Raw genomic sequence first — 57,671 nt, forward strand, 5'->3', positions numbered from 1 at the left:
ATGTACCATTCCCTGGTATAGGTGCGGTTCATGAGTTGCAGGATACGGGTACTTCCGCTTTGCACCGGCAGGTGGATGTAATTGCAGATATTCTCGTACTTGGCTATAACGAACAATACTTCGTCTGTAATATCTTTAGGGTGAGAAGTGCTGAACCGTACACGCAGGAGAGGGCTGATCTGCGCTACTTTTTCCAGCAGGTTGGCGAAGGTAACGGTGATATCTTCACTTACCCAGTAATAAGAGTCTACGTTCTGGCCCAGCAGGGTTACTTCACGATAGCCCCTGTTAAACATATCCGTAGCTTCTTTGATAATGGAGTCCATATCCCTGCTACGTTCGCGGCCACGGGTAAAAGGAACTACGCAGAAAGAACACATGTTGTTACAACCCCTCATGATGGAAACGAAAGCGGTTACGCCGTTGGTATCCAGTCTTACGGGATTGATATCTCCATATGTTTCCTCACGGCTCAGTAACACGTTTACGGTTTTCTGACCGGTTTCGGCTTCTTCTATAAGGGCAGGCAGGGTGCGGTAAGCATCCGGTCCTACTACCATATCTACCAGTTTCTCTTCTTCTATCAGCTTGGATTTCAGGCGTTCTGCCATACATCCCAGTACACCTACCAGTAATTCCGGGTTACGTTGTTTTAGTTTACGGAATTCGGTAAGGCGTTTACGTACGGTTACTTCTGCTTTTTCCCTGATAGAGCAGGTATTAAGCAGGATGAGGCTTGCATCTTCAACATTGCGGGTAGGCCCGAATCCATCCTCTTTAAGTATGGACGCAACAATCTCGCTATCGTTGAAGTTCATCTGGCAACCATAGCTTTCAATATAGAATTTTTTGGTATAAGTCTGTGTTTCAGTAGCCTCTGGCCCGTAAGCTTCCCCCTGACGGGTTTCATCATGCACTTTTGTAACCTGATCAAGCATTATTTGCAAGTAATTTTAGGAAAGCAAAACTAAGCAATAAAATCCGAAAATGACAGAATGGCATGGGTTAGTGAGTATAAACCTGATCAAAGCTGCGGGGGTTTTCAGTTGCAGCTTTTGCATGATGTTTTTACGGTGAGTTTCTATGGTATAAATACTCAGATGCAGCTCGTCTGCTATCTGCTGATTGGTGTATTGTTTACTGATCAGTTGTATGATTTCTATTTCCCGCCTGGTTAGGTTAAAAGGCTTGAGAAAAGAGGTATCAGAATTGATGACCTTACCCGGATAACTGGCTCCGCCTGCATGTACAATACGGATGGTGTTGATCAGCTCTTCTTTATTGCAGTTTTTAACCAGGTACCCGTTAGCACCGTTATTACGTGCCTGGGTAATGAGGTGTGGTTCATTATAAGAGGAAAGGATGATAATACGTGTACAGGGGTAGAGCTGCCGGATGTGCCTGGTGGCTTCCAGTCCGTTGATGAAAGGCATATTAATGTCCAGTAACACGATGTCTGGCTGTTCTACGGAGAGCAGGTCCAGGAGTTCCTTGCCATTAGCAGCTGTATGAGTGATGAGCAAGTTGTCTTCCTCTTGCAGAAGGGAGCAGATACCATCAAGGAAAAGGGTATGATCGTCTGCGATAATGATTTTAACGTGGGATGACATTTGAGGGGATATTTATAATGAATGTGGTGCCTGACTGGCCTGTATCTACGGTAATCTTTCCGCTCAGCAGCTTTACCCGGGAATAGACGCTCTGCAATCCTATACCTCTGGTATGATCGCTGTTTTCCGGAAGACCAATCCCATCGTCTTCCACCAGGATCTCCAGGTAGCCGGGGAAATATAAGAGCTGGACCGTAGCGGCGGTAGCATAAGAATGCCGGATGATATTACAGGTGAGTTCCATGACAATACGGTACATGATGAGTTCCTGCCGGGGATCAAAGCAGGGAACGTATGTATTGCAGCAGCAATGAAAGATGATGCCATTTTCATTTTCGATGTTAGCGAAGTGTTCCTGGAGTATTTGGGTGAGCGGGGTAGTGCCGAACAGTGGGGGCATCAGGTTGTGTGTGGCGCGGCGGACATTGTTACTGGTTTCATCCACCAGTTGCAACAGACGACGGGCCTTACGCTTATCCAGGTCTGAGGTATAGTGCAGGCTTTGAAGATTGATCTTGATTGCCGCCAGACTGCTGCCTATTTCATCATGGATATCATCCGCAATCCTTTTTCTTTCAGCTTCCTGGATATCCAGTTCCTGGTTTTGCAACCGCAGGTAAGCTTTTTTGTAAAAGTTAGAGCGATTGATTAAAACGATAAGCCATGCTACTAAGGGTATTACGGCAGCTACCGAATACGCTGAGGGAATGTGGTGCGATAACAGACAGATGCTCATAGTACAGAGAATGAAGGGGTAAAATCACGCCGAATATGAGAGAAGTAAGATGTTGTCCCGACAATATTATATGCAAGTCTACTAAAAAAAAGGATTGCGGCCTTCTTTTGCCGGGATAGATTTAAAAGATTTATTTACAGGAGATTAGGTAGGAGTAATATATGTATAGTTGTCTTGTCAGACATTAGATTATATGTAAATGAATAAGCTAAATTGATATTTACTATCAATTACAGTTTATATTATATTAGTATTATAAGTGCTAAAATTCGTACAATTCCCAGAAAGCATTCAGTGCCTGCTGCTGATGAGGGGCAATCTTTTCATTAGGAGTAGTGCTTTTTCTTATTTCTCCCGGTACAGTTCGCCAGGTCAGTGTATCCTTTTCCCCGTTTTCCCGCTTAATAGTAAATAGATATTCATTTTCGTTTAATTTGTCAACAATCACTTTAGAATCGTCCCTTGTAAAAAATGAGATTGGATAGGATTTGATCATGGTATTTTTCAATATCTGCAAGATTAAGTATTTAAATAGAAAAAAGCAAGACGGGGCAACGGAATTTACTCACTCTTGTAATAGCCGATGGGAACGGCTTTTTCAGGAATACAGAAAAAAAATGAGTAATCGTATCAATGTATGGGTCATGTGGATTGTCATAGTTATATACACACATGGAAAACACAGCAATTCAGGATTTTGTGATCGCCAGTCTTTCGGGGGACGCTAACGCTACGCAACAGGCACAGTTGCAGGAGTGGTTATCAGCCTCCGCCCATAACCGTTCGCTTTATGAGGATATCAAACGGATATGGGAGATGCCGGTGGCCGTATTTAATCAGGAAGAAGGCTGGGACGCATTGATGGAGCAGGTTAGGCCTGTATCCCGCAGCTGGTGGTGGCTGAAAGTAGCCGCCGTATTAATTCCACTGCTAATGATTTATTGGTTTTACCATTCCACCGTACCGCAATGGCATACTTATATCGCCAGCGGGGAACTGAAAGACAGCTTATTATTACCGGATGGGTCCCGGGTATACCTGAAACCGGGAACAGTATTAAATTATAATGATCTGAGGGAAGTCAAACTGCAAAACGGGGAAGCCTTCTTTAAAGTGGTTAAAAATGAAAAACACACTTTTCTTGTCCGGGCAGGGAATGCTACCATAAAAGTGCTGGGTACTTCTTTTAATGTAAGAAGAACTCCTGTCTGTGCAGACGTTACCGTATGGGATGGAAAGGTAAGTGTAGAAGGAAAACGATTTTCGGTAATACTTACCATGGGTAATATGGGCATTGTAGATCAATATACAGGCGAAGTATATAAAAAAGAGGGCAATTATGAATATCGCTGCGGATGGGCCAACAATGAACTTGCATTTAACAATCAATCGCTAAAACTGGTGCTGGACGAATTATCCGCTCATTATCATGTACAGTTAAAAACAGCAGATACCACTATACTCAATAGAAAAGTAACCATCCGTTTCAACGAAATGCCACTGGCAGATGCACTCGCAATTCTCTCTGAAACAATGGATATACATATACTAACACCTGTAGCAACAGAGGCGGCAACCAGGTAGTACCTCAGTTGGAATGTTATGACAACATAGATTGCCAGATGGTATTGCTCATAAATACACTGCATCTGACTGTTTAGTTCTCTGATTTAGCTTTGGAATATGGGTTCAGGATTTGTTTTTCCATTTAACTTCACCTGATATTCACGTCAGATAAGGTGTATTTATGAGCAATACCATCTGGCACGAAGATTATGTAATCAAACTGAGGCGCTACCTAAGTGATAACCCCTTTTATATTATCTTTAATCAAAGATCAATATACCTATCTATGGAACAATTTAGACTTCGCCCTGAAGGATTTAAAGAAATCAGGAATAAAACTCTGTTCAGATACATTATAGCAATGGGGCTTGCTGCGATCATAGGCGCTTCTATCTACCTGATTGGTTTTAAAGATATGGGAGCTGCTGATATAGATACAGATTTCCTGTCAATATTTATTCCTGTATTTGTCGTACTCATGGGCTTTCGCATTTACAGAATTCTGAGCAGGCAGAAAGCATTGTTCGATACTTATGTACTTACATTTTCAGATAATCTGATCACCAGGGAACAGGCAAACACGCCTGTATTATCTCTTCATTCTTTTGAAATCAAAGAGATCATAAAAGACAAGGTCGGTCATTTCTGGATCAAAGCAAATGATGTCATTATAGTGCCGGTACAGATAGAGCGGTATGAAGAAGTAGAAGTTTTATTAAATAAGATAGTACCTGTTACGACAAAAATGTCTTTTAAATATAAGTACCGGAATGTAATTTCTATTGTTTCTCTCGCGCTGATGTTTTGTGTATATCTTACGACTAATAAACTAATTATAGGAATCAGTGGACCATTACTCGCTGGTATACTTATATGGAATCTTATTGATCGTTGGAAACTGAGAAACAGTCTGGATAAAAGTACTCAACGGAGTTTCTTTATTCAGGTAATCGTCCTGATTGTTGCAATAGCAATAACGGTGATGAAACTAATGGGATATGATTACTTATCATAAAAAAGGGAAAGATGCTTCATCTTTCCCTTTTTTATTAAGCCAGTGAGAGTTTCTTTGCCAGCCAGCTGTTTTTAATGGGTACCAGCCAGTTCTGATCCAGATCCTGTTTTGTTAATACCGTATTATTCAGGTAGATAGTGTTTTCATCTATAAAGCCTTTTTCAAGGGCATAATTCAGTTGTGCCATTGGTAACAGCTGCAACTTGTCTTTTACCAGGAAGGCCAGTAACAGACGATCGAAGAAGTTCACTTTATACTGGTTTTCCATGCTTTTGATAATTCTTACGGAACTATCTGTGCTGCAACCACTTACCATAGTAGCAGATTCATCCGCCATCAACACAATTACCTGGTTGAAAAGCAGTTGTCCCCAACCCTTTACCGGTGCCCCATGGGCTTGCCACTGAATCGTGAACTGGTGAAGCTGCTCATTAATCTCCAATACTTCCTGTTCATTGAAAGGACGGTTACTCTGATATATCCACACCCTGGAGGCAGGGTGAAAGTCTGCTGGCAGTAATTGATGTAAATCCTGTGTCATGATACAAAATTACCAATTTTTTAGTTAGCGACTCTCAGACTATCTGTATCCAGGTATCCTTCTGCAGGCGCTATCTTATATAAGGTTAGATCGATGATCATTTTTACCCAGATAACAGAACAGAAGATAGCCTTTACTGAATAAGGCTCTACATAAGCGACTGCCAGTTTATAAGGGAAGATAATATCTGTAGAAGAAAAAGAGGTAAATACCAGTGCCAGTAAAACCAGTATTGTATTTAGCCTGCTTTGTTGTTCCTGACTGAAATACCAGATGGCAATGCCTGCCATTGCGAGGATATAAGTAGGGGATTCTCCTTTGTGATTAAAGATCACTACCCATATCAGGATAGAAGACAGTATAAATAAACGGAAGGCCGGTTTTACCCAGTTACTGTAACGTACTAAGGGTACACAGAGCAGCAGGGCGCCTATCAGCACAAAAATCTGTTTATTCATCTCGAAGCCAAACCAGGTATGCCACCAGCCATATAAAGATACCCCGACAGAAACGCCATGGTCCTGGCCCAGTAATGTTCCCCAGCTTTTATAGAGGAATAATAACTGTGTAGGTGATACTACTATTAATGGCATCAGTCCTAATATTACTAACCAAAAAATAGTGGCTATGGCAGCTTTCCAGCGGGAAGGGTACATCAGGCATATTAAAAGTCCTACGATACCAAATATCTTGATGTAGAAAGTAAGCACTATCATTAATGTTGCCAGCCAGGGATTATCTTTTTCCATGAAGTGCCAGCCCAGGATCAGCAAACCGGCGATGAGCACATTGGTTTGAGAACTGGTAAGGGAGATCATGGTTTCTATGGCGATAAACAGCAGCAACAGATTCAGACGTTTCCTGTCTAAAGGCAGGGTGCGTATTGCCAGTATTAATACGATGACGTTTAACAGGTTGAAGAAGATTAACCCCGGGAGATCGGGCATCCAGGCAAATGCAGACATCCAGAGCGCAAAGGAAGGACTGTATTTGTACAGATCGTAATTTTCAGCAGGGAATAACTGGTAGAGGTCCTGATAATGGATCAGGTGGAAAAAAGAATGTTTGAAGATGACATAGTTATTGTAGTGGGTGTATTGGCCTGACCCCTGTGAAGTACTCCATGAAACAACTCCTATTACTGCTGCCAGTAATACGAAGAAGATGAAAATGTAGCGTGTAGGGAATGACAGTTTTTTTGCAAAATTCTCTCGCATAGATAAGCTCGCCATAGGTCTGTAACATCAATTTTGCTACAATGATAGAAAAATCAGCATGTATTTTCACATAATTTTTAAGATTTTAGTGTTAAGTAGTGTTAAAGCAAGCCGGTGTGTTTTATCACCGGCCTGCTTTTCTTTAATTGCTCATTCTTCTTAATACGATCCCTGTGAGGTAGGACAGGCTACCGGCACAATAGATATCAATCAGCATTGTACCTGAAGGGGTTGGTACGATGCCCTCCAGGGTACGGATGACAAACTGATTTGGGACATTAGGAGCCGTAGTGCAGGAGAGGGAATCTCTTTTGTCTACCATGGTCCCATCGCTGACACTCAGGCAAATTATCTTGTCTATGACCGTGGTATCCTTACTGCTGGTGAATTCCAGATTATATACATTGCCGGGAAGTAGCCCACTGAGTTGTAACTGTGCCCGGCTCAGGAAGGTACTGGACAGGTACCAGTTGTCGGACATGACCCGCTGAGGGTATACGCCGCTGTTGGCTCCGCCGGCACTGGCACCGGTGAAGATCCTGGTGACGGTGGCGGTGATGCCGCTGGCGGCCCCCAGGTTGTCTGTGAGCACCATCGACTGGTTAAGTGCTGGCCCGGCTGCCGGTGCTGAGAAGTTGTTCCAGCTGACAGGAGGGGCTATCACGGTGTCCAGAGAGGGATCGATCTGCACGGTTTGTTCTACCGTACCGCTGGCAATGGGTTGGTAGATCCATACCGGGTCGCTGGGAGTGGTATCAGGATTGGTGGCCGTGACGCGGTAGGCATTCTGGTTGCCATTGATGCGGGGATAGGTTTGGGTGACAGCGGTAAGGGAATCGAAGATAGTCCAGTAGACCCCGTCGGTGCTTGTCTCTATAGTATAGGACGTATAAACGGGATTAATGAAATAAGTGCTGATCAGGTTCCAGAGGATGTTGAACATCACAGCATGACCTGCATCATTGGGATGGATGTTATCCGCATTGTAAATGGGGTTGATATCCGCAGGTTTGATGCTGTTAGGGTCTCTGAGCGCTTCCATTACATCTACATAAAATTCAACCGGGATGATGTCTTTGATCAGTGCCGCAGCTGCTAACAGATTATTTTGTTGGGCAACGGTATAACCGGTGCGGGGCTGGGGAGAGATCACAAAAGCAGGGATGCCTCTCTGCCTGGCAAGGGTGTACATGGTGAGGATGTTATCCCTGAACTGGGCGGGAGTGAGGCCGTTGCCGATGTCGTTGGTAGGGAAGGCAATAATGATGGCGGTAGGATTGGCCGCTAATGCCATGGAAATGTTCCTGTTTTCGCGGACGGCGGGATCTGCACCGTTAGGCAGGCCGTTCCTGGTGTCCTGCAGAGAAAGGGCATTGTTACAAAGTACACCGGTGCTGAGTTGAGTGGATAATTTACCAGCCACAGAGTTTGCGTAAACAGATGCGCCGCTGCCTGCGAAAGTAGAGGAGCCTATGGCAACGAATTTAGGCGCTGTGCTGAGGTCTGTTGCTACGTTTGCCCATTTCAGTTTAAAGCCGTTGTTGGTGATCCATGCAGACATGGCCAGTTTGGAAGCTGCAGGGGGTACTCTTTCTGCGCTTACTTTCGTTTTTGCTGCTGTTGGTGTTGGCGGAGTAACGTTTACCTGTACATTAAAGAACCTGAAGAGATGTGTACCAATTGTACCGTTTAATGGCGTCAGCAAAGAGATCACTCCGTTTTCAACAGTATCAATCTTTGCAGGGAATGCATCCTCCAGAGAAATCCCTTTTACACCATCAAAAAGATTCATCTGTTCTGTTGTAATCGTCAATCTATCCTCAGATACACTAAAATCCAACGAAATCAATTCTCCATAATAGAGCTGAATAATGTTAGCCTCATGCTGAGAAATGGGTAGGTCCAGTTCCAGGGAATCTGTGAGATTGCCGGATCTTGTAGTGCTTTGAACAGGATCACCACCATAGACCTGTACTTCTCCCCATACGGATGTAATAGCGGTAACGTTTGTGGGTGCATCAGGTGCGCCATAACCGATGGGTGAAAGAGGGTAATCCGGGGTAATGTCTTTGAAAATAAAACTACCTGTAGTGCTTACAGGCAAGGCGAGGGGATAAAAACTCATAATACGTGGGTTTAACTGTTTATGTGGGGTTTTAACTCTTTTAAAGGTAAACGTTAAGTCTTAAAAGCATAAAAGGGAGTAGGAGAATTGAGTATTAATGCTTTTATTGCATTAATTTTACATATATGGAATTAGGAGATAAAGGCGTAAAGCTCATTAAGCATTTCGAGAAATGCCATTTAACGGCATATCAGGACAGTAAGGGTGTATGGACAATTGGTTGGGGGAATACTTTCTATGAAGATGATAAACCTGTCAAAAAAGGAGATACTATCACGCAGGTAAATGCAGATAAATTATTTACTGCTATTACAAAAGGCTTTGTAGCCGATGTAAACAAACTGACGAAAGGTGTTGTCCTTAAACAGCAGCAGTTTGACAGCCTGGTATCATTTGCATATAATGTTGGCAGTGACCTGAATAATAACGGTGTTGCTGAGGGGTTGGGAGATAGTACGCTGCTGAAAGTAGTGAAGCTGAATCCCAAAGACCCTACAGTGGTTTGCGAGTTCCTGAAATGGAATGTATCCGGAGGTAAAGTGCTGGATGGATTGACGAGAAGAAGAAAAGCGGAAGCTTATTTATACATGGCAGGAGAGCTGGAGTTTTTTGAATAAGCTAATCTTCTTTCCCAGAAGGGGGCATCTGCCCATCTTTTATATCTCTCGCGAAGCTGAATGTCAGTTTATAATCTTCTTTAAAAGAGAATACCCTCTGAAATGTGTATCATTTCAGAGGGCGTTTAAATGTTATTATGCTGTTGTGATGTTTTTGATCTCTCCATTTATCTGCACCTTCACCTGCCTTGGTTTATCAGCATAAATTTTATAGTTAGTTACTTTTTTATTCTTCCATTCAATATCAACTGTAAAACCACCTTCTGCTTTTAATCCCTGTATTTTCCCTGAAGGCCATTCATCCGGTAATGCAGGTAATAGTGTAAGCAGGCCATCTTCATTACAGGATAATAACATTTCTGCTATCAGTCCGGATATAGCCATCGATGTATCTATCTGCCACACAGGTATCCATGCTCCTTCCGGTCTTTGAATAAACTCCAGATCTTTTGCAGATGTATCTTTTACCGGTACCTGCTGGAAAGTTAACAGGTTCTCAAACCCTGCATCTGAGATGATCTGTGTAAAGATTTTATTAGCTCTTTCAGCATCATGTAATCTGAGCCAGCAGAGAGAACGAAGTCCTAATGACCAGTTACCAGCTGTATGAATATCTGTATGCGGAATGTTTTTATAATTTCGTTCTTCACCCCGCATATTCAATGTTTGTTTTGCTGCTGCGGCCAGTTCTTTTGTATCGGGGGTAATTTGTTTAGCAGGCCAGAGTCCGTACAGATGACCGATGTGCCGGTGATTACATCCGGGTGTATCTATATCCTCTTCCCATTCCTGTAACTGTCCGTACCGGCCTATCTTTAAAGGCATCAGTTTATCTCTGGCTTCTTTTAAACGATTGGCGAATGTAGGATCAGTATTTAATATTTCTCCTGCTTTTATGGTATTGGTAAACAGTTCGTGCACCATTTCAATGTCCTGGAAGTTGCAGGGCACATTGAGTATATCCTGATCAAAAGAACTACCTGTAGCAAAGAGTTTTCCATTCTCTATAAAAGCACCATGTTCTGCAGAACCACTGGGAGCAGTTACAAGATGACCTTTATATTCTACCAGGTTTTGCAGCCAGAAAAGGGCCGCGCCTTTCATGGTAGGATATCCTGATTCTTTCAGGTAGTTTTTATCCTGGGAGTATACAAAGTGTTTCCATATGAAATGGCAGTGCCAGGCTGCCGCTGCGGGATACATACCCCATTCTATTTCAAAGCCCGGTGCAGCGTATCCCCATATGTTGCCGATGCTATGGCTTACCCATCCTTCACTGTTATAATATTCTTTTGCTACTTCTGTACCTGGCTTTACGAGTCCGTTGATCCAGTCGATATATGGCAGCATACATTCCGCTAAATTAGTGGCAGAGGCTCCGCTGTAATTCAGTTGTACATTAATGTTTGACTGGTAGTTTCCTGCCCATTGAGCGGCTTCAAACATGTTCCAGCCACCTTGCAGGTTAGCGGGTAAAGCGCCTGGTCTTGAACCGCTGATAAGCAGATAACGGCTTAAATTAAAGTAGAGAACTTTCAATCCCGGGTCTGCGTTTTTCGCCGCATAGTTTTTCCATCTTTCATTGGTGGGCAGGGACTCTGCGGCAGGTTGCCCGCTAACGTTTAGTTTCACCCTGTTGTATAAGTGCTGGTAATCTTCTATATGCCGGTTTTTTAACGGTTTATTGCGGGCTGATATAATCCGTTCTTCTGTTATCTTAAATGGATCTGCGCCGTTATATAAAGGTGCTATTGGCAGGTATTCTGTTGCTGCTGCGAGGATGATACTTGCGGTATCCGCGCCTTCTACTATTACATCCTGCCCGTTTAAATATACCTTACCACCAGGGCAATCCAGGTGCATCTTTAAACAGAAATTCCTGTTATTACCGTTTATTTTTCCTGATAGCTGAAGGATATTATCTTTCAGACTGATCTGATGATTTTCCTGGAATACATTCCATTTCAGGGTGAAGGAGATCTTCTTTTTCGCAGTGCTGGAAAAATTGAAAACGGCTACTTTATCGGGGTATGAACAGTAATATTCTCTTTTATAACCTATGCCATCTATTTCATATTGTACATTAGCTATAGCTGATGTAAGATCGAGGCTACGGGTATATTTTTGTTCATTGGTATGGTTGAACAGGATGGATAAGCGGCCGAATGCAGAGAAATGACCGTATCCTTTATCATTTCCCAGGAAGCTGCTTTTTATCAGGTTATCTGCTTCTTTCAGGTTTTCTATCTTATTGCTGAGTGTCAGTTCCCTTATTTTAGACAGGTGTTCTTTACCTCCGGGTACGATGCCATAGTGATAATCCTTGTATTCTCCCGGTCCGCCTGTCCAGAGTGTTTTCTCTGTTATGCTGAATATTTCTTCGGATACTCCTCCGAGGAAAGATAAGCCCAGTAAACCGTTACCGATATGTATAGATTGACTGTTCCAGTATTTACCGGGATAGTTAAACCATATTTTTTCATTGAAGGATTGCTGTGTTTTGTTAAATGCCAACAGGGGAGATTTTATGAATAGTCCCGGTGACATGACTGCTATCGTTTTTATAAGTTCTCTTCTGTCCACTGTATGAATTTTAGCTGTTCACTGACAAATGTGTGCAATAAGGTATAAAAATGTTTTGAGATTTTCTACATGATTTAGCGTGGGTAGTGACTCAGTTCTCATATTATGAGAGAGTAGATTGGCAGATGTTGTTGATCGATAAATACACTGCATCTGACTGTTTAGTTCTCTGATTTAGCTTTGGAATATGGGTTCAGGATTTGTTTTTGAATTTAACTTCACCTAATATTCACGTCAGATAAGGTGTATTTATCGATCAACAACATCTGGCGCGAAGATTATGTAATCAAACTAAGGCACTACCTTAACGTGCGTATGCAGCAAGTGCTGTTAACTCTGCTGCGACGTTATGTTCCCAAAGAGCTTGAGGCTCCGGATTCAGCCCATGATTGGTTTGTTCATCATATAAGTCTTGCCTTTCCTTGTATAAGGTATGCATCTTCAGGAAGGCTGCTTCGGTGTTTTGTGCATTAAGATGAGCTTCCGCCAGTTCTTTCCGTAATTTCCTGGCGTATATTTCACATAAGTCGAAATGCAGTTGTTCATGTACCAGTAGAGCTGGTTTTTTTTGTGTTGGTCTGGCACTGCTTTGATAACAGATAAATTCATTTGTTACTATTACATTGGCGCCTGGATCTACCCGTAAACCAAGTCTGCAGGAAGTTGTAGCTGCTATGTTTGTATCCCGGTTTGGCTTAGGTGTTCCTTTAAAATCATCCCATGTAAGTTTACGGGTACTGCTCCATTCAAACTTTGTTTCGTATGATTTTACATTATCGACTTTATATATTTTCGCAGTAATCCTGTCACAGTTATTTTTATAATCCGGTTTTTTATACTCAATTATTTTTACAAGGTTAGCTCCTTTTGATCTTGCTATTTGTTTGAGTTTGTCAATTGCTTCATCGTATGTGCAGGCTCCGTTGTCAAAGGAATTTATTGTCCCTATCTCATCTCTGAAATGAAAACGATCTCCCTGATCAAGTACTAATATGAAAGCGCTGTCCGCAAGTGGCGGCCTGTTGGTTGTAATCCCTGATTGTAATTTAGGAGAACAGGAATAAAGACAGATAACTACGAACGCATAAAGGAATTGTTTCATCTTTGGTAACGACTGATTGCGTAACGAAGATAGGGGCATTCGGGGTGGAAGGAGTGTGGGAAGGCTTTTTTAACAGATTTTTACGTACTTTAAGTTATTCTTTTATTCAATATCTTAAGTAAAGTAATAAGTGAAGCGCTTACGAAGGAAAATAGTTAGAGTTCTTAAATACCTGAACAGGCCGCGATTTATAATGCCTGTTCTTATAATCGCTTATGGTGTAGCATTTGTTAGAGGTGATAAAGCACGAGTGAGGCTTATGACACACCATTCAATAACGGACGGTATTTTCAATGACTTTACTACTGGCGGTAGGTCCGGTAGCCTTGTTCATTATTCGTTTGAGATAAATGGGAAGACATATACTGCTACCGATATATGTAATGGTGTTAAGAGCAATAAGGGTTACTTCCTTACGGAACATCATTTCCCGGTTGTTTACCAGATTGGCGATACTGATAATAATGAAATGCTGATAACTCCTGACGATTTTAAAGCATTTCATATAGAATTTCCGGATAGTTTATCCTGGGTGAAGACGTATCTTAATTATTATTAAAACAGGCCAAAAATGGAAAATCCTTTAAAATGTATACTAATAAACATTTTAAAGGATTCATTTCTGAGCGGGAAACGGGACTCGGACCCGCGACCTTTAGTTTGGGAAACTAATGCTCTACCAACTGAGCTATTCCCGCTTATATACCAGTAAATGTAAGAAAGTTATTCGATTTGTTGCGCAATCAGCTCTGCGATATCCAGCACTTTCACACTGTCTTCTTTGCCTTGTTCTTTTACACCATCCGTAAGCATTGTCATGCAGAAAGGGCAGTTGGATGCTATTACGGAAGCACCTGTTTCTACCGCTTCGCGGCCACGTTCGAAGTTAATACGCGTACTACCTTTTTCCTCTTCTTTGAACATTTGCGCACCACCTGCACCACAGCATAAACCATTGCTTTTGCAACGCTTCATCTCTACTAATTCAGCGTCGAGGGCTTCGAGGACTTTACGGGGCGCTTCATAAATATTGTTAGCACGGCCCAGGTAACAGGAATCATGATAAGTGATCTTCTTACCTTTAAAAGATCCTTCTTCTTTCATTTTTATTTTACCTGCATCTATGAGTTGTTGCAGATAAGTAGCATGATGGATCACTTCATAATTACCGCCTAACTCAGGGTATTCATTACGAAGTGTATTGAAGCAATGAGGGCAGGCGGTCACTATTTTCTTTACGTTGTAGTTATTCAACACCATGATGTTGTTCTGCGCCATCATCTGAAAGATGAACTCATTACCCGCTCTGCGGGCAGGATCGCCGGTACAGCTTTCTTCCTTGCCGAGAATAGCAAAGCGTACACCTACCTTATCCAGTATTGTAACAAATGCTTTTGTGATCTTTTGTGCACGTTGATCAAAACTACCGGCACATCCCACCCAAAAAAGAATTTCAGGAGATTCACCACCGGCGGCATATTCGGCCATCGTTTTTATTTGCATGTTCGTATCAGTTTAGGAATTCATTTCAATAGCCCATTTATCCCTGTCATCCGGACTGAATTTCCAGGGGGCCATGTTATTTTCAATATTGCTGAACATCATATTCCACTCCTGCGGAGCACTCGATTCTTCCATCACCAGATGACGACGCAGTTGCAAAATAATATGCAGCGGATTGATGCTCACCGGACATTCCTGTACACAAGCGTTACAGGACGTGCAGGCACGGAGTTCTTCTTCGCTGATATAATCGCGCAGCAATGATTTACCATCTTCTTTGTTAGCTAATAACCCCAGTTCCTCAGCACGGTCACGGGTGTCCATCATGATCTTACGGGGAGAGAGTTTCTTACCGGTAATATTAGCCGGACAGGCAGCCGTACAACGGCCACACTCTGTACAACTGTACGCGTCCAGTAAGTTCTTCCAGGTAAGGTCATTCACGTCTTTAGCGCCGAATTTAGGCATTACATCAGAAGCCGGTTCGCTGCCAGCGAGTTCCGGCTGCAGCATCAGTTGTACTTCTTTTTGTACAGCAGGCATGTTCTCCATTTTGCCTTTAGGAAGCAGGTCACTGTAATAAGCATTCGGGAATGCCAGTATAATATGCAGATGCTTGGAATAAGGCAGATAATTTAGGAAAGCAAGGATACCCAGGATATGCAGCCACCAGCAGCTACGCTCTATAGCTATCAAAGTAGTATCTGAAAGACCGCTTAAAATACCCGTGAATTGCCCGGAGATCCAAAAAGGACTATGCGCCTGATCTGCCGTATTCATCGTAAGGAACAGCAGCATCAGCACTATCTCTGTAATGAGGATGTAGTTGGCATCGGAACGTGGCCATCCGTCCAGCTCATGCTGGTTCAGACGTTTCACTTTAATGATATTCCTGCGGATAAGGAATACCGCACAGCCTAAAATCACCAGGACTGCCAGGATTTCAAAACAGCCTATTAATACAGGGTATAAGCCTCCTAATATGGGGGCAAAGAGGCGGTGTTTACCAAGGATACCATCCAGGATGATCTCCAGGATTTCGAGGTTGATAATGATAAAGCCCGCATATACGAAGAAGTGCAGCACGGCTACCAGTGGCTTGCGGAACATCTTTTTCTGCCCGAAAGCCAGCAGTAATACGTTCTTCCAGCGTAGGGCCGGTTCATCATTTAGCTGTACATCACGCCCCAGCAGTATGTTCCGCCTGATCTGTCCCGCTTTCCGGGAGAAAAGGTATACTGCCAGTCCGAAGGCTATTACAAACAGAAGCTCCTGAATAATATGCATACACCAGATTTGACTTTGTAATTTACAGCAATCTAAGTAAAAAACATTTTCCATACTTTTACCCTTTCAAATAATCAATATGGAAACAAAGAATGTGATCCTCACGCAGGATGTGATAGAGAAGAAGATAGAGCGTATTGCTTACGAAATATATGAACACAACAGCGATGAACAGGAGATCATCCTGGCCGGTATATGGGACAGAGGCTCTATCCTTGCCCAGAAAATAGCCCGTATCCTGCAACGGATCTCTCCTTTGAAAATCAAACTGATAGAGCTGAAACTGGATAAATCACATCCGGATACAGTGGAAGTATCTGAAAAACTGGATTTCAATGGTAAAGTGATCGTGTTAATAGATGATGTGGCCCATTCCGGCCGTACTATGCTGTATGCACTCAAACCTTTACTGGAATTCCTTCCCAAGAAGATCCAGAGCGCGGTACTGGTAGACCGTAAACATAAATCTTTCCCTTTATCTGTTGATTTCGTGGGTTATTCACTGTCCACTATGCAACAGGATATGGTAATGGTAGATGTGGAAGGAGAGGAGATCAAATCAGCTTACCTGATTTAAAAATAGATAAAATGACCTTTTAGCCTGCCCTGGGAGGTTAACTCAAGGGCAGGAGCAGGGAATTTAAGCATGTTCAGTACCTGGAACAACGCTTTCACCCCTTTTCTACGTGTAGGTATCTTCGTGAAATCTATATCCGGAGACAAGTAAAACTGGCGGTTACGCTGGATAAAGCTGTAATTATGCCGGATGCCATTATCATCTTCCCAGCTATTATTATCTCCCTTTAACATCCCTTCCGCTCCATACCCCACTGCCATATTCAGCCAGGCAGGAACATCCGCACCAAAAGAATGCAGGTTAACGGACAGCCAGTACGTTTGCGCATTATAATCTTTCAGAGTTCTTTCCGGCAGGCTCTTCCCGAATAATTCGGTAGCGCGTGCCTTCACCGCCGGGTCCCGGTAATGAATAGGAAATGAGGAGAACTTTACCTGGATTCGTTGTTCATCCCAGGCCAGTTCCTGGCTGATCATCAGGCCGGCACCAAAGGCATTAGCCGTCATATCTCCCCATGAAAATCCCCATTCAGATGAATAAGCGTCCAGTACTTCTATGACCGACTGATAAGTAAATCCACTTAATCCCCCTATCCAGATCTGTTGTTTTCTGGGAAGTCCGGTATAACGCCATAACTCGCGACTTAATTTCCCTTCCATATAAGCGCTGTATACATGCCCCATTTTATCCATCTGCAGCCATTCCCCGTCGTCATTGAAGAAATGGAAGCCAGCCCGGGGATATTGCCTGTACCAGGCATCATTCAATGCTGCTAAAGAACTGCCATATAAGCCAACAGTAACGCTGCTCATGAGAAGAATTCTGGGTTTTATAAGGGTATCCTGCGCCTGGCAGGGCAACAGGTACAATATGAATAAGCAGGTTTTGGCCAGGTATCTCATGTAATGGGTGTATCGGAATAAAGTTAGCTTAATCCTTTAAAGTGTACGACATTCCTATGCCCATAGCATCCGTATTATTGAATTTCACTTTGTGAATACCGGAATTCTTAGGTATCCTCACCAGGAAAGCTACTCTTGGAGGAGCATAAACGAGTTCTTCCTTTCTTTTTACTTTAAAGGGGATATCAAGGACACAATTTATTATCCTGGAGCTGTCCATTTGCAGGTATAATGCTACATCCTGAAATACAGGGTTTCCTCCGTGATCCAATATAGCAACCTTATTATCCAGTAATATTGCGCCTATTACACAGTTCGTAAAGTTGATGGTAGCGCTATCTGTCGCGGGTTCAAAAACTTTATCAAATTCCTCTTTATTGTTGAACATATAAAAGTCAATGACGGTAGACAGGCTCACTTCCTGGCGGATTTTATATCCCTTTACTGTATCGAGCGTATAATAATGACTGGAGGAGTCTTTACATACAAAAGAATCTTTAGTTTGCCGATGTGGATTGCAGGCAAGTAAAACAAATACTAAGCACAGGTAAGAAAAAGGATGCATAGGAGATAAGAAAAATCCCGGTACTTATATGTACCGGGATGATGTATTATTTCAACTTCATATCTTTTATAATCTGCTGGATCTTCTGATCAAGCGCCAGGGTAGCTGCATCAAAGCCGGCAGCGTTTTCCAACTGCTGATTTACACTGAAATAGAACTTGATCTTAGGCTCCGTACCGGAAGGACGGGCAGAGATCTTGGTACCATCTTCCAGTATAAACTGCAATACGTTAGACTTAGGCAGATCAATAGGTTGTTCATCACCTGTTTTCAGTGATTTCACCTTTTGCAGCTGATAATCGTAAATCGTTACTACCGGAGAGCCATTGATAGTGGTAGGGGGATTTTCCCTGTAACCACGCATCATATCTGCAATCTCGTCTGCGCCTTTCATACCTTTTTTGGTAATGGAGATCAGGCTTTCTTTATAGTAACCGTATTTTACGTAGATATCAATTAACTGTTCGTATAATGATCTTCCCTGGCTCAATGCATAAGCAGCCATCTCGCAAATGAGCGCTACAGATGCAATCGCATCTTTATCACGCACATTATCACCTATCATATAACCGTAAGACTCTTCACCACCGCAGATAAACTGTTCTTTTCCTTCTTTTTTATGGATCAGGTCTGCGATCCATTTAAAGCCGGTCAGTACGTTATAACATTTTACATTATTACGGGCAGCGAATACATCGATCAGGTCTGAAGTAACGACGGTTTTACATACGTAGTCGGTATCTCCTGCCAGTCCTTTGTTACGACGGCCTTCGATAATATAATTGAATAACAGTACGGCTGTCTGGTTACCGTTCAGTAATGTCCATTCACCTTTAATATCTTTCACTGCGATGCCTACACGGTCGGAATCCGGATCGGTTCCCAGTAAGATAGCAGCATCGAGTTCTTTGGCCTTTTTAAGACCAATGCTCATTGCTTCTGATTCTTCCGGGTTAGGATATACGACGGTGGGGAAATTGCCATCCGGGGTAGCCTGTTCTTCTACCACGTGTACGTTGGTGAAGCCATAGCGTTTCAGGATTTCGGGTACCAGGGTGATACCTGTACCATGAATAGGCGTGTATACTATTTTAAGATCGTGCTGAGCTTTGATCACATCCGGTTGGATGCTCAGGTTCTGGAGAACCTTCAGGTAAGCCTCATCCACTTCTTTTTCGATAGGGATGATATTAGCTTCTCCGCCACTCCATTTCACTTCATCCACTGCGGAAATCTTCTCCACTTCGAGGATTACGTTCTTATCATGAGGGGGGATGAGCTGAGCGCCATCATTCCAGTAGGCTTTATAACCGTTGTATTCTTTAGGATTATGGGAGGCTGTCAGTACGATACCGCCCTGGCAGTGCAGGTGACGGATGGCGAAAGACAGTTCCGGGGTAGGGCGGAGGTGTTCGAAAAGGTATACTTTGATACCATTTGCGCCCATTACATTAGCCGCTACTTCGGCAAAGAAGCGACTGTTATTACGGCTGTCGTGTGCGATAGCGATACTCACCTGGCCTGTAAATGCCTGTTTCAGGTAGTTGGCGAATCCCTGGGTAGCCATACCCACCGTGTATTTGTTCATACGGTTGGTACCTACGCCCATTACGCCTCTTAAGCCACCGGTGCCAAATTCGAGGTTACGGTAAAAGGCGTCTGCCAGTTCATCGGGGTTATCCTTTTGCAGTTTCTCTATTGCTGCTTTAGTATCTGTATCAAACTGGCCGTTCAGCCATTGTGATACCTTGTTTTCTATATTCTTGTCCATAGAACGATTTTCTAATCAGGTGTCTAAAATATGCTAAAATATGGATTTAATGAAAAGCCCGGCAGAGAAGCCAGCAATTATTAAACCAAGATGTTGATAAATAGAAGTATTCCACACATTATTGAAAATGGGGTGTAATGGTTAATTTTGTGCTTATGAGGCTTTACGAAGATTCCTATAAGCAAAAAGGATTGCGCAGACAACTAGTAGAAACTATCCGGCAAAAAGGAATTACTGATGAAAATGTATTAACGGCTATCGGCAACATTCCCAGGCATTATTTTCTGGACACGGCATTTGAAGGCATTGCCTATGAAGACAGGGCCTTCCCGATAGGAGAAGGGCAGACGATATCCCAGCCCTATACTGTTGCTTATCAATCACAACTGCTTGAACTTAAACCTTATGAAAAGGTACTGGAGATAGGTACGGGTAGTGCTTACCAGGCATGTGTATTGGGTGAACTGAAGGTCAATTTATTTACTATTGAAAGGCAGAAAAAGCTGTTCGACAAGGTGAAACAGTTTCCATTTAAGGCTAAATATTCTACCATCAAATTCTTTTACGGAGATGGTTATGAGGGGCTTCCTACCTATGCGCCCTTCGACAAAGTACTGGTAACGGCTGCTGCTCCGCAGATCCCTGAAAAGCTCCTTCAGCAGATGAAGGTAGGTGGTAAGATGGTGATCCCTGTAGGCGGACAGGACGTACAGCGTATGCTTCGGATCACTAAAATGAGTGATACGGAGTTTGACCAGGAGATGTTCGACAATTTTTCTTTTGTGCCTATGTTAGCGGGGAAAAGCTCATAAAGAGTTATCAACCGGCCTTCTTTCTTCGGCTGGTTCCTCCACTTCTTCAGGTTTCTTCTTCTTTTTGAACAAGTTAGGGTCCATTTTCCCAAAGCGGTAACGGATATTGATCCTGATAAAACGGGTAGTCCTTTTACGGGAGTAGTCTTGAATAAAAGACGCTGTTTCGTAATGGGTGCTGAACTTTTGTGTGTTCAGGACGTCTGAGATATTGAGGGAGATGGCCATGGCATTGTTCTTGAGCAACTCCTTACGGAAGCCGAGGTCTATGCCGTTCATGGCTTTGAAACTTCCCTGGGGTGTTACCCTGGGGGCACGGTAATGCCCGTTCATCTGCACATTGAATTTATGTGGCAGGCGTACAGTGCTGTTCATGGTGATACCATAGGAGAAATTCTCATTATTGATATTGCCGCCTGTAAGTTTGCTGTATTCCAGGTTGAGGTTGGTGGAGACATTCCAGCCTTCCACAATATGGAGATTGTATGTGAAATTAGCACCCCAGTCTTTGTCTGTTGCCAGGTTCATAGGTTTGGTGGTAGTAACGCCTGTAGTAGTGTCCAGTGTGCTGATACGGGATATATCATCGTTTGCCTGGGAATAATAAACACCGGTATTCAGATAATCTTTGGAACGCGGGAAATACCGGGAGTAGTTCATCTCATATTTCTGGGTAAGAGATGGCTTCAGGTCCGGATTACCTGTGCGGATATTCTGTGGATCAGAGTTGTTGGTATAAGGCAGTAACTGGTCAAAGCCGGGCCTGTCTACACGGGTAGAGAAGTTGAATATCAGGCTTTGATCTTCGTTATGGGGAAGGTTATATTTAAAGAATACGCTGGGGAAGACGTTAAAGAAATTATTCTTCACGGCAGAATTCTTTGTGTAGGAAAAGCCGTTCAGTACAGCCTGTTCCGCTCTTACACCCACCTGGTATCCCAGATTGCCAATGGCATTGGAAAAGTTAGCATATCCTCCATAAACATCTTCTTTGTAGTAATAGGTATTGGAGAGGTCGTTACTCTTTTCAAATGTTTGTGTGGTATCGTTGAATACCTGTGCGTTATAGTCGTTATTATTATTTCTTAAAGTAGCTTTAGCTCCTGCTTCAAACTTCCCTTTTTTCCCTACCGGTGTGGTATAATCCGACTGAATATTCCAGAATTTATTTTGAGAGATGGTTTTGTTTACCTGTAGTTCCGGAAAGGGTTCGGTGCTGTATTTTGTATTATAATTGCTGTTATTATTGCTTTTGTTATCGCTATAACTCACGTAAGCAGTCAATTCTTCATTGGGTCTGTCAGTGGTATGGCGGAAGTTGAAACTGGTGTTATTATTAGGATTATTATAATCACTTCCATTATTCCGCTGACCGGATTTTAATGAAACCTTCTGTTGATCCTGGTAATCCAGAAAAATCTGATCTGCGCTGTTTCCGAGGCTGCTGGTGAGTCCTTCTGTGAGGGTGAAGGTATTATAATCATCCAGGTAAAAATCGAGTCCTAAACGGCCTCCATTGGAATGATTGCTATTTTTATTATGACTATCCTGGGAAAAGAAAGAAGTATTGGAAGTATCTGCAATAAGGTTTTGGCGATAGCTGTACCCGCTACCGGCCTGACTTTCATACCTGCCATTATAATTCCCGAAGAAATTAAATCTTTTTATACGCAGGCTGGCATTGGCGGAGCCATTTAATTGCCCTCTGGTGGCCACGCCGGCGTTGAACATTACATTATAACCGATTGCTTTATCTTTTTTTAGAACGATATTGATGATACCACCGCCGCCTTGTGCTTCATATTTGGCAGAAGGGTTGTTGATGACTTCTACCCGGTCTATTGTTTCTGCGGGAATCATCTGGAGGGCGGTTTTAGCGTCTCCGAAAGGGGAGGGTTTACCATCTACGTAGATGGTCACGCTTTTGCCTCGCAGGGTGATGTTATCGTCGATATCTACGTCTACGCTGGGAATGTTTTTAAGCACGTCTGTGCCGGTACCACCGTCTGCGGTGAGGATGGCGCCGGCATCATATACTTCCCGGTCTATTTGCATGGAAAAGGCTGGTTTCTCGGATTTCACCTCTACGGTGGCGAGGACTTTGCCGGCCGGTTGTAATTTCAGTATTAAAGGTTTACCGGAACTAATTGGTCTTTCCAGTTTATTATAGCCCATGTAGGTAATGCGGAGTATGTATTTGCCTTGATTCGTGGTGAATGAGAAGCTGCCGTCTGGTTGAGTGTACATGCCTGTGACTACTGTGGAGTCTTCTTTCAGTAATACCACGGAAGCGTATTCTACCGGTTTGCCGGTAGTAGCGTCCATAGCTTTCCCCGAGAGTTTAACTGTTTGAGCCACAGAGACATAGTACAGACTAAGGAGTGCTGATACCAGTAACAGACATTTCCGCATAAAGGGTTTAATTATTGAGACCTGTCATAAAAGTATCACTCCATATTGTAAAGAAATGCTATTTCATGATGAATGGTGTGACAGGAGTATGAACAGCAGTCCTAACAGAAAACCTAATGCAGCACCTGCTATGGGGAAGAGTTTTTTCAATTTCACCGGTATCAGGCTTTCTGCGTCTATATTCTGTAAATACTGATTAATGATCACCGGGAACATGCTATCCAGTTCTTTCATCAGTACATTTTTCACTTGTTGGGTGGTGCTTTCTCCGATGAACATTTTGAATACGGGCATAGCTTCCGGGAGCTTTTCTTTGAGGAAGATGTCCATATGGGTTTCCACTACTGGTAATATGCTTTGGATATTTTCCGGAGAGGTGAGCTTGCTGCGGATCTGTTCATTTATCAGTTGTTTCCTGTTACGAAACAGGAATTTGATGGTTAACCAGTTTGCGAACCAACCAATGAAAGCGGCGATAAATGGTATTAAATATGGATTCATTATAGCATTGTTAAAAAACTAAGCAAAGAAATGTGAAAAAATTTGGAAATTGAAAATGAATTTATTTATCTTTGCACTCCCAAACAAACGGTGGTCGTAGCTCAGTTGGTTAGAGCATCAGATTGTGGTTCTGAGGGTCGAGGGTTCGAAACCCTTCGATCACCCTGGTTTAAGAAAGGTAACTGTAAAAGGTTACCTTTTTTTATGCCTACTAGTGAAGGTTTCAGGGGAATGGTCTATGTTTTTAGTTTTTATCAATGAATCCTTTAAAATTTATGAAATAGCCTGAATGTGACCCTATAACTTCAATTTGGGCTACAAAATGGGCTACACCAAAAAAGGAAAGAAAGGAGAGATTAGCATATCTAACCATAGAGGGAGGATTATGTTGAGATGGAGGTATAATGGTGAAAGATATCCATTAAGCCTACCTTATGATTACTGTCCAGAAAATATGCACCATGCTACATTAAAGGTTGCTGAGATCAATTTGGACATAATGAAGGGATGTTTTGATACTTCCCTTGAAAAATATAAGCCTGAGAAACCCAAACCTGCTATTTTACTTCCTTTAGAGGAAGAAATATCACCCCCTACAGTAATCTACCTTAATAGCTTGACCAGTAAATTTAATGACTGGACTAAGCAGATTAGAAACATGAACATTGATCTTTCTGTAGATTATCTTGGTATTCGCAAGATGTTGGAAAGATGGGTAAATGTTCCATTGGAGGATGTAGCTGCTAAAATGGCTACTGAAAAATTGGGTGCTACAACATATAATAGAAGGCTTAGTTTTCTCTGTAGCTTTTTTTCATGGTTGCTGAGTTCAGGAGTAATTACTATAAATCCACTGTTACATGTCAGCAAAAGGAGGCATAGTAAAAAAAAGAAGTCTGACAGAAGAAAGCCACTAACTGAGGATGAAATATTTATTTTTCTGGAAGCAATAAGAAAGAATACATTTTGCCATAAGTCATCCCCCTTTAAACATTCTCATTATTATCCTTTCCTCAAATTTATTTTTCATACAGGAGTTAGAAATGCAGAGTCCATTGGGTTAAAGGTCAAACATATTGACTTTACTCTTGGCCAAATTGAAATTTCAGAAGCATTTGCCAGAACACCAAAAGGTACTAATCATGCAGCCAGGATAAGTAAAGGAACAAAGATTGGAAATATCAGGTATTTGCCTTTGACAGATGATCTATCTACTATGTTGTTACCACTTGTGCAGAATAGAGAGCCTGATAGCTTTGTTTTCCTTTCTCCTAAAGGAATGTCCATTGATGATAGGATGCTGCAAAAAAGAATCCTAAAACCAATACTGATAAAATTAAGTATTGGGAACAGAGATTTATATGCAGGAAGACACAGCTTTGGTACTCGTGCAGTACAACAAGGAATGACAATTACTGATGTAGCCTATCTTATGGGACACAGTACAGTGGAAACTACCATCAGAAATTATGTAAGTACTGCCAAACCTGCTGTTAGCCTGCCTACAATTAATAAAAAAAGCAATTAATTCTTATTGCTCATTTTCAATTATTTAATCAATGAAATGAATAGTATAAGCCTGATTTTCAGTGCTATAGTACTATTGGCTATAAGTTGGGTATTAGGTAGTGTTACTGTTGATAAGGTTGTTCCTTACAATAGACCTGATCTGAAAGAGAATCCAATGGTTATATTGCTGATAGGTACTATGGTACTGGCTGTGTTATGTTTATTCTGCAAAATTTAGTTGCAAATCAAACTTTTAGTATTTTAGGTGCAGGTACATAATAATCCTGCACCTAATTTTATGGAACAGCACCCTTTGCAATACTTCAAGGATTTAATATTTAGAAACAGAATTCCAAATGAAAGGCTGAAATTTCTAATGACTGCTGATTTTTCACCAGTAGTAAAAAGGGATTTTCAGAATGATCTTATAGAATATGCAGTGACTAATGCTCTTGAAGAAGATGGTGCTTTAAAAGTTGAAATAGTAACTTTTGCTGGTCAATTAGAAATTAAGATTAATGATGAGATGTTTAATGTAATTGATCAAATAGATAATGTGATATTATTATTTGATGATGAAAAGAAGCAGGTATTATACCTCAAAACTCTATTTAAAACCCTCAATTCCCTGATACTGTATGCTGAAAAACTAGAGCATATCAATAAGTACATTTTCATCGCCAATGCATTAAAAGATTTGAAAGCAGAGTTGGCAGACAAATACAGTGTTCAGGATGATACAATTGCACAAAAGAATATAAATCTCCCTTCATCCCCTCAATCCTCTCATAAACTTCAATGGATGGGTAAATCCAAAGTATTAATCAGTCTGTTCTATGATCTATATTCCAATGTTGAAAATGGTGGTGAGCCTTTAATAAAAGCTACCAAAGAACAGGTAAAAAATTTCCTTTTAAATAATTTCCTTGAGAAAGATGGACAACCTCTGAGTGCATCATCAATAGATACAATTTTAACCCCTAGCAAAGAAGATAAAAGAGCCTTGAAAGATGATAGAATAGACACTTCTAAACTGAAAGATAAAAAATAAAACCCTTTACTATATTGAGTTTCATTAATTAATTAGTCCTGACAGTACCTGTTCAGGACTAAAGGACTTATGCCTATTTAGCACCTTTGTATCGAACAAAACAACGAACTATGATGCAAAGGATAATTAGACCACCTCCTGTAAAAAGGAATTAGACCAAGGGAAACAAATAATTGAGTATAACAGCAAAAAAAACAAAATGAAAATAACTGAAACTTTTACAGGTGTATATGCGGTGGAAGCTAACTTTAAATTTAACAATACCCCCAAGGGTAATAGTGTAACAACTATTTTGACTAAAAGAATCTTGTTTCTAAAGGTTGAGTCAGCAGCTGATATGGTAGCCAAACTGAATTTAATCTTTGATAGTATTTCAACTTCCTATTTTTCTGTTTCAATCAATGTAAGCAAAGGTGAATTTATGCTTGGAAATTCGAAAGCCCAGGAAAAACAGGTTTATGGAGAAGAGGCTGATAATTATATCGAATTATTGAAAGATGAAAGGGAAGAGGAGATTTTATCATTATTGGAAGAAGATTTCATACTTGATGAATATCTGAATAAAATTTATTGGAACGACAAATATTTCAATGATATCAGGTCATTTAGTGATATTTTGAATAGAATAATAGTTAATCTAAACAATAATTATAGCAACATACCTGCATATAATAAAAGTTTCTTATCAACATTCATAAACAAGGATAATCAAACAATAAAAAGATTAATGATAGAAGTATTTGATTACTATTATTGGGAAATTCTTAGTCGTAATTCCTTTACCCTTGTGAAAATGAAAGAAATAGAAAGGAATATACAGTTTCCAATATATCCATGGATAGAATCAACAAGTAGAAGAACTACTTAAAATTAAAGCATTAGAAGCCTATGGAAACAGGCTTCTAATATCTATCCAATTAAAATACATTAATCTAAAAATATCGAAAAATGTCTAATACAGAAAAGTTACAAAAAGATCCAGCTACAAATAGTGTGGACAATTATAAAGGAGCATATACTGCTAAAGAATTATTTCAATTGAACATACAAGAAGTTCCTTTCTTAGTAGAAAATTTAATTCCCCAGTCTGGGCTATGTTGTTTGACAGGAAGTAGTGATTGTAACAAAAGTACGCTGTTGAGGCAGTTGTCTTTTGAAATTGCGATGGGATTGGAAACATTTCTGGGATTTAAAATGAATCCCAAATACAAACGAGTAGTTTATATTTCTACAGAAGATGATTTTAAGTCAATTGCAGCACTTATAAGAAAACAATATCCTGATGGAATGCCAGATGAAATATTTGATAGAATATATTTCATATTTAATACAGAAAAACATATTCAAGAATTGAAAGAATATTTTTCTAAAAACAGAGTAGATGCTGTCATTATTGATACATGGACTGATTTATATGGTGGGGATCTCAATCAGTCCAATAAAGTAAGGGCTAGTTTTGATATATACAGTCAATTGGCGAATATTTATGGATGTGCATTCATATTTATTCATCATAAAGGTAAGAGAACAGAGGATAAATCTCCATCAAAAAATAACTTATTAGGTTCACAGGGCATAGAAGCAAAAATGAGGACCTTAATAGAATTAAGAAGAGAGGCAGGAAACAGACGATTGTTAACTGTTGTAAAAGGTAATTATACATCAGATGATATTAAGGGGAAATCTTTCCTATTGGAGTTGAATAATTCAATGAGATTACAACGAGTACAAGTTGCAACTAATGAAATATTGAGCTTTGAAAATGTTAAGACTGAAAAGGACGAGATGAAAAAAATATCTGCTAAACTGAGGGGTGATGGTCTATCATTTGAAAAGGTTCATAAACATTTACAGGAGAAGTATGGGACAAATGCACCAGGTCTTACAACATTGAAAAATTGGACTAAAGATCAGTCAGACAGTCAATCTCCTAGTAAATAGTTGACTGACTGAATATTTCTTAGTTATGAGGTAATACAAAATATTACCTCTATAACTATTTGTATAAGTTTTCATGACTTTTTTTAATTTTTAGTATTTATAATACAGTCAGTCAGAGATTATATAAGGAATTGACTGACTGACCAATTGCTATTAATATTTAAAATGCTATAAGTCCCTGTAGGCATGCCTTTGACTTATACAATCCTAATACATAGGGTTGTAGTGAAAGGATGTAAAAGTCCCAAGAAAAATTGGACATTAAATCTTAGGGACTTATACAACCTTTAATACATAGAATTGTATAGAAAAGTGCTAGAAGTCATAGAGGGTAACCATAAATCAGTTTTTAAAGATTTTTACAACCTTTACCTGAAATAATTGTATTAGTAGTGATAAAAGTTTGAAACAGATTATTTGAATAAAATATTTCGAGATGGCATTAGAAAAAAACCAAACAGGTATTGCGTGTGAATATTATGTAGCAGCAGAATTATCCAGATTAGGATACGATGTAACTGTTACATTTGGTAACACCAAATCTATTGACTTGCTTGTACATAAAGATGACAATGTATATGCTGTTCAAGTAAAAGGTATTCAACAAACAAAGTCTATCTGTTGGAATTTGAATAAAACGAAATTCAGAGGTAAGAATTTAATACTTGTTTTGGTGAATCTACATGTTGATGATGTCAATGCTAAACCAGAGTTTTTTGTATTGAGGCAATCAGATGCATTAGAACAGTTTATTAATACACCAAAAGAAGGTGAAAATAGAACCTACTTAGATTATAAAAGATTGAAGGCAAAGAATATCTACCAGAACAGATGGGATATATTTAATAAAGTGGAAAATTCTGCCTTGCAGGATTCATAGGGAAAACAGTTATGCAGAAAATATATGAGGGTGAACTGACTATTTGCGAAATGGTATTGAAAAGAGCTAAAAGTCCAAAGGGAAAACAGGCATTCAATCTTAAGGACTTTTATATTCTTAATAAAGTGCATTGGAAAATATCAAATAAATTACTCATTAACTTTTTATTAACCAATTTATAATAACAAAGGTTCTAACTAGCAGACTTATAATATTATTGCATTGCCATATGAATGCTTTTACAATTAATCGTATGACTTGGATATTTATAGTTTCGATTGCAACTGCTATTTTGGCTATTGCATCTGGATATTTGCAGTACAAGGATAAACTTGACAGCACAGCAAAATCCCTAAAGAAAGAAGAAGAATTGAATAATGTTTATAAACAACTGCAAAACAAGTCTGATGAAATAATTGGATCTACTAAACAAATTTTACAATTAAATGAAAAGCTCATTAATGCTAATGAAGAAATTATAAAACTACAATCAAAATTAGAAGGAACATATAGTGGAGGAAATAGCTTTCCTGAGTTAAAAATTATACCCTTAGATAATGAAAAAGGGCAAATGCTATTAATTCATCATGGGGGATTTCCATTGTTTGACATTTCGATGCATGCTGTTGACCTTGACATTCATAACCAAATAGTAACCCAAAGAGGTAGTAACCAATTCAAGATGGATGAATTGTCCCTGTTTTCTGTCGATTTACAATTTAATAATTTACAAATTGCTAATCAATTAGCTATTGGTACATTTTTATCAGATTATTCATCTGATAAAAAGTCATTTAATATTTTCTACAGTGCTAGAAATGGGTTATTTATTCAAGCTCTCAGATTATTTAAGAAAAATAATAATTGGCATTCTGCCACAATGATTTATAACAGAGAGTATAAGGAGATATATAGAAATATTAGTAAAGACTTTCCTATGGATTTATTTGACTGGAATGTAAAAGAAAAGAATTAGACATATTGCTATCTTAGGGAATGTATAATAGAGATAGCACAGTGATTGTCTATTAGTATTGTAAAAGTTCCTGAGAAAAATTGGTTACCTCTGGAACTTATATATAGGGATAGCTAGAAGTTGCTATTTTGTCTATAAGGTGGATATAAAGCATTCGCAATTACTAACAGCGAACTTACATTCGAAATTATTAATTTGATAGATAACCTAGAATAAATGAAATTATATATTGATGAAAGTGGTAATACTGGACAAGTTATTATTGAAGAGGACATTAAAAGATTTAAAGAGCAGCCTGTATTTGCATTGGGGGGATTATTGTTGGAGAATGAAGAAAAGGAGAATTTATTGATTAAATTTATTGGCAGAATAAAAGCTAAATACCAAATACAAGCCCCAGAATTAAAATCAAAAAGTATATATGAAAGTAAGCCTGGTGTTATAAAAGAGTTTTTTAAAGAATTTAAGAAACTAGATATCCCATTCTTTCTGGAAATTATGGATAAGCAGTATTATTTATCAATACAATTGGTTAATACCTTTTTCTTACACTCAATTTACTTTTCATTAACGAATGATGCATTTAATCAATTAAGAAACTTGATAGCAGATTATGTAGATCAAAATCTACCAGAAAGTTACTATGTCGATTTTTGCAGAATTTGTTTGACCCCATCAAAAGAAGGATTTGAACAGCTATTTACAGATTTATGCGAATATTTTGATTATCCTGACAATGAGGTAGAGGAATTATGCTTGGACTATTTGTTAGGCACAAAAAAAGAGTATGATGACAGTATTGAACTTGATTCGTTTGTTAATTACTTACCTTTGCCAGACCTAGATAAAAAAGGGAGGATTACATCTATCTTACCACATACTCATGCTTTTAGTTATCTTATCGCTAGATGTGAGAAATATAGAGTTGACAATGGGTTGCCCTCTTTTGTAATAGTACATGATGAACAAAAGTACTTCGATGAAATCCTTAAGATAACATTGGATACTATGAAGAAAACACAGATAGATAAAATGTTTATGGATTCTTTAATTTCAGATAAAGCCATATTTAAAGTGTCTGATTTATCGATTGTTAATTTTGAAAATTCAAAAAGCTCTACAATTATTCAGATAGCAGATGTAATTACAGGATTTATTATGCGAGCTTGGCAAGATTTTAAATCAAAAGACTTTAAAAGCCTTGACAGATATAAGGATATTCTAAAGGATCTCATCTTTAATGATACTTTGCATGTGGCTTGTGGTGTTAACTTTGTTGTTTCACAAAATGACTGGAAATTGTTCTTGAAATATTTAGATGATCCACAATATTATTTGTTATAATGGGGATTATTTTGATAGCTATATAAGTTTATTAAGTGGGTATAGAAAAAGTTTAATAAATATATATGCGAGGCCCCTCTAAATTTTATAGCTAAAGCTCTTACAATATTTTTTATAATCATCACTTTTTTTTACTCTCCAAAAATATCCCTTTGCTATCCAATACAAAAAAATACATGCCAAAAGTTGTAAATGCCCACAGGAAGTATTCTTCGAAGTCGGTAGACTGTCTGATAAATATCTGTCTATACAACCAATACCATGCATAAACATTAAAAGCGACAACGTAAATTCTTCTCGTCCATAAAACAATAACGATCATAACTCTTTTGTATTCATCTGCAAAGTTCTTATTCATAATCAACGGTTTTTCGAATTAAGTATTTAATAGGTTTGCACCTGTTTAGACACTTAAATTATTTAACAATTTCATCAGATAGTATTTAAGAATTAAATACTACCAGGAATCTTTAAATAAAGCCTCCATAGTTACCTCTTTCTGTATAAGGTTAATGTAATTGTCGTTCTTTTTTGCACCATAAGTGGTTATAAGGGTAAGAAAAAGCATTTTACGGGTTTTGGTTCTCTCACGGAAAACAGTTTCTTTTTGTTTTAATACTGTAGCGTAGTTTTTGTCTATAATAAATTCTGAAAGAGAGAATTTAATCTCACATAGATTGATACAATTGTCTTTTCTGTCAAAGAGAAGATCTATTTGTGCGCCTTTCTCCTTCTTTTTGGACGAATAACGCCATGGAGATACTTCTGTATAAACATCAGCTATTCCTATTTCTTTTTTAATCTGCTGGGAGTGTTTAAGACATATACTTTCGAATGCAAGGCCACTCCAACTTTTCCATGATGCGCTTTCCGATAGCCTTAGCCAGGTACCTGCTCCTTGCGATTTACTATTTTCTATGAATTTTATGTAAAAAAGTGAATATTCATCCGTAAGCTTATATATGCTATCTCTGATAGTTTTATCAAAAGGTACGTAGGGTGTTATAAATCCTGATTCCGACAATTCATCTAACAATTGTGTAGTTCCCCCTCCGGATGTGAGCGAGCAGGCTTTAATTATTTCATTCCTTGTCAGTCCGCCGGATTTAGCTGCCAATGCCCTGATCACTTCCATATGATATATGGCTGCTTCAAATAATGAATGAAAAAGTATTTTGAATTCATTATGTAACAAACCGCTCTTTTTAAAACATGTTCTATCTAATACCTGTGCTGCGCTTTCTCCCGTATTCACTTCTTTAAGATATAAAGGAATACCACCCATTGCCATGTAAAGCTGCAGCAATTGATATTGATCCAGTTTTATTTTTCTGCTTTTCAGATAGGCCGCTGTTTCGCTAAGGTTAAAAGGTAACAGGCGGATTCTTTTTGTAACCCTGTTATGAAGTCCTCCCCGGTTGTTGATTACTTTCTGAATCATCCATGAAGCAGCAGATCCGCAGATTACTACGACCAGATTTTTTTGTCGGGAGGCCCACATATTCCAGAAATATTCAAATGCCTGCATAAACCCTGATCTTGGTGTTTGTATCCAAGGGAATTCATCAAAGAATAAAACCCGCTTTTGCTTTTTTATAAGAGGTCCTATATACTTTTCCAGCATGTTAAAAGCTTGCCTCCAGTTAACTGGGGGCTCTACAGGTAAACTTTTCATAGAGAGTGTAAGCGCCTGTGCGAAATTAGCCAGTTGGTCGCTCAGAGTCGCATTATGGATGCCCGAAAATTCAAAAATTATCTGTGTCTCAAAAAAGTTCCTGATTAGAAAAGTTTTCCCTATTCTTCGACGACCATATATGGCCACTAATTCAGCCTCATTAGATTCCAAGGCCCTCTGTAGTATTACTTTTTCTTCTTCTCTTCCTATAAGTTGTTCCATCTGGATATAATTTATATTTCGCCACAACTAGGTAAAAATAACCACTTGTGGCAGAATATAAAAATTTATATTTCGCCATAACTACTATAAAATAATGACTTATGGCAGGGTATAGTAATTTTTAATAGGACGGACTGCCTGACTTTCCGTCGGTGAGCTTATTTATACGGCAGGAAAATTCAAAGAAAACCGGATCGTCTTAAAGTATATTGCTTATGCCAGCATTTAAGAGAAAAATGAGTATATAATTGCTCTCTTGGGATTAACGATACCTGGAATTTTATTTCCACAACATCAACAACGTTATCATATATGCACCTGCGATTCCCATCCATAATAGCAGGCATTCAAAAGGCGTTTCCGGGAATTTGGCAGATTGAGCAATAAAGGCAGCTGTACCTAAAATTAATAAAACACCTATTCCTATTGAAAGAATGATCCTTCGGGGTTTGTTTAACACCTTCGGGGGAAAGGAAGAAGAATTTACCTGCTGGGAAGGCTCAATATTTACCGGAGGTATTTCGGGCTCCTTTGTAATCTCTTGTACAGGTGTACGAGATTCTTGTTGAGTGAGCTTGCTCAAAACTCCTAATTGCGTGGCAAGCACACGGATGGTATAAGACCGGGGTAAAACCTCTTCATTTTCGATCCGTTGTATGGATCTGAGACTGATACCCGTCAATTCAGATAATTCCTGCTGTGTATATCCCTGAATTACCCGACCTTCTTTAATCAGGCAGGCAATATCTTTTTTAGTTAATTGATACATAGTTGATTAAGCATGGTGGTCAACGTCATTCTTACGTCATATGTATTTGACGTAAATGAATGTCTTTCTAAGATAATAGTTTTGTCTGAACCAATGAAACTTAATATGGTAAAACTGTTAGCTAACTATCCAAAGGTTAAAGTACTGTTTCGTATAATCCTTTTCTGGATCGTTTTTGTAGGATTATTTATAACTGTTTCCACTTTATATTCCTTTTTTCCTGCCCTTAATTCCCGGGCACAGGGATTGAGGAATGGCATAACCGGCACCCTGATTGCTTTTTTTGTTACCTGGATCTTCCTGAAATTTGAAAAACGATCATTTAAGGAGTTTGGATTGTTCTGGGAACGGAATAGCTTTTTCAGATTCATTAAAGGGATCCTGTTAGGAACAGCCATTTTTGCAGTTATTTTTCTAAGCTTATTGCAATGGAGTCCTCTTCAGGTGCTGAAGAATAACAAAGGAGTTGACATATGGATGCTGGTTTCCTATTTATCTATTTACCCATTAGCTTTAATGGAAGAAATAGCATTCAGATCATATTCATTTTTAGTATTGAACAAAGTCTTCGGATTGTGGGTCTCACTGGTAATTTCCGCAGTTGCTTTTGCCTTATATCATGTAGCAGGTGGCTGGAATGTCTATACTGCATTTATGGGACCCTTTGTCTGGGCATTCGTTTTTGGATTGGCAGCAGTATGGTCTAAAGGGATCGCTGTTCCTACAGGGATACATGTTGCATTGAATTTTTCACAGGTTTTTGTAGGGATGAAGGGGAACTCGGCATCGATCTGGAAACTATCTTTTACAAAAGATGCTTCTAAAGAATTGATAGCCAGGACAGAGACTATTGGAGAGCTATTTCAATTACTTGTATTGGTAGTTGCTTTGATAGCAACCTGGTTCTTTATCCGCTGGCATCATCCTTCCTGTAATAAAGAATAATTATGGTTAAACTCATTAAGATCACAAACCCAAGCCGGCCCAGTAGTTCTGCTCTTACTTCGTAATCTTTTTCAATTACTACTTTATACCATCATGACCTGTAGGAATTTATCCGGCAGTCGCTGGCCGGCAGGTACCGGTGGCAAGTTTCTCGCGCTATATTGGTTGTACCCCAGGTAAGGTGGTAAAGGCCTGATCTTCAACTATTATTTATGGGTTCCTGATAGAATGCAACAAACTCGAAAGCATTTGAAACATGCGCGAAAGTGTTTTCCAGGTAGGCTATGTTTATTTGTGAAGCATTTCACCGGCATTAGAACCTGTGGTGCGATCAAATCAATTGCCCCCCATTCGGGATGTAATTGATGATCAGTCCCGGCTTTGATAACAATGTCGCTTACCAACGGCCGGCGGCAGCAAAGGTTTTATATTTCTATAAGCCAATAAATTAAAAATGAAAAAACAACACATTATCACATTGATACTAAGCTGCGTAATATTTGCCGGATGCAACTATAGTAAAGGCGTCAATAAAGACTTCCGCACCGGCTTATTTTACAGCTACAATGGTTTTCGCGTGCGGGATGTTTTATTAATTGACCCGGATAACAAACGAATGACCGATAATAAAGTACAATTGAATAGCCAGATAGCTATAGTAGCGCTTGACATAAGCAATTATGGGCTTAAAGATGGCAAGGTCTTCCCGGGGATGATGCTTTTGGTTACTGATAAAAAGGGTACACCGGTGCTTAACGCCGCCGACCTGTTTGATGGCGACCTTGGCCATCTGCCGGCTGATGCCAGCGAACTGCGCGGAGATATCACCATTGCACAACCAATGGTAGCCGGGGAAACCTACCACGTCAAAGTACGCATTTGGGACAAGGTTAAAACCGATAATGAGCTGACTGCCGAAGCTGACCTTGTTGTACAATAAGTTGTTATCGACAAAAAGAAAAACCTGGCCAATAAAAATAACAGGTGGCATAGCAATTCTATAACCAAAACCGATAAACGAAACACATTAAACTAATTATGAGCAAAGAAAAACTGCAGCAGTCGATCAGAATCGATGCTAACAAACATACTGGCCTAAGCGGTACACAGAAGATCTGCCTGTTTTATTTGAGGTCAGTGCCTTTCCTGGTCGCACTGCTGGGTTTCGGTGTTGGTCATGTGAATTGCTGGTGGTATCTGCCTGCCTGGTTAATCAATACTATGATGATGCTTGCCGCCATACGAAGTTTTCTGAAACGTCTGTCATCCCACAATCTGATGTTTACTTTTGCGGCTCTGTTACTCATTGCCCCCTGGGTTATTTTTCCCATTTTTGGCGGAATGGGTCGGCCGCCGCAGACCGTCCAGGGTTGGCTCAGCCTTGTCGGGGAACAGCATTCCCGGTACAACCTGCTAATATTAGGTGGAGTACTGGCATACCTCGGCACGGCGCTACTTTACAAATGGTTAACTGATGTAGGTAAATTGTTTGCGTCATTAGGCCTGGGGCTGATGACATTGGCCATACCACTTTTTATAATAAACATGGCCTATTGGGGGAGTTTTCTTTCCGAAGCGTTCCGGAATTTTAAAACAGCGTACCGCCCCGACTGGTACCTTGCGTTTCAGGAACTGTTCCTGCTAATCGACACAGTTCAGGTTTCGATGATTTATCTGGCCGCTGCAATGTTTGCTCTCGCACTGGGAAAGGCCGGCTATTTTAGGGTTCCAGCTGTACGGACCTATGTCACTGTGAGCCTGTGTGCAGCCCTTATTAATTTGATTCCCCCAGCCACTCCAGCACCTTTTTCTACCATTAGTTACCTGGTGGCAGTGCCGGCTTTTCCATTTATCATGTTTTACCTTATGGGTGTCAATCTGCTGCGAGTTGTTTCAGCGCATCCGTGAACCGGTTGTTTACTTGTTGCTTCAAAAAACTTAAATTTAAGTTATGCCCCGTCTGTGGTTTCCTATAACATTAGCCTTCCTGCGCTTTCTCTGTGTAGGTCACCTGTCCGTTATGGCAGCTGTTCCGGTATTGAGGACAGACAGTTTAAAAGTTTATGAAAAAGGTTTTGCGTTGCATAGTATGCCCTGGCTTTTCCATATTACTGATGGCACGGATTATAGTGACCCGGCTATTACAGACAGCACCTGGACAGTGGCAACAACCGTGTTTGGCAGTACCGGGCAACCCAGCGGCTGGAACGGAGGCGGCTGGTTCAGATTATGGCTTAAGGTAGATGAACACCTGACCGGTACTATGCTGGCGCTTCGGATCGGTCAAAATGGTGCCACTGAGATCTATATAGACGGAAAGAAGATAGGAGAAACGGGTAGGATCGGCAAAACAAAAGCAGAAACCCGTTCGGAACGTGTTCCTTTCATTGTGTTTCCCTTTATAATACCAGATCAACGGCCACACCTTCTTACAATAAGGTATGTAAATAGTGAGCCGGCCTTTCCGGAGTACACCGGTTTCCAGGTATGGGCTGGTACCTATGAGCAACTGTCGACCTATGCACTTGATGGGTTAAAGACGAATACCTTTTTACTGGCCAGCATCAGCGCCCAACTGGCATTGGTACTGCTTCACCTCGCCCTTTTCGCTTTTTACCCCCGGCAGCGGCTGAACCTTTATTACAGCCTTTTTGTACTCTCGACCGCAGCGGTACTTTACATGTATTACCTTACTGTTGGTACGACAGATCCTTATATGCAACGGATTACCGCAGATCTTTTCGAGGCAGGGATCATTGTTGCTATTTTTTTCGCAGGTATTTTTTTGTATAGTGTCAGCTATGATCGCTTGCCACGCAAGCGTGTACTGGGGGTAGCCTCATTCGGCTTGCTAACCCTGTTATATTATTTTTTGTCCAACAGTAACCCTGACGGAACAACGATCTCGCTATTGGAAATTAGTTATTTTTTGCTCGTGATCATAGATGGAATGTATGCGCTGATAAAGGCCATACTTCGCAGAAAACCAAGAATCTGGCTGATTGGTGCAGGAATGTTCACCGTCACCATCTTCTATTTGTTAGTTGGAAGCGACATACTTGGATTGATGAAGGGAAATAACCAGCTGATCAGTGAATGGATGAGCATCGGCCTCCTTGCTATGCCGGTATCTTTTTCCATTTATCTCGCGCTTGACTTTGCAGATATTAACCGCAGTCTCACCACCAGATTGCAGGAAATAGAGCAACTGTCAGCTCTAAACCTTGCGCAGGAGATGGAAAAAAGCAGGATACTGACAGGACAAGCGGAGCGGTTGGAAGAAACGGTGGCTGAACGCACACTGGAGGTGCAAAGTCAGGCACAAAAACTGCAGGAAATGGATGTGGTGAAATCCCGGTTTATGGTTAACCTAACCCATGAATTCAGAACACCCTTATCCTTGATCATTGGGCCTGCCAGCTTACTGGCGACAAAAGCCGGGAATGCAGCAGAGCGACAGCAAGCCGAATTGATCAAACAGAATGCGAAGCAGCTTCTGCTCCTAATTAACCAGTTGCTCGACCTGAGTAAACTGGAGGAGGGTAAAATGGAAATTGTAACTGCAGATACCGATATCCTCACTACAACGTCAGCTGTATTGATGCCATTTGCCGGGGATGCCGCCCAAAAAAAGATCACTATTGATTTCAAGTGTCCGTTCAATCGTTTACACGGCACTATTGATTCCGGAAAGCTAATTATGATTCTCCGGAATTTGCTTTCTAACGCGGTTAAATTCAGTTTGACCGGTGGAACGATACTCGTAAATATCGCTGTGGAGAAAGGGCCTGAAAGTGTTGTTTTGCTACTTAGCATCACGGATCAGGGAATTGGTATAAACGCCACAAAGCTGCCCTACATTTTCGACCGGTTTTACCAGGTAGATTCATCGGATAAGCGTTCAAATGAAGGTAGTGGAATTGGCCTGGCCCTCACCCGTGAACTTGTCGAATTACTTGGTGGGACGATCCATATCAACAGTGCCGAACATGTAGGTACGACTGTAAAAGTGAAGCTGCCAATTGCAAATTTACAGGCGAATACTGGTGATGTACATTTCTCTTTACCGTCTAACACGGATCTTATACATGAAGATGAAAATGACAATTTTACCGATGAACGTCCTGTACTGCTTGTTATCGAAGACAATGACCAGCTCCGGGAATTCATCAGGATCACATTTGGCACACAGTTCAGGACATTGACTGCACCAAATGGGGATGAAGGGCTCAGGCTCGCCCGAAAATATATTCCCGACCTCATTATCACCGATCTGATGATGCCAGGAATGGATGGTTATGAGGTTTGTAATAAAATAAAAGAGCAGGAATTAACCAGCCACATACCGGTACTGATGCTTACCGCCAGGAGCGGGTTGGATAGCAGGACTAAAGGATGGGAAGCTGGTGCCGACGCCTACCTGTCAAAACCTTTTGAACCAACCGAGTTACTGGCACTTGTAGAAGGGTTGATCAGGACCCGAACACAATTACAGGAACGTTACCTCCGTGAGGAAGCATGGAAACCTGCCGCCGGGTCCTTGCCACCACAGGAAGTGCGTTTTATGGACAAAGTGCGTAATATTATTGAAGCACAGCTGGACAACGAACTGTTTGGTGTTGATATGCTCTGTGATCTGGTTGCGCTAAGCAGGGCGCAATTGCACCGTAAATTAAAAAGTGCTACCGGACACCCTCCCGGTGACCTGATTCGTATGGTGCGGTTGCAACAAGCACTGGTCTTGTTGAAAGCTGGGGACACCACAGTGGCAGAGGTCGCATATAAGGTCGGCTTTGGGACCCCGGCCAGTTTCTCAACGAGCTTTTCCAATTATTTTGGATATGCGCCGAGTGAGGTACACAATAGATAAAGGAGGCAATAGACAGGCACCCACAGGTATTCAAAAATGTTTCTGATTAAAAAAGTTTTTCCTATTCTTTGGCGACCATATATAGCCTAAGGGATCAGCAATATCCATAGATAGTAAGGAATGTTCTTGCAAAGATTATTTCCATCGCAGATCCAGGCCATACTTAACCGATATGGAAGGAAAGGTGTATTTGTTATCAGTAAATCAATTCCTCAGGAAAGTACTTGTCTCTGCTGTTACCCAGCCAGCTGTATAGACAACGCATGATAAAATATATTCAGCGGGTCCCATTTGGTTTTCACGTTCTGCAACCGTGGATAATTCTCTTTATAATAAAGTGTATGCCATGGAACGCCTGATTGATTCCATTCGGGGTCGGCGAGATCTGTATCCGGATGATTGATCATGCTACCATCAGTCTGTTCATTAGGTACAGGTACACCGCCAGAACCGGGAAAGAGGGCCTTATAAAAATTACGAACCCAGTCCAGACTAGCTGCCGCACCTTCCGGATCTACCCAGCCGGTATTGCAGGCAACATCCATAATGCAATCCCGTTGTGCTGATGCGGTGGCATCCGGCGGTACGGTATTTACTTTACCACCGTAGGTTGCCATACCTAATAGGCCTCCTATTTTTACATCCGCGGTGAGATATTTATAGGCGGTCGCAATCTGGCTGTCGGTGAAGGGTTGCCGGAAGAAAGCATCCTTCACTTTTGCCTGTACATTATCGAAACCCGGTTGAAATAATTCGGGAAAGGGATTGAGTGCAAAGCGCAGCCATGAGCTTTCCTCGATCTGTTGTATATAGGGTAAGCCAATAGGCCCCGCAATAGCGGCCAGATGTTCATCTATAAGCTGGACGCCCCCTGTAGAAAGCCCTTTTATTTCCAGTTTGCCCAGGTTACGGTGATTCAAAAAAAGTATGCTGAACAATTGTGTGTAAGGAGAGTCGGGACGACTGTTCTGCAGGCTCCATGCTCCGAAATTTCGCACAAGATGGGAAAACGATGTCTCATCAAAGAGCTTCCAGTCCCATGCCACCCGGAAGGTGGTAATGGATGCTGGTGCTTTTGGCAGCGCTGAATAAGGATCAGATCCGTTGGAATCCGGAGACCGCAGCCAGTAACGGGTTACAATGCCAAAGTTCCCACCGCCACCGCCGGTATGCGCCCACCAGAGCTCACGGTTAGGATCAGTTGTTTCCCGCGTAGCGATAACACTATAGGCCTTACCGGTTGCATCGACAGTCACCAGTTCTATTCCATACAGGTAGTCTGCCGCCAATCCATATTCCCGGCAAAGAAAACCGAAGGCACCACCCAGTACATGTCCGCCCATACCTATGCCGGGGTGTTCACCCGCAGGAAGAACCACTCCCCAACCCAGGAACAGTCTGCGATACATCTCACCTACCGTAGCACCGCCCTCCACTGCAAAGGCCGCCTGTTCAGCGTCATAATGGATGTCGGTCATAAGAGAGATATCGATAAGCACCTGCACCGCAGGGTCTGACACGAATCCCTCCAGACAATGCCCACCACTGCGTACCACTGGTCGCCGTTTACTGTTCACAGCCTCCTGTACGGCCTCTACTACCTCTTTTGTAGACGTTGGAAGACGTATATACTCAGGCTTTCCTGTAAAGCGTTTGTTGAACCTTTTTTCTGCAAGATCGGAATAGCGAATGTCATCGGGGGTAATCTTTTCCATGTACTAAATTTAAAGAAAAAATGTTTCCTAAGTTTCTTGAAGGATAAGGATATACGATTGCAATAAACGGGAATAGTTCCCATTTTAAATTAGATTTCAATGCCTGATGGTCGCCATTTTCAGGTAAAAAAGGAATTCATTTCTTGTGAATGAGCCGCTCATATAGCTGATGAGTTCTGTAACATCTGATCGTGTTTTCCTCCTCTATTTCCGATGGATAAAGTACAGCTCCATTCAGTCGTTCAAAAGTCTTGTTTAGCGCAGGTTCCGTAGCCATCAGCGCCTTCAGTTGGGCAGCATATGCAGTGGTGGCTGTTCCTGCATTGAGTGCTGCTTCAATATTGATATAACGGAGATAATATACCCGGATATCGGCCATAAGGCGGTAGTGCTCAAATTCCTCCACATGCCTGGTGGGCTTCAATGCATGAAGGATACCGGCGCTCTGTCGTGCGCTATCCAGCAATTGCTGTACCGTCATGGGCATGGGCGACAATACCTTGCCATTCGTCACAGCGTAGCTGGCCTTGTACAAGGCTTCATATAGTTGCACCGCTGCCTGTTTGTTGAGCCCATACTGTTCGTGGCAGTAGTGGGTAAAGAAGTCGTCGATGTTAAGCGCCTCTTGTTGCTTTGTAGCCTGCAAATATGCATTTATCAGCAGGTTAAAACCGCTTAACGGGTACACATGACGTACAGCATATAGGTCTTTCAGTTCGCCGTTGGCATCGAACCGGGCATCGTATTCACCGGAGGTAGACCAGGAAGTCATAATGATGCCCTGATAGCCCAATTGACGACAGGAAGGGATAAAGGTGCTGATATTATTGAAATGGTGTTGCCACCGGGTCAGGCAATAGTTGTCAGGCTCGCTGCGCAGGGCAGGAGCGCCCCAAACCTCGTAGCCGCTTTTTAGGAGAGCGGTATGGTCGCCAAAATGATCCAGTGGCCAGCCATAGTTCCAGTCTATCAGTACAGTTTGTTTGGGCAATTGCTGCAGGTATTGCGGGTATTTCAACGCAATGTCCGCCCAGAGTACAGGGCGCTTGCCCAGGCTTACTACGATATCGCAGAGCATTTTCACATGGTCGAAGTAAAGTTTGGATACCCCCATGGAATCAGCGCGTTGCCGGCACAAAGCGCAATGACCCAGCAGGTGTGTTTCATCACAGCCGATGTGGATAAAGGGAGATGCATGCGTGGCAGCAAGGTCTTTGAACAATTTGGTGAACAATGCCCTGTTCAGTTCCACCTGACTGGGACACACCTGCGACAAGTCCCTGGGATCTTCCCGTAACGCAGCATATTGATAATTGCGCAGGATGTATTCTACATGGCCAAAGCTTTGTTGCAGCGGGATCACGTCCACATGCAGGCTTTTGCAATATGCAATGAAACCTGCGATTTCCGCTCGCGTATAGGCGTAACGATTAGGAATGACCGGCGCTTCCAGGAAAGGATAACTCCCTTCCCATTCCATCAGCAAAGTATTGATGCCATTGTCACTGAGTTGCTTTACCAGTGCCTTGAGTGCGGGCATCTTCATTACCTGTATACGGAGGTCGATGTGAAAACCCCGGACAGCAAAGTTGGTCTGCCCGTTTGAGTAAGTCGCAGAGGAAAAAATGAAGAGGAGAATTGCAAACAGTCGCAGGCATAATTTCATGTGTCGTGTTTAAAGAGGTTGATAACTATCCTGGTCCAGGAAAAGCATGGCGTTACCATGCGTACGGAGTATCGTGGAGGGAAAGGCGCTGGATACCGGTGCCATCAGAGTGTGGCGCACAGCCTGACGCTTGGTAGGGCCGGGTACTATGCAGTATATTGTCGCGGCTTTCATCAACGCAGGCACAGTAAGAGTAATAGCATGAGTGGGCACTTCGAAAATGCTGGTAAAGCAGCCATCATTCACCTGTTGCTGCCGGCAGGCATCATCCAGTGAGACTTGTTTTACCCACTGTTTATCTTCAAAATCCGCCGTATGCGGGTCGTTGAAAGCAATATGCGTATTCTCGCCAATACCCATGAATACAACATCTGGTGGGTTGTCTCTGAGCAACTGTGTGTAACGGACGCATTCGGTATCCGGTGTATTTCCGTTCAGGTAATGCACAGAAGCAAACGGCACTTTTTCAAAGATGCGTGAGCGGAGGAATTGACCAAATGACTGCGGAGCATTGGCCGGCAAGTCAATATATTCGTCCATATGAAAGGCGTTGATCCTGCGCCAGTCTATGCCCTTATAGCTTAGCAACGCCGTCAGGAATTCGTTCTGAGAGGGCGCCGCAGCAAAGATCACGTTTACTGGCATCTGTAACGCGGTGAGCTGCTGCAATTGCTGTGCGGCCATTTCTGCTGCAGCCTGGCCCAGGGCATTTCGGTCAGCGAATACGTTTACACGTAAGTTGTCTTTTTTGAATTGATGCACTTCCATGAACAAAGTTGTTTAAAATACAATGTGGCCACCAACAATGGTGTGGCTTACCCGGATGTCTTCATCGAAGATCACGAGGTCGGCATCTTTGCCTTTCTCCAGTGTGCCTTTTTGCGCTGCAATGCCCATGATCCTGGCCGGACTAGCTGTCATCATCTGCACGGCTTCGGACAAAGGGATGCCGGCCATGCGCACCATATTGCGGACCAGCATATCGGCGGTAGCTACGCTACCCGCAAAGGCGCTCCTGTCGGGTAGTTTAGCCACACCATCTTCAATGATCACCTGCTGCCCGTTTTTGTTGCCGCCCAAAATGCTTGGTCCTGGCGGCATACCGGCCCCCCGCATGGCATCGGTAATCAGGGCAATTTTATCCGGACCTTTTATTTTGTATACGAGCTTCAATAATGAGGCAGGCAGATGCTTGCCATCTGCGATGATCTCTACAGTCATGTCGTCCAGAAGGTAGGCAGCTTCTACGACACCTGCATAACGGAAGGCATTGCGGCGCGATACGGTAGACATGCAGGAATAAAAATGCGTGGCATGCGTGTAGCCGTTGGCAAACGCCTCAAACACATCTTCATCAATGGCATTGGTATGCGCAATAGCCGGTAGTATGTTCCTGCTTTTCAGATAGCGGCCAAAGGTCATTGCTCCTGCCAGTTCGGGAGCAGCGCTCCAGCGTTTGATGAAATCATACCGCGCGATAATCGCTTCATATTCTGCCGGCACGGGTGCACGGATATAGCGTGGGTCCTGCGCACCACGCTGCTCCATAGAAAAATAAGGTCCCTCTATGTGCATCCCGATAAAGGTGGCACCCTGCTTGTTCAGCGCATGGGCTTTTTCGTAAGTGTCCAGTGTCTCCAGCAGATCTTCCTGTTCACAACTCAGCGTTGTGGGGGCAATAGCAGTAGTGCCAAAGCGGGCATGTAGCTGGGCAATTCCCAGGAAGGCCTCCACAGTATTATCCATAAAATCATAACCGCCGCCGCCGTGTACATGGATATCAATAAAGCCAGGTGCCAGGTATTGGCCCGCGGCATCGATCACCTGATCTGCGGCAACGTCGCTATGCCCTTGTTCAATGCCTGTTATCCTGCCTTCGTGAACCAGTACTGAGCACTGTTCAATAAGCTGGAAAGGTGTCAGCGCACGTGCATTTATAATTTTCAATTGCATAGGCTCCATTTTTTTATATTATGCCCATAGAACGCATAAAACGTAAGGAAGATATAACAGGGCAGCAGCACCCAGTAAGCTGGCTGGTGGCCATTCACATCTGCCAGGCGGCCATAGAGCAGCGGTAGTACCGCATTACCGCTAAGGCCCATAATGAGCAGCGATGCACCCAGCTTGGCCTGCGAGCCAAGACCATCAAGCGCCAGAGGCCAAATGCCAGCCCAGATCATGGAATTGGCAAAGCCCAGCAACACCAGGAACCACACGGAAATATCTGTGGTATGGCCCAGGAAATGCACGGTGCCACTTATAGTCGCTACCATCACGCTAAGCACAACGCCTAGCAGTGTACATATTTTCAGCGCGGTGAGCTGGGAAATGGCCCAGGGTATGAGGCTGATGCCCAGCAGATATCCGCAAATAGTGGTGAAGAGCGTGTATGAAGGAAAGGATTTAGCCTCCGGAATGGATAACCCCCGGGCATGCGCGTAGTTGATAATGGTATCTACCGCGATGAGCTGGGAGCCTACGTGCAGGAAAATGGCCACAGCTCCTAATACCAGATGGGGATGCTGCCAGACAGGCCGGTGGCCGACCGCTTGTTGTGTGGCTTTGCCCGGTTCGGGCAAAGGAGAATAACGGATCAGCAGTCCAAGCAGACTAAGTATTCCGCCTACAGTGGCATAAGGGAGGATCAGCCGCCGGACCAGCATATTCAGCGCCGCATCTTTTTCTGCTGCGGCCATACCAGGAATAGCGTGGAAGAGCTGAGTATCGCCCGGCCGGATGATCGCCGCGGCCAACAGCAGCGGGGCGATAATACCAGCGGTCTTATTGCAGATGCCCATGATGCTGATACGCTGAGCGGCCCGTTCTCTGGCACCAAGCAAGGTCACATACGGATTGACCGCCGTTTGCAAAATAGCCAGACCTATGCCGATGATGAACAATCCTAACAGGAATACCAGGTAAGAGCGGGAATAGGCGGCTGGGATGAAAGTAAAGGCTCCTGTTGCCATTAAGAAAAAGGCGGTCGTCATGCCCTTCTTAAAGCCCACCTTGTTCAACAATAGGGACGCCGGCAGGGCAATGACCAGGTAGGAAATATAAAATGCAAACGTCACCAGGTAGGACTCAAAATTAGTAAGCTCGCAGGCCACCTTAAAATAGGGGATCAGCATGGCATTGACCCAGGTGAAGAAACCCAGGACAAAAAATATCATGCAGATGAGCAGGAGGGGGCCCCTGATCTTTACAGCAGCAACTTCCATGGTTGATCGGTATTGTTATACGTGTTCCGTGTTCTCAATTTACGTGTACGTACACGAATCTAAATAATTTTATGCTTTGTAGAAAATGAAGTTCTCGCGGGTGATAATGTCGATAGGCATATACACGGCAGACTCAATAGTGCCGATATGGAACAGGTGACGGTACAGGGTCATGACTGCCAGGTAGCCCTGTTCCTTAGGACGCTGGCAGATGAGGAAGTTGATGAGGTTTTCAGACAGGAATTTAATGTTCTCTTTAAGGAAATCATAACCTAACAGCAGCACATTCAGGTTATGCTTTTTGATGATCTGCGCTACCTGGCTAACGCGGGAATTGGTTACGAAAACTGCTTTAACGGAATGATGATGGCTGAAGCTGCGCATGAATGCCGTTTCTATGGAATCGGCGCTGGTCTCCTTGATATCGAGGGTAGTGATCTTGTTGAAAATGGCATGTTCTTCGAAGTAGCGGCGGAAGCCCAGTTCTTTTCGTCTCAAATGATGATCGTTTTCCAATGCAGTGGAAATGTTTACGACCAGCATTTCATCGTTGGGGACCAGCATAAAGCTGATCAACTGCGCGGCCAGTTTGCCACTCTGGAACAGATCCGGGCCAATGTAGCTCAGTGGTTCCTGGTGAGGGATATCAGAGTTGATGAACACCATTGGTATACCTAATGTTTTCACTTTACTGATAAACTCAATGGATTCATCTACGAACGAAGGTGCCAGGATCAGGCCATCTGGCTGGGTTTTCAGCAGTTTGTCTGCCTCTTGCCGGAAACTGGCTTTTACATTGAGATCGTAAAAATGAATATCGAGATGAATACCGAACTGTTTTACTTCGGAGTGGGCGAGGTTAATGCCGGACAGCGGATAGGTCCAGTAGTCGGTCTCCCTGGAAGCCTGCGGTATCAGCACGGCGAAGGTTAAAACCTTTTTCTGGGCCAGCAGGCTGGCCATCTTGTTGGGAGTGTATCCTAATTCTGCTATGATGGAATTGATCTTCTGCTTTGTTTTTTCAGATACTCCTTTACGGTTGTGGATCACACGGTCTACGGTCCCGATAGACACATTGGCCCTTCTCGCTATTTCCTTTACACCCGTCAGTTCCGCCGATTTGTTTCTCATATATTTAAGGTTTAAGCCTATTGGACAAATTTGGAAAAAAAACGGGAATGTCTTCCCGTTTTTTTAATTAACCTACTGAGGCGTAAATTTAAATTCATGAATGATGATCTCCACGTTCTGCCCATTGGAAGGCGCCACACCATTATATAACCAGAGATTCATCATGACCGGCATACTTAAAGTGCTGATGGAGTATGGCGGATTAGCCCATGTTTTGGAGGCATACACATTTGTATTGTTATCGTAAAAACCGCCAATGCTCTGGAATTTCACTGAATCACTGCCATACCTTGTAATGCGATGGGTCGTGTAAGTGCCTGTGAGATTTACCAGGGGTGTAACTTCCACGCTGGACTGACTACTACCTGTAGCAGGATAAAGCGTGAAATCGAGGTTGTTATTGGTGGCATAGCCCCAGCGGGAATATTCTATGTCCATTTCATCATAGCCATCATTGCCGGAGTAGTTGAACATCCCGAAAACAACGTTTTTGTCAAGTTTGTCGATAGCCCCTTCCACTTTCCACTGGTATTTTCCATAGCCCAGGTTTTGGTTAAGGGTTACTTCCGCGCATTCCCAGTTCTGGGTGGTTGGGTTCTTAGCCAGCTTCAGGTGCAGGAAACCATCCGTATCCACCCAGGCGTTGGAAGCAGAGAAGTGATTGGGGCCGGGGCCCTGAGTATCGGTGCCGCTGCTGGTGACGATCCAGGTGTAGCCGGAAAAGGAGAGCGTGGTGAGGGCCCTGGCGCTCACATTGGTAGTAGGGGATGTTTCATTGACCGTGCTCACAACAGCTTCTTTTTGACAGGAAAACAGGCTGGCACAGGTAAGTGCCGCTAATAGGTGTTTTTTCATAGAACGAATTTTGAGGGTGATGGGTTTAGATGAACATTGGTTAACCGATAAAAATCTATCGTAACGTGTACGTACACGAAAATAGATGATAAATCTTATATCACTCAATAATTTTCCGGGTAGTGTCTCAGTTTGATTACATAATCTTCGTGCCAGATGGTATTGATCAATAAATACACCTTATCTGACGTGAATATTAGGTGAAGTTAAATTGAAAAACAAACCCTGAACCCATATTCCCAAGCTAAATCAGAGAACTAAACAGTCAGATGTAGTGTATTTATGATCAATACCACCTGGCAATCTATGCTATGATAATATTCAAATTGAGTCTGCTAAAAACATAATCGGATTATTGAATAAAATGTATAAATTGACTTAATCATGAAATATTTACTACTATTCTCCGTCTGTATAATCTGTTCTTGTCAAACTAAAACAAGTACTAAAAAAGATAGTGGAACAACAGATTCCCATTATCTGGATTATTTGCTGAAGGAATATCATGAGAGAACTTTGGTAGGATTGTTTTTTGTAGATAGTGTTTATGCAAAAAAGCTCTCTCCGGATTTAAACTTAACAACTTCATCCTATTGTAGTATAGATACATTCTTTAAGAGAAATATGTTAGCAACGGCAGAGAAATATATTGGGACTATCGAAGATCATAAACGTAACGAAATTATTCATCAACTGGAATATTGGCTGAAGAATGATGCTTTATTATCAGGTGTGATTAATAACTTAAATAAAGATCTGATTTTCGGAGAGATAATTAGCGACTTACCTGAAACCCAGGTATTTCTTAAACAATATTTAACGGCTCCTGGCCAGTATTGGGGATCATTAGATGCGGGGCAATCCTGCAAACTTTATTATGATATAACAGGCTATTTACTGACATTAAATGACGAAAAAAGAATCGCGTTTTTTAAACAGTATTTTGAAGTAGCATGCAGGATATCATTAAAGAATAAATAGTTATCTAACGTAGTTTCTGCAATAACTGCTCCCGGTACACCTTGCCAACAGGTAGTTTTTTACTACCCATAAAAACTTCATTTCCTTCTATATATTTGATAGCTTTCAGCGAAGCAATATACGATTTATGTATACGGGTAAATTTGGATGATGGTAACTGTTGTTCAAACTGAGTCAGTGTTTGCTTGGACATAACCCGTTCCTGACCGGTATAAATGAAAATGTAGTTACCGTAAGCTTCAACATAACTGATCTCATCGAAAAACACTTTAGTAAGTTTCTTGTCTGATTTGACCATAAGGAACAATTCCTCATCTTTCGCCGCTACCCGCATATCACTTGTTTTATTGACCACCTTTTCAGTAGCCTGTACGAAACGTGGAAAGGAGAACGGCTTTAATAAATAGTCGGTGACCGACAACTCAAAGCCTTCCAGTGCATACTCCGGGTAAGCTGAGGTAATGATCACCGCGGGATATTTCTTCAGGGAACGCAGCATTTCAAAACCGGTCAGCCTTGGCATATTGATATCGAGGATGATCAGGTCAATGTCCTGCTTATTCAGCACCTGCATAGCTTCAAAGGCATCTTCACAGCTGGCCGCCAGGGTCAGATAAGGCACCTGCTCAATATATTTTTTGAGAATGTCCCGGGCAATGGGCTCGTCGTCGACAATGATGCAATTGATATTCATTTAGCTGAGATCTATTTCCAGATTAATTTCAAAGTGATCCTTTTCTTTGCTGCTCGTTAAACGGTATTGCTGCGGGTAGATCAGATCTAACCGTTGTTTAACATTATTCAAACCGAGGCCACCCTTGGATTTGTTCTTTACGGGTACATATTCCGGATCAATCGAGTTCTTTACGTTAAGGCACATTTGACTTCCATTGAGACTAATCTGGATATGCACAAAGGCCGGTTGCCCTTTAGCAGCGGAAAAATGCTTAAAACTGTTCTCTACAAAGATAATCAGTAACAATGGAGCGATGTATCGTTCTGTATAATCACCGCTGATCCGGTACTGAATATCTGTCTTGTCACTTAACCGTATCTTTTCCAGGTCTACATAGTTACTGATGTAATCCAGCTCTTTTTGTAGTGCCACATAGTTTTGATTGGTATCATAAAGCGAGTAGCGGAGTAGCTCAGACAATTTTAGCATCAGGTCCGGTAGCTTTTTGGAATCGGTAACCGACAGGCCATACAGGTTATTCAGGGTATTGAACAGGAAGTGCGGATTCAGCTGTGCTTTCAAATGGCGCAGCTCATTTTCTTTTTGCTGTTTATCCAAAATAAGCCGGTCCAAACCGAGCTTGAAAATGGTGGCGATGACCGTAAAAGCGATAATGCTGAATGCAATATGCTCGTTCCGCCAGTCCACATGGTCACGGATGGGGAATAACGAGCCGATGGCATTAAGAATATATGGCAGCCCATAGATCAATAAAACCACTTGTACCAGATAAAGCAATATTCCTATGAGCCATTTTCCGCGTTTAAAAAATGGCACTACCAGTAAATTCTGTGAATAGGAGGGAATAGCCAGTTCCAGCGTTTCCTGTAAAACCAGGCAAATTAGTGTCAGCCCGCTCATCCGGTAGGGATATTCCTTGAGCACAACAAAAAGAATGAAAACAATCGCCCAGAATACCAATTGGGTATAAACCTTATAAGGTTTGGTAAATAAGCGTGTCCAGTCGAATTGCTTCATAAGCCAAAGAAAGTACAAGCGCGTACATAAACCAAATTTTGATGATGAACTGATCCTTTTTGATGATGAACATTTCATCATCACTGATGATACGTTCGTCATCAGGTGACTAATGTTCAGCACTTATATTTTTAGAGGAGTTTGGGGCGAAATACTTTTGGATAAATCTTTAGAAAATATGAAAACAAAACTCATTATCGTCCTCCTGAGTTTGATGAATACTGTCTCTGCGCAAAAAGATACACTTCAGGCTTCTTTACTAAGGGATATTCCAACATGGATGGAGGAATACCATGTGCCTTGTGTAGGTGTTGGCCTGATCGAAAATGGCCAGATTAAATGGGTGAAAAACTTTGGCAATTTGCAACAAGGGCATCCTGCTCCCAATAATACCTTATTCAATATCGCTTCCCAAACTAAACCGGTAACAGCTATGCTGACGCTAGCACTGGTGCAGATGGGAAAATGGGATTTAGATGAGCCGCTGGCGCATTACTGGATAGACCCGGATATCGCAAATGATCCCTATTTGATGAAACTGACTACCCGTATTGTACTAAGCCACCAAACCGGCTTTCCTAACTGGCGCTCGGATAATGGCGGGACCACACTGCATTTTAATTTTGAACCAGGCACCAAATTCGCTTACTCCGGTGAAGGCTATGAATATTTGAGAAGGGCGTTGGAAGCCAAATTCCACCAACCCTTAAACGTTTTAATGGATACTTATTTATTCACCCCCCTGGGTATAAAAGACACACATTACTGGAGCGAAAACCTGGATACCAATCGCTTTGCCATGTGGCACAACGGGGAGGGTAAGCGCTATGAGGGTTCTATCCAGACGCCTGTTAATGCAGCCGATGATTTGATCACCAGTATCGAAGACTATTGTAAACTCGGTATTTATGTGATGAACAATGCAGCATTATATGATAAACCTGAGGTCAAAGTCAAGGAGAATTATTACCGGGGCCTGGGCTGGGGATTGGTACAGGGCCTACCAAATGGAGAATATGCTTTCGAGCATGGTGGTTCGGATATCGGCGTACGCACCATGGCGGTTTTTCTGCCTAAATCAAAAACCGGTGTGGTGGTGATGACCAACGCAGATAACGGGATGTTCATCAATGACAGGATCATCAAACGTGCGCTGGCTTGTGGTCCCCAAATCCAGGCGATCATGAATAAGGCTACCACTACACATACGCGGATCACTATAGCCGATCAGCTCATTCAAAGCTATACCGGCACTTACGAACAAAGTAATGGGAAGTTGATAAAAATAGAAAAGGAAGGCAACGCGGTAAAAGTATCAGGTGATGGAGCGCCTACTGCCATCTTGTTTCCCGAATCCCAAAACAAGTTCTTCCTGGATGGTTACGATGTACAGCTTGAGTTCCCGGATATGAATTCGCTTATCATCTACGAAGGTGGAAAACAGGTTATGAAGATCAATCGTAAATAACATGAAAAGATATCTCATCATCCTGCTGCTTATTATGGCCTTCACGGTTCAGGGACAGACCATCGAATCTTTACAAAAAGATATGTACGGCATAGCCTCAGATGCGACCGAAGGGCGCTTTACCGGATCATCCGGATACCTGAAGGCAGCCCGCTATGTGATCGGTGAGTTGAAAGCCGCGGGGCTAAAAACCACCTTCCAGACGGTGCCACTCTTTTGGAATAACTATCAAGGCAGTATGATAACTATTGGTGGCAAAATTTACCCGCATCAGGGTGGCAACTTCATCGTCTTACAACATGCTACCTCAACACCGGGTGAATGGGTGGTCTTAAAAGCAATGCCTGATTCCGCTGCAATAGCGGCATTAACAAAGCAAAAAGTGGCCGGTGTTATCCTGATCCCTGATCAACAGCAATCCGGCGATTGGGAAACGACTGTAATCAGGCAATACCGTTTTGGTTATATGCACTATGCAGCAGATTTCGTTCAGAAAAATTCCCGGCTGACGATCATTTTAATCAGCCCTGCATTGGCGGAAGAAATAAATAAGGGCCAGAAGCCTATGGTAAATCTGAAGTTTAAACAAGACCAGACGAATGGTTATAACGTAATCGCCACGCTACCTGGCAGGGATAAATTATTAAAAGATCAGACCATTATAGTGGGCGCACATTTGGATCATATTGGCAGGTTGGGCGATCATATCTATAATGGCGCCAATGACGACGGTAGTGGTTGTGTGGCGCTCATGGCGGCAGCAAAAGCGATGGCTAAGCACCCGACACAAAAGTCGTTGCTGTTTGTTTTTTACTGCGGAGAGGAATTGAATTTATTAGGCTCCCGCTATTTTATGGAGCACCCGCCGGTACCAGTGAAAAACATGCTGATGAATATTAACCTTGAACAGGTAGGCAGCAAGCACCGTTCCTTTCAAGGCATCTGGGCAGTTGGTGATGAGCAGTTTAAAGCTGACTTCTTCAGCTCGGGTAAAATGTTTGCCGAACCAGATCTGAAATTCAGTCCAACAGATACTTTACGGGACGAACTCAGTAACACGGACACCTACAGTTTTATGAAAAAGAACGTACCATCGCTTTTATTAAGTTCGGGTGGTTTTGACGAGCACCATACAACGCAGGATAAGATAACACTGATCGATTTCGGGCATTTGCAGAAAGCCAGCCAGTTGCTGCAATCTCTGATCAAAACACTCAGTAAACATGTCCCATAAGTAAAAAGATGTTGTTGTATAAACTGAAGTCAGTCTATACAACAACATCTTCAAAGCACCTGTCAAAAGGAATTATAGAGAAGTACAGGTATTACCGGATAGAGTAGCACCAGCACCATTTGATGCCGTAACTGTAGATTTAACGCTTGAAGCACTCAGTATTGAAATACTGTAAGGCGGTGTAAAGGCAGTAACACCATTACCAGCTGTATTTCCGGTTACACTTGTGAATGTATTATTAGTAGCCTGCACTGCCGTAGAAGTTTTGGACATTAAATCAATAGGGTTCTTAACATTTTCGAAAACGTTCGACGCTATTAACAGATTCGCCTCAAAACCGGCTTGGATACAAGAACTACTTGCTGTACTATTGAAGTAATTGTTCACCATATGTACTTTACCAAATCTTACCCTTGGCATTCTGGCTACGCAGCCTGATGCCCACCAGCAACGCGCAAATGTAATATTAAGGTGAGTTCTGTCTGCTGTTGCACCATCACCTGATCCGATTAAATTTGAAAAACGATGATCATCGGAACCGCCGGAACCACCTGCTTTTGGTGGTTTTAAATACGTAAACTTGCAGTAGGAAACCGTGATATAATCAGAGGTGTTTTTGATATCGAAGTTGCCGTCAACGCCATCCCTGAACTCGCAATGGTCAACCCATACGTTATTGGAAGCATCTAATGTAGCATTATCCCAGCCATCGACATCATATGCGCCTGGCCCTTCAAAAATAAGATTACGGATAATAATATTATTGCATCGTTTCACATAGATAATACCGGAGTTATCTTTGGTTTGATCTGCCGAAACCAGTTTCGCTCCGGATGAGCCGAAGATTGTTTTTCCTGTTTGATCCTGAAAGGAAATTCGTCCCCCTGAAGGTATTGTGATGGTGCCATTTACCTGTATTACTTTGACACTGGTATTTTGTATGGCTGCCTTTAAGGTGGCATACGTTGTAACAACAGTAGCAGTGGCTGTACCCCCTCCTGTTGTACCTCCGTTTTGAGATGCCCATCCTTGTGCAGAACAGACCGCTGCTGCTGCCTGCACCTGTGCAGATGCCGTTGTCAGAGGTAACATCCCGCCGCTCTTCTTACAGCTTAAGGAAATACAGGCCACCGATAGAAGGATGGCTAAAGAACTGAAATAGGTTGTTTTCATTTTAATGTTTTTTCACGTTATGGAATTCTATTAACTAATGGGGCTTAACAGGGTTTCAGATGCTTCGATAGTGTTAAGCAATTTTTCTTATTCAAACGTATAAAACATAAATCAGAAAAAAGCTAAATCAGCTAAAAATATTAACGCAATCGATGCCGGTTGCAAAAACTATAGTGGTGCAAGGTACTGTGTGGCATCCAGTATCACATCAGCAGAAACATCTCCCCGGCCATTACCTGGAGCAGTAGCATTTTTAATAAGATTGAATACAATAGATCCATTACTCAAATTAGTAGCCGAAAAACTAAAGTAAGGCGGGAAATTTGAAGTAATATTTTGTATCGTAATAACAGGTGTACGCATCATCTGTTGATAAGATACAACCTGAGACAACACAGATTCACTCACATTGGTACTAATATATGTAGGTGTAAGAAGATACGCTTTCATTACCTTCCAAAGAAAATCTGCTCTGGAATACGAGCCTAATGTTGTAGCATTCATATTTTCAGCATACCAGCTGATATCTCTTGCTACAAAATTATCGATTACACTACGATCAAGAGCAGTATCTAACCTGATACAGGAATACATATTGAAATAATTTTCAGCACCGATGTATACTTTTGTAATCCCGCCAAGTGATGAGTTAAATACAATTCCGGAGATCTTCTGACTGATATTGTTCACTCCACCTACATATTGGTTGCCCGAAATAGTAATACAAGTGGTTTGATTAGCAGCATTCCCACCTGAAAAAATAACCATATCTCCTGCTTGTCCCTGGGCATTGAAATGATTATTAACTATTTGAAGATTCATTACATTTCGTTGAACATGCTTTACATTTAACAATATTGCACCGGCAGTAGTACGATCGAAATAATTCCCTTGTACGATACTATTAAATATCCCGTCTATCGTACAATTTGAACTTACAAAATGATTATTTAAAATCTTAATTGAGTTACATTTCGCTATGGAGAAGGTGCTGGCAAACAACTTATTTCCTTCGAATGTAAATCCCTCCAGTGCACTTGTGGAATCAGCAGCTATTACCTGTGTAAAAGCAACTCCTGTTCTGAAAGTGTTCTTCGAAATAATTGATTCCATAGGGGTTTTAGTAAACGCTGAAGCAGATACAGTTCTGATGGCAACCCCATTCGATTCACAATTAAAATGATTTTCTGTAATCTTATTAAAATCAGACCCTGAAAGCGATACTCCTACCGCTCCATTGGATAGCTCAAAGAAACAACCTGTTACATGTATACCTAAATTTCCGGAAGAACTGAAATCAGGGTTCTCATTTATACACACCACGCCTGTAGTACTACATTCAAATGTAATACCCTGATAAGTGGTACCATTAACAATCAGGGTACTCCCTGTTCTTGTAAAACCAGTTCCACTACCCGGGCGTACTATTCCCCCGGAGATAGTTACATTTTTTATTGCAGGTACAGATACATTGCTGATCTGAAATATACCATCCAGAAACAACACTCCTCCATCAGGCAGATAGTTTAATGCGCTTGTAAAGGCAGCACTGGCATCCATAGAGGCATCTCCCTTTGCTCCAAACCATTTTACGTTTATTTCCGTCTCATATAGTCTTCGCCATACACCATTATTCCCCTGTGGCAGATCAGGTCGGATAACAGTTCCGTTATTGTCATTGAGCGCGGAACCGGCATCCCAAAAGAATTCTCCGCCGCCACCATCTCCGGCTGTCCAATATCCGAGAACATTACATACTTCATTTGATTGTGGAGTTGTTGGGTTACTTCTTAATTCAGCAATGGAACTAAAGATCATTTTTAATTTTTTAAGGTTATCAAAACTTTACCGGACAAAGATCTATATCTGCTACGCAGTCTATGCGCGTAAAAACAAGGCCTTTTGCCTGTATTGTAAATAAATACTAAATTAGGTTCATTAGGCGATTCATATGGAAGATATAATGATAAGAGATGCACATAAGGGCGATATTGAAGCCCTGTCCCTGTTGATGAACGACCTTGGTTACCCGACAACCATATCCGAAATGCAGGAACGCTTTAGCGGAATTATAGAGCATCCGGATTACAGAACTATCTTAGCCGTGCTGGATAATGAGATTGTTGGTATGGCAGGATTGCATAAGGGCCATTTTTATGAAAGAAATGGCATGTATCTGCGGGTACTCGCATTTGTTGTAAAACAAAATAACAGGAATAAGGGCATCGGTAAAATACTAATGAAAGCAGCAGAGGATTGGGCAATTGAGCAGTGTTTAAACTGCGTAATCATTAACAGCGGAAATCGCGAGAACCGTAAGGATGCGCATGCCTTTTATCAGAAAATGGGTTATACAATTAAATCATCAGGATTTATTAAGGAATTGAATAACTGATTCTTTCAGAATGTTAAATTTTTCTAAAGGAGATTAAAAGTTTGTGAAATCCTTATCTTTGCCGTTACTTGTATGTCTGATAAACTGTCAGGTAGCGGAATGTGAATAGTTTAACCCTTTGTAAACGAGAGCGTCAACTTCGTATTAATATTAAAATTAGAACAGTGAAACATTTAATCGCATCAGTTATGGTGGTATTTTGTTTACAAAATATTGCTACTGCTCAAACGAGTACTTCTGTAAAAAAGACAACCATTGATTCTGTAAAATGGAGAGCAGACCATTACATTGTAGACAGAGATACTGCCTTTAAGGACCCACGGCTTGCTATTAAGAAACTGATGGGGGGTAATAAAAGGTTCGTCGAAAACAAATCTATCCGTCCCCGGCAAGATGCACAAACCATTAAAAAATTAGGGTTTGGCCAAAAGCCTTTTGCAACGATCGTCAGTTGTTCCGATTCCAGAGTTCCTAATGAGTTGATCTTTGAC

52 protein-coding genes and 2 tRNA genes (2 of these 54 cut by a window edge) are annotated in these 57,671 nt (G+C 41.8%); 23 read left to right on the forward strand and 31 right to left on the reverse strand.

From position 1 onward, the window contains the following. From miaB to BMW86_RS21355, 4 genes are all read right to left on the reverse strand, one after another. A protein-coding gene (miaB, locus tag BMW86_RS21340) for a tRNA (N6-isopentenyl adenosine(37)-C2)-methylthiotransferase MiaB (protein WP_089783979.1) crosses the window boundary here: on the reverse strand, positions 1 to 938 show its 5' portion. It extends 475 nt beyond the left edge of the window; only the first 938 of its 1,413 coding nucleotides appear in the window; it begins with the start codon at positions 936 to 938; its stop codon lies off the left edge, out of view. Positions 939 to 953: 15 nt separating this feature from the next. Further along, the gene (locus BMW86_RS21345; protein WP_089783980.1) at positions 954 to 1,610 is read right to left on the reverse strand and encodes a response regulator transcription factor; all 657 of its coding nucleotides are present in this window, start codon (positions 1,608 to 1,610) and stop codon (positions 954 to 956) included. Then, the gene (locus BMW86_RS21350) at positions 1,594 to 2,346 is read right to left on the reverse strand and encodes a sensor histidine kinase (protein WP_089783981.1); all 753 of its coding nucleotides are present in this window, start codon (positions 2,344 to 2,346) and stop codon (positions 1,594 to 1,596) included. The genes BMW86_RS21345 and BMW86_RS21350 overlap by 17 nt, the downstream gene beginning before the upstream one ends. 262 nt (positions 2,347 to 2,608) lie before the next feature. Further along, positions 2,609 to 2,863, reverse strand: coding sequence for a hypothetical protein (locus tag BMW86_RS21355; RefSeq protein WP_089783982.1), 255 nt, complete (start codon positions 2,861 to 2,863; stop codon positions 2,609 to 2,611). A gap of 155 nt (positions 2,864 to 3,018) precedes the next feature. Between BMW86_RS21355 and BMW86_RS21360 the strand changes: the two genes are divergently transcribed. Then, a complete protein-coding gene (locus tag BMW86_RS21360; protein WP_089783983.1) occupies positions 3,019 to 3,930 on the forward strand; it encodes a FecR family protein in 912 nt (303 codons plus the stop codon). Positions 3,931 to 4,198: 268 nt separating this feature from the next. Next, positions 4,199 to 4,927 (forward strand): hypothetical protein, encoded by a 729-nt coding sequence (locus BMW86_RS21365; RefSeq protein ID WP_143056649.1) that lies wholly within the window; start codon positions 4,199 to 4,201, stop codon positions 4,925 to 4,927. A gap of 34 nt (positions 4,928 to 4,961) precedes the next feature. Here the strand turns inward: BMW86_RS21365 and BMW86_RS21370 are convergent, their stop codons facing one another. The 3 genes from BMW86_RS21370 to BMW86_RS21380 all read right to left on the reverse strand — a co-directional run bounded on the left by BMW86_RS21370 (position 4,962) and on the right by BMW86_RS21380 (position 8,810). Continuing rightward, complete coding sequence (locus tag BMW86_RS21370; RefSeq protein WP_089783985.1) at positions 4,962 to 5,468, reverse strand: hypothetical protein; 507 nt, start codon at positions 5,466 to 5,468, stop codon at positions 4,962 to 4,964. A 20-nt stretch (positions 5,469 to 5,488) separates the two neighbouring features. After that, positions 5,489 to 6,685: a glycosyltransferase family 87 protein gene (locus BMW86_RS21375; protein WP_177189348.1), complete on the reverse strand. Its 1,197-nt coding sequence runs from the start codon at positions 6,683 to 6,685 to the stop codon at positions 5,489 to 5,491. Between the two features lie 142 nt (positions 6,686 to 6,827). Further along, on the reverse strand, positions 6,828 to 8,810 hold the full coding sequence (locus BMW86_RS21380; protein ID WP_089783987.1) for an SGNH/GDSL hydrolase family protein: 1,983 nt from the start codon (positions 8,808 to 8,810) through the stop codon (positions 6,828 to 6,830). A gap of 125 nt (positions 8,811 to 8,935) precedes the next feature. Between BMW86_RS21380 and BMW86_RS21385 the strand changes: the two genes are divergently transcribed. Further along, positions 8,936 to 9,427, forward strand: a complete 492-nt coding sequence (locus BMW86_RS21385; protein ID WP_089783988.1) for a lysozyme — start codon at positions 8,936 to 8,938, stop codon at positions 9,425 to 9,427. Between the two features lie 135 nt (positions 9,428 to 9,562). Here the strand turns inward: BMW86_RS21385 and BMW86_RS21390 are convergent, their stop codons facing one another. From BMW86_RS21390 to BMW86_RS21415, 6 genes are all read right to left on the reverse strand, one after another. Next, positions 9,563 to 12,010, reverse strand: a complete 2,448-nt coding sequence (locus BMW86_RS21390) for a glycoside hydrolase family 95 protein (RefSeq protein WP_143056650.1) — start codon at positions 12,008 to 12,010, stop codon at positions 9,563 to 9,565. 304 nt (positions 12,011 to 12,314) lie between these two features. After that, positions 12,315 to 13,112 (reverse strand): hypothetical protein, encoded by a 798-nt coding sequence (locus BMW86_RS21395; RefSeq protein WP_089783990.1) that lies wholly within the window; start codon positions 13,110 to 13,112, stop codon positions 12,315 to 12,317. 271 nt (positions 13,113 to 13,383) lie between these two features. Continuing rightward, positions 13,384 to 13,617 (reverse strand): hypothetical protein, encoded by a 234-nt coding sequence (locus tag BMW86_RS32590; RefSeq protein WP_143056651.1) that lies wholly within the window; start codon positions 13,615 to 13,617, stop codon positions 13,384 to 13,386. Positions 13,618 to 13,737: 120 nt separating this feature from the next. Then, positions 13,738 to 13,810 (reverse strand) — tRNA-Gly (locus BMW86_RS21405). Positions 13,811 to 13,835: 25 nt separating this feature from the next. Beyond that, positions 13,836 to 14,615, reverse strand: coding sequence for a (Fe-S)-binding protein (locus BMW86_RS21410; protein WP_089783992.1), 780 nt, complete (start codon positions 14,613 to 14,615; stop codon positions 13,836 to 13,838). 12 nt (positions 14,616 to 14,627) lie between these two features. Continuing rightward, a complete protein-coding gene (locus BMW86_RS21415) occupies positions 14,628 to 15,902 on the reverse strand; it encodes a 4Fe-4S dicluster domain-containing protein (protein ID WP_089783993.1) in 1,275 nt (424 codons plus the stop codon). Between the two features lie 79 nt (positions 15,903 to 15,981). Between BMW86_RS21415 and BMW86_RS21420 the strand changes: the two genes are divergently transcribed. Beyond that, on the forward strand, positions 15,982 to 16,479 hold the full coding sequence (locus BMW86_RS21420; RefSeq protein ID WP_089783994.1) for a phosphoribosyltransferase family protein: 498 nt from the start codon (positions 15,982 to 15,984) through the stop codon (positions 16,477 to 16,479). On the opposite strand, the gene BMW86_RS21425 is transcribed toward BMW86_RS21420, so the two are convergent. From BMW86_RS21425 to BMW86_RS21435, 3 genes are all read right to left on the reverse strand, one after another. Continuing rightward, the gene (locus BMW86_RS21425) at positions 16,476 to 17,291 is read right to left on the reverse strand and encodes a DUF2279 domain-containing protein (RefSeq protein ID WP_177189349.1); all 816 of its coding nucleotides are present in this window, start codon (positions 17,289 to 17,291) and stop codon (positions 16,476 to 16,478) included. The genes BMW86_RS21420 and BMW86_RS21425 overlap by 4 nt on opposite strands. Before the next feature lie 118 nt (positions 17,292 to 17,409). After that, positions 17,410 to 17,946 carry a hypothetical protein gene (locus BMW86_RS21430; protein ID WP_089783996.1) on the reverse strand — a complete coding sequence of 179 codons (537 nt, stop codon included), beginning with the start codon at positions 17,944 to 17,946 and terminating at the stop codon, positions 17,410 to 17,412. A 46-nt stretch (positions 17,947 to 17,992) separates the two neighbouring features. Beyond that, positions 17,993 to 19,717, reverse strand: coding sequence for a phospho-sugar mutase (locus BMW86_RS21435; protein WP_089783997.1), 1,725 nt, complete (start codon positions 19,715 to 19,717; stop codon positions 17,993 to 17,995). Between the two features lie 155 nt (positions 19,718 to 19,872). Between BMW86_RS21435 and BMW86_RS21440 the strand changes: the two genes are divergently transcribed. Beyond that, on the forward strand, positions 19,873 to 20,529 hold the full coding sequence (locus BMW86_RS21440; RefSeq protein ID WP_089785727.1) for a protein-L-isoaspartate(D-aspartate) O-methyltransferase: 657 nt from the start codon (positions 19,873 to 19,875) through the stop codon (positions 20,527 to 20,529). On the opposite strand, the gene BMW86_RS21445 is transcribed toward BMW86_RS21440, so the two are convergent. Both BMW86_RS21445 and BMW86_RS21450 read right to left on the reverse strand, forming a co-directional pair. After that, entirely contained in the window at positions 20,524 to 22,941 is a 2,418-nt protein-coding gene (locus BMW86_RS21445; RefSeq protein ID WP_089783998.1) for a TonB-dependent receptor, read from the reverse strand. The genes BMW86_RS21440 and BMW86_RS21445 overlap by 6 nt on opposite strands. 63 nt (positions 22,942 to 23,004) lie before the next feature. Then, the gene (locus BMW86_RS21450) at positions 23,005 to 23,442 is read right to left on the reverse strand and encodes a DUF445 domain-containing protein (protein WP_089783999.1); all 438 of its coding nucleotides are present in this window, start codon (positions 23,440 to 23,442) and stop codon (positions 23,005 to 23,007) included. A gap of 90 nt (positions 23,443 to 23,532) precedes the next feature. On the opposite strand from BMW86_RS21450, the gene BMW86_RS21455 reads away from it, so the two are divergent. The 9 genes from BMW86_RS21455 to BMW86_RS21495 all read left to right on the forward strand — a co-directional run bounded on the left by BMW86_RS21455 (position 23,533) and on the right by BMW86_RS21495 (position 31,143). After that, a tRNA-His gene (locus BMW86_RS21455) sits at positions 23,533 to 23,606 on the forward strand. A 158-nt stretch (positions 23,607 to 23,764) separates the two neighbouring features. Beyond that, complete coding sequence (locus BMW86_RS21460) at positions 23,765 to 24,970, forward strand: site-specific integrase (protein WP_089784000.1); 1,206 nt, start codon at positions 23,765 to 23,767, stop codon at positions 24,968 to 24,970. A gap of 36 nt (positions 24,971 to 25,006) precedes the next feature. Then, on the forward strand, positions 25,007 to 25,189 hold the full coding sequence (locus BMW86_RS21465; protein ID WP_143056652.1) for a hypothetical protein: 183 nt from the start codon (positions 25,007 to 25,009) through the stop codon (positions 25,187 to 25,189). 60 nt (positions 25,190 to 25,249) lie between these two features. Further along, on the forward strand, positions 25,250 to 26,002 hold the full coding sequence (locus tag BMW86_RS21470) for a hypothetical protein (protein ID WP_143056653.1): 753 nt from the start codon (positions 25,250 to 25,252) through the stop codon (positions 26,000 to 26,002). 199 nt (positions 26,003 to 26,201) lie between these two features. Further along, positions 26,202 to 26,870 carry a hypothetical protein gene (locus tag BMW86_RS21475; protein WP_089784003.1) on the forward strand — a complete coding sequence of 223 codons (669 nt, stop codon included), beginning with the start codon at positions 26,202 to 26,204 and terminating at the stop codon, positions 26,868 to 26,870. 80 nt (positions 26,871 to 26,950) lie between these two features. After that, positions 26,951 to 27,943 carry an AAA family ATPase gene (locus BMW86_RS21480; RefSeq protein WP_089784004.1) on the forward strand — a complete coding sequence of 331 codons (993 nt, stop codon included), beginning with the start codon at positions 26,951 to 26,953 and terminating at the stop codon, positions 27,941 to 27,943. Between the two features lie 436 nt (positions 27,944 to 28,379). Continuing rightward, positions 28,380 to 28,823, forward strand: a complete 444-nt coding sequence (locus tag BMW86_RS21485) for a group I intron-associated PD-(D/E)XK endonuclease (RefSeq protein ID WP_089784005.1) — start codon at positions 28,380 to 28,382, stop codon at positions 28,821 to 28,823. 229 nt (positions 28,824 to 29,052) lie between these two features. After that, positions 29,053 to 29,799, forward strand: coding sequence for a hypothetical protein (locus tag BMW86_RS21490; protein ID WP_089784006.1), 747 nt, complete (start codon positions 29,053 to 29,055; stop codon positions 29,797 to 29,799). Between the two features lie 216 nt (positions 29,800 to 30,015). Beyond that, the gene (locus tag BMW86_RS21495; protein ID WP_089784007.1) at positions 30,016 to 31,143 is read left to right on the forward strand and encodes a DUF3800 domain-containing protein; all 1,128 of its coding nucleotides are present in this window, start codon (positions 30,016 to 30,018) and stop codon (positions 31,141 to 31,143) included. Positions 31,144 to 31,600: 457 nt separating this feature from the next. On the opposite strand, the gene BMW86_RS21505 is transcribed toward BMW86_RS21495, so the two are convergent. Together BMW86_RS21505 and BMW86_RS21510 are read right to left on the reverse strand one after the other, a co-directional pair. After that, complete coding sequence (locus BMW86_RS21505; RefSeq protein ID WP_089784009.1) at positions 31,601 to 33,040, reverse strand: AAA family ATPase; 1,440 nt, start codon at positions 33,038 to 33,040, stop codon at positions 31,601 to 31,603. A 280-nt stretch (positions 33,041 to 33,320) separates the two neighbouring features. After that, positions 33,321 to 33,809, reverse strand: coding sequence for a helix-turn-helix domain-containing protein (locus BMW86_RS21510; RefSeq protein WP_089784010.1), 489 nt, complete (start codon positions 33,807 to 33,809; stop codon positions 33,321 to 33,323). 105 nt (positions 33,810 to 33,914) lie between these two features. Here BMW86_RS21510 and BMW86_RS21515 point away from each other — a divergent pair, with 105 nt between their 5' ends. The 4 genes from BMW86_RS21515 to BMW86_RS21530 all read left to right on the forward strand — a co-directional run bounded on the left by BMW86_RS21515 (position 33,915) and on the right by BMW86_RS21530 (position 39,624). Continuing rightward, positions 33,915 to 34,754, forward strand: a complete 840-nt coding sequence (locus BMW86_RS21515) for a CPBP family intramembrane glutamic endopeptidase (protein WP_177189350.1) — start codon at positions 33,915 to 33,917, stop codon at positions 34,752 to 34,754. A gap of 454 nt (positions 34,755 to 35,208) precedes the next feature. After that, on the forward strand, positions 35,209 to 35,694 hold the full coding sequence (locus BMW86_RS21520) for a hypothetical protein (RefSeq protein ID WP_089784012.1): 486 nt from the start codon (positions 35,209 to 35,211) through the stop codon (positions 35,692 to 35,694). Positions 35,695 to 35,792: 98 nt separating this feature from the next. Then, positions 35,793 to 36,662: a hypothetical protein gene (locus tag BMW86_RS21525; RefSeq protein WP_089784013.1), complete on the forward strand. Its 870-nt coding sequence runs from the start codon at positions 35,793 to 35,795 to the stop codon at positions 36,660 to 36,662. Positions 36,663 to 36,705: 43 nt separating this feature from the next. Next, positions 36,706 to 39,624 (forward strand): ATP-binding protein, encoded by a 2,919-nt coding sequence (locus BMW86_RS21530; RefSeq protein WP_089784014.1) that lies wholly within the window; start codon positions 36,706 to 36,708, stop codon positions 39,622 to 39,624. Positions 39,625 to 39,860: 236 nt separating this feature from the next. On the opposite strand, the gene BMW86_RS21535 is transcribed toward BMW86_RS21530, so the two are convergent. The 7 genes from BMW86_RS21535 to BMW86_RS21565 all read right to left on the reverse strand — a co-directional run bounded on the left by BMW86_RS21535 (position 39,861) and on the right by BMW86_RS21565 (position 48,215). Next, on the reverse strand, positions 39,861 to 41,339 hold the full coding sequence (locus BMW86_RS21535; protein ID WP_089784015.1) for an FAD-binding oxidoreductase: 1,479 nt from the start codon (positions 41,337 to 41,339) through the stop codon (positions 39,861 to 39,863). 136 nt (positions 41,340 to 41,475) lie between these two features. Continuing rightward, entirely contained in the window at positions 41,476 to 43,005 is a 1,530-nt protein-coding gene (locus BMW86_RS21540) for a family 20 glycosylhydrolase (protein WP_089784016.1), read from the reverse strand. A gap of 9 nt (positions 43,006 to 43,014) precedes the next feature. Beyond that, complete coding sequence (locus BMW86_RS21545; protein WP_089784017.1) at positions 43,015 to 43,773, reverse strand: glucosamine-6-phosphate deaminase; 759 nt, start codon at positions 43,771 to 43,773, stop codon at positions 43,015 to 43,017. Between the two features lie 12 nt (positions 43,774 to 43,785). Then, positions 43,786 to 44,958, reverse strand: a complete 1,173-nt coding sequence (gene nagA / locus BMW86_RS21550; protein WP_089785729.1) for an N-acetylglucosamine-6-phosphate deacetylase — start codon at positions 44,956 to 44,958, stop codon at positions 43,786 to 43,788. Then, on the reverse strand, positions 44,949 to 46,229 hold the full coding sequence (locus BMW86_RS21555) for a sugar MFS transporter (RefSeq protein WP_089784018.1): 1,281 nt from the start codon (positions 46,227 to 46,229) through the stop codon (positions 44,949 to 44,951). The genes nagA and BMW86_RS21555 overlap by 10 nt, the downstream gene beginning before the upstream one ends. A 69-nt stretch (positions 46,230 to 46,298) precedes the next feature. Further along, complete coding sequence (locus BMW86_RS21560; RefSeq protein ID WP_089784019.1) at positions 46,299 to 47,360, reverse strand: LacI family DNA-binding transcriptional regulator; 1,062 nt, start codon at positions 47,358 to 47,360, stop codon at positions 46,299 to 46,301. 72 nt (positions 47,361 to 47,432) lie between these two features. Next, positions 47,433 to 48,215: a glycoside hydrolase family 16 protein gene (locus BMW86_RS21565; RefSeq protein ID WP_089784020.1), complete on the reverse strand. Its 783-nt coding sequence runs from the start codon at positions 48,213 to 48,215 to the stop codon at positions 47,433 to 47,435. Between the two features lie 384 nt (positions 48,216 to 48,599). Here BMW86_RS21565 and BMW86_RS21570 point away from each other — a divergent pair, with 384 nt between their 5' ends. Then, positions 48,600 to 49,196: a hypothetical protein gene (locus tag BMW86_RS21570; RefSeq protein WP_143056654.1), complete on the forward strand. Its 597-nt coding sequence runs from the start codon at positions 48,600 to 48,602 to the stop codon at positions 49,194 to 49,196. Positions 49,197 to 49,200: 4 nt separating this feature from the next. On the opposite strand, the gene BMW86_RS21575 is transcribed toward BMW86_RS21570, so the two are convergent. After that, positions 49,201 to 49,890, reverse strand: a complete 690-nt coding sequence (locus BMW86_RS21575; protein ID WP_089784022.1) for a LytR/AlgR family response regulator transcription factor — start codon at positions 49,888 to 49,890, stop codon at positions 49,201 to 49,203. Continuing rightward, positions 49,891 to 50,910, reverse strand: coding sequence for a sensor histidine kinase (locus BMW86_RS21580; protein ID WP_177189351.1), 1,020 nt, complete (start codon positions 50,908 to 50,910; stop codon positions 49,891 to 49,893). A gap of 178 nt (positions 50,911 to 51,088) precedes the next feature. Between BMW86_RS21580 and BMW86_RS21585 the strand changes: the two genes are divergently transcribed. Next, positions 51,089 to 52,378, forward strand: a complete 1,290-nt coding sequence (locus tag BMW86_RS21585) for a serine hydrolase domain-containing protein (RefSeq protein ID WP_177189352.1) — start codon at positions 51,089 to 51,091, stop codon at positions 52,376 to 52,378. Between the two features lies 1 nt (position 52,379). After that, the gene (locus BMW86_RS21590; protein ID WP_089784025.1) at positions 52,380 to 53,612 is read left to right on the forward strand and encodes a M28 family metallopeptidase; all 1,233 of its coding nucleotides are present in this window, start codon (positions 52,380 to 52,382) and stop codon (positions 53,610 to 53,612) included. Between the two features lie 72 nt (positions 53,613 to 53,684). Here the strand turns inward: BMW86_RS21590 and BMW86_RS21595 are convergent, their stop codons facing one another. Both BMW86_RS21595 and BMW86_RS21600 read right to left on the reverse strand, forming a co-directional pair. Beyond that, on the reverse strand, positions 53,685 to 54,785 hold the full coding sequence (locus BMW86_RS21595) for a pectate lyase family protein (RefSeq protein WP_089784026.1): 1,101 nt from the start codon (positions 54,783 to 54,785) through the stop codon (positions 53,685 to 53,687). 168 nt (positions 54,786 to 54,953) lie between these two features. Next, positions 54,954 to 56,603, reverse strand: a complete 1,650-nt coding sequence (locus BMW86_RS21600) for a hypothetical protein (RefSeq protein ID WP_089784027.1) — start codon at positions 56,601 to 56,603, stop codon at positions 54,954 to 54,956. A 133-nt stretch (positions 56,604 to 56,736) separates the two neighbouring features. Between BMW86_RS21600 and BMW86_RS21605 the strand changes: the two genes are divergently transcribed. Both BMW86_RS21605 and BMW86_RS21610 read left to right on the forward strand, forming a co-directional pair. Beyond that, entirely contained in the window at positions 56,737 to 57,180 is a 444-nt protein-coding gene (locus tag BMW86_RS21605; RefSeq protein WP_177189353.1) for a GNAT family N-acetyltransferase, read from the forward strand. 101 nt (positions 57,181 to 57,281) lie between these two features. Beyond that, positions 57,282 to 57,671, forward strand: partial view of a carbonic anhydrase gene (locus BMW86_RS21610; RefSeq protein WP_218149202.1) — the 5' end (the start) only. Its footprint extends 432 nt past the window's final position; the window shows 390 of its 822 coding nt (coding positions 1-390); its start codon is at positions 57,282 to 57,284; the stop codon falls past the right edge of the window.

This window comes from Chitinophaga sp. YR573 (genome assembly GCF_900110995.1).
Classification (GTDB): Bacteria; Bacteroidota; Bacteroidia; order Chitinophagales; family Chitinophagaceae; genus Chitinophaga.

Coding starts and splice junctions, on each gene's coding strand:
- BMW86_RS21345 (WP_089783980.1), bottom strand. CDS start 1,610: ATGTCATCCCACGTTAAAATCATTATCGCAGACGATCATACCCTTTTC.
- BMW86_RS21350 (WP_089783981.1), bottom strand. CDS start 2,346: ATGAGCATCTGTCTGTTATCGCACCACATTCCCTCAGCGTATTCGGTA.
- BMW86_RS21360 (WP_089783983.1), top strand. CDS start 3,019: ATGGAAAACACAGCAATTCAGGATTTTGTGATCGCCAGTCTTTCGGGG.
- BMW86_RS21365 (WP_143056649.1), top strand. CDS start 4,199: ATGGAACAATTTAGACTTCGCCCTGAAGGATTTAAAGAAATCAGGAAT.
- BMW86_RS21370 (WP_089783985.1), bottom strand. CDS start 5,468: ATGACACAGGATTTACATCAATTACTGCCAGCAGACTTTCACCCTGCC.
- BMW86_RS21375 (WP_177189348.1), bottom strand. CDS start 6,685: ATGCGAGAGAATTTTGCAAAAAAACTGTCATTCCCTACACGCTACATT.
- BMW86_RS21380 (WP_089783987.1), bottom strand. CDS start 8,810: ATGAGTTTTTATCCCCTCGCCTTGCCTGTAAGCACTACAGGTAGTTTT.
- BMW86_RS21385 (WP_089783988.1), top strand. CDS start 8,936: ATGGAATTAGGAGATAAAGGCGTAAAGCTCATTAAGCATTTCGAGAAA.
- BMW86_RS21395 (WP_089783990.1), bottom strand. CDS start 13,112: ATGAAACAATTCCTTTATGCGTTCGTAGTTATCTGTCTTTATTCCTGT.
- BMW86_RS32590 (WP_143056651.1), bottom strand. CDS start 13,617: ATGAAATGCTTTAAAATCGTCAGGAGTTATCAGCATTTCATTATTATC.
- BMW86_RS21410 (WP_089783992.1), bottom strand. CDS start 14,615: ATGCAAATAAAAACGATGGCCGAATATGCCGCCGGTGGTGAATCTCCT.
- BMW86_RS21415 (WP_089783993.1), bottom strand. CDS start 15,902: ATGCATATTATTCAGGAGCTTCTGTTTGTAATAGCCTTCGGACTGGCA.
- BMW86_RS21420 (WP_089783994.1), top strand. CDS start 15,982: ATGGAAACAAAGAATGTGATCCTCACGCAGGATGTGATAGAGAAGAAG.
- BMW86_RS21425 (WP_177189349.1), bottom strand. CDS start 17,291: ATGAGCAGCGTTACTGTTGGCTTATATGGCAGTTCTTTAGCAGCATTG.
- BMW86_RS21430 (WP_089783996.1), bottom strand. CDS start 17,946: ATGCATCCTTTTTCTTACCTGTGCTTAGTATTTGTTTTACTTGCCTGC.
- BMW86_RS21435 (WP_089783997.1), bottom strand. CDS start 19,717: ATGGACAAGAATATAGAAAACAAGGTATCACAATGGCTGAACGGCCAG.
- BMW86_RS21440 (WP_089785727.1), top strand. CDS start 19,873: ATGAGGCTTTACGAAGATTCCTATAAGCAAAAAGGATTGCGCAGACAA.
- BMW86_RS21445 (WP_089783998.1), bottom strand. CDS start 22,941: ATGCGGAAATGTCTGTTACTGGTATCAGCACTCCTTAGTCTGTACTAT.
- BMW86_RS21450 (WP_089783999.1), bottom strand. CDS start 23,442: ATGAATCCATATTTAATACCATTTATCGCCGCTTTCATTGGTTGGTTC.
- BMW86_RS21460 (WP_089784000.1), top strand. CDS start 23,765: ATGGGCTACACCAAAAAAGGAAAGAAAGGAGAGATTAGCATATCTAAC.
- BMW86_RS21465 (WP_143056652.1), top strand. CDS start 25,007: ATGAATAGTATAAGCCTGATTTTCAGTGCTATAGTACTATTGGCTATA.
- BMW86_RS21470 (WP_143056653.1), top strand. CDS start 25,250: ATGGAACAGCACCCTTTGCAATACTTCAAGGATTTAATATTTAGAAAC.
- BMW86_RS21475 (WP_089784003.1), top strand. CDS start 26,202: ATGAAAATAACTGAAACTTTTACAGGTGTATATGCGGTGGAAGCTAAC.
- BMW86_RS21480 (WP_089784004.1), top strand. CDS start 26,951: ATGTCTAATACAGAAAAGTTACAAAAAGATCCAGCTACAAATAGTGTG.
- BMW86_RS21485 (WP_089784005.1), top strand. CDS start 28,380: ATGGCATTAGAAAAAAACCAAACAGGTATTGCGTGTGAATATTATGTA.
- BMW86_RS21490 (WP_089784006.1), top strand. CDS start 29,053: ATGAATGCTTTTACAATTAATCGTATGACTTGGATATTTATAGTTTCG.
- BMW86_RS21495 (WP_089784007.1), top strand. CDS start 30,016: ATGAAATTATATATTGATGAAAGTGGTAATACTGGACAAGTTATTATT.
- BMW86_RS21505 (WP_089784009.1), bottom strand. CDS start 33,040: ATGGAACAACTTATAGGAAGAGAAGAAGAAAAAGTAATACTACAGAGG.
- BMW86_RS21510 (WP_089784010.1), bottom strand. CDS start 33,809: ATGTATCAATTAACTAAAAAAGATATTGCCTGCCTGATTAAAGAAGGT.
- BMW86_RS21515 (WP_177189350.1), top strand. CDS start 33,915: ATGGTAAAACTGTTAGCTAACTATCCAAAGGTTAAAGTACTGTTTCGT.
- BMW86_RS21520 (WP_089784012.1), top strand. CDS start 35,209: ATGAAAAAACAACACATTATCACATTGATACTAAGCTGCGTAATATTT.
- BMW86_RS21525 (WP_089784013.1), top strand. CDS start 35,793: ATGAGCAAAGAAAAACTGCAGCAGTCGATCAGAATCGATGCTAACAAA.
- BMW86_RS21530 (WP_089784014.1), top strand. CDS start 36,706: ATGCCCCGTCTGTGGTTTCCTATAACATTAGCCTTCCTGCGCTTTCTC.
- BMW86_RS21535 (WP_089784015.1), bottom strand. CDS start 41,339: ATGGAAAAGATTACCCCCGATGACATTCGCTATTCCGATCTTGCAGAA.
- BMW86_RS21540 (WP_089784016.1), bottom strand. CDS start 43,005: ATGAAATTATGCCTGCGACTGTTTGCAATTCTCCTCTTCATTTTTTCC.
- BMW86_RS21545 (WP_089784017.1), bottom strand. CDS start 43,773: ATGGAAGTGCATCAATTCAAAAAAGACAACTTACGTGTAAACGTATTC.
- nagA (WP_089785729.1), bottom strand. CDS start 44,958: ATGCAATTGAAAATTATAAATGCACGTGCGCTGACACCTTTCCAGCTT.
- BMW86_RS21555 (WP_089784018.1), bottom strand. CDS start 46,229: ATGGAAGTTGCTGCTGTAAAGATCAGGGGCCCCCTCCTGCTCATCTGC.
- BMW86_RS21560 (WP_089784019.1), bottom strand. CDS start 47,360: ATGAGAAACAAATCGGCGGAACTGACGGGTGTAAAGGAAATAGCGAGA.
- BMW86_RS21565 (WP_089784020.1), bottom strand. CDS start 48,215: ATGAAAAAACACCTATTAGCGGCACTTACCTGTGCCAGCCTGTTTTCC.
- BMW86_RS21570 (WP_143056654.1), top strand. CDS start 48,600: ATGAAATATTTACTACTATTCTCCGTCTGTATAATCTGTTCTTGTCAA.
- BMW86_RS21575 (WP_089784022.1), bottom strand. CDS start 49,890: ATGAATATCAATTGCATCATTGTCGACGACGAGCCCATTGCCCGGGAC.
- BMW86_RS21580 (WP_177189351.1), bottom strand. CDS start 50,910: ATGAAGCAATTCGACTGGACACGCTTATTTACCAAACCTTATAAGGTT.
- BMW86_RS21585 (WP_177189352.1), top strand. CDS start 51,089: ATGAAAACAAAACTCATTATCGTCCTCCTGAGTTTGATGAATACTGTC.
- BMW86_RS21590 (WP_089784025.1), top strand. CDS start 52,380: ATGAAAAGATATCTCATCATCCTGCTGCTTATTATGGCCTTCACGGTT.
- BMW86_RS21595 (WP_089784026.1), bottom strand. CDS start 54,785: ATGAAAACAACCTATTTCAGTTCTTTAGCCATCCTTCTATCGGTGGCC.
- BMW86_RS21600 (WP_089784027.1), bottom strand. CDS start 56,603: ATGATCTTTAGTTCCATTGCTGAATTAAGAAGTAACCCAACAACTCCA.
- BMW86_RS21605 (WP_177189353.1), top strand. CDS start 56,737: ATGGAAGATATAATGATAAGAGATGCACATAAGGGCGATATTGAAGCC.